General features: G+C 67.2%; 42 protein-coding genes, 2 tRNA genes and 2 pseudogenes. 9 read left to right on the top strand and 37 right to left on the bottom strand.

The annotated features are described in order from the left end of the window. Positions 1-132 (top strand): annotated as a pseudogene (locus KBC94_RS21640) (integrase core domain-containing protein); the annotation flags it as partial. Here the strand turns inward: KBC94_RS21640 and KBC94_RS21635 are convergent. The 6 genes from KBC94_RS21635 to KBC94_RS21610 all read right to left on the bottom strand — a co-directional run bounded on the left by KBC94_RS21635 (position 129) and on the right by KBC94_RS21610 (position 6156). Continuing rightward, complete coding sequence (locus KBC94_RS21635) at positions 129-608, bottom strand: GNAT family N-acetyltransferase (RefSeq protein WP_294374931.1); 480 nt, start codon at positions 606-608, stop codon at positions 129-131. The pseudogene KBC94_RS21640 and the gene KBC94_RS21635 sit on opposite strands and share 4 nt — an antisense overlap. Beyond that, entirely contained in the window at positions 608-1150 is a 543-nt protein-coding gene (locus tag KBC94_RS21630) for an MOSC domain-containing protein (RefSeq protein ID WP_294374928.1), read from the bottom strand. Before KBC94_RS21630 ends, KBC94_RS21635 begins: the two co-directional genes overlap by 1 nt. A 10-nt stretch (positions 1151-1160) precedes the next feature. Further along, a complete protein-coding gene (gene glmM / locus KBC94_RS21625) occupies positions 1161-2495 on the bottom strand; it encodes a phosphoglucosamine mutase (RefSeq protein WP_294374925.1) in 1335 nt (444 codons plus the stop codon). Further along, entirely contained in the window at positions 2492-3412 is a 921-nt protein-coding gene (gene folP / locus KBC94_RS21620) for a dihydropteroate synthase (RefSeq protein ID WP_294374920.1), read from the bottom strand. Before folP ends, glmM begins: the two co-directional genes overlap by 4 nt. Next, positions 3409-5328: an ATP-dependent zinc metalloprotease FtsH gene (gene ftsH / locus KBC94_RS21615; RefSeq protein ID WP_294374917.1), complete on the bottom strand. Its 1920-nt coding sequence runs from the start codon at positions 5326-5328 to the stop codon at positions 3409-3411. The genes folP and ftsH overlap by 4 nt, the downstream gene beginning before the upstream one ends. A gap of 171 nt (positions 5329-5499) precedes the next feature. After that, positions 5500-6156 (bottom strand): RlmE family RNA methyltransferase, encoded by a 657-nt coding sequence (locus tag KBC94_RS21610; RefSeq protein WP_294374915.1) that lies wholly within the window; start codon positions 6154-6156, stop codon positions 5500-5502. A gap of 20 nt (positions 6157-6176) precedes the next feature. On the opposite strand from KBC94_RS21610, the gene KBC94_RS21605 reads away from it, so the two are divergent. Beyond that, positions 6177-6650 (top strand): YhbY family RNA-binding protein, encoded by a 474-nt coding sequence (locus KBC94_RS21605; protein ID WP_294374913.1) that lies wholly within the window; start codon positions 6177-6179, stop codon positions 6648-6650. Positions 6651-6722: 72 nt separating this feature from the next. Next, on the top strand, positions 6723-7445 hold the full coding sequence (locus KBC94_RS21600; protein ID WP_294374965.1) for a glycosyltransferase: 723 nt from the start codon (positions 6723-6725) through the stop codon (positions 7443-7445). A gap of 21 nt (positions 7446-7466) precedes the next feature. Here the strand turns inward: KBC94_RS21600 and KBC94_RS21595 are convergent, their stop codons facing one another. From KBC94_RS21595 to rpsB, 24 genes are all read right to left on the bottom strand, one after another. Beyond that, a complete protein-coding gene (locus KBC94_RS21595; RefSeq protein WP_294374909.1) occupies positions 7467-8354 on the bottom strand; it encodes a Kdo hydroxylase family protein in 888 nt (295 codons plus the stop codon). A gap of 61 nt (positions 8355-8415) precedes the next feature. Beyond that, on the bottom strand, positions 8416-8820 hold the full coding sequence (locus KBC94_RS21590) for a DUF4149 domain-containing protein (RefSeq protein ID WP_294374906.1): 405 nt from the start codon (positions 8818-8820) through the stop codon (positions 8416-8418). A gap of 4 nt (positions 8821-8824) precedes the next feature. Then, complete coding sequence (greA, locus tag KBC94_RS21585; protein ID WP_017757706.1) at positions 8825-9301, bottom strand: transcription elongation factor GreA; 477 nt, start codon at positions 9299-9301, stop codon at positions 8825-8827. Positions 9302-9513: 212 nt separating this feature from the next. After that, positions 9514-10242 (bottom strand): alpha/beta hydrolase, encoded by a 729-nt coding sequence (locus KBC94_RS21580; protein WP_114804094.1) that lies wholly within the window; start codon positions 10240-10242, stop codon positions 9514-9516. A gap of 225 nt (positions 10243-10467) precedes the next feature. Continuing rightward, positions 10468-11430, bottom strand: a complete 963-nt coding sequence (locus KBC94_RS21575) for a helix-turn-helix domain-containing protein (protein WP_294374900.1) — start codon at positions 11428-11430, stop codon at positions 10468-10470. 68 nt (positions 11431-11498) lie between these two features. After that, positions 11499-14726, bottom strand: coding sequence for a carbamoyl-phosphate synthase large subunit (gene carB, locus KBC94_RS21570; protein ID WP_294374897.1), 3228 nt, complete (start codon positions 14724-14726; stop codon positions 11499-11501). Beyond that, the gene (carA, locus tag KBC94_RS21565) at positions 14719-15903 is read right to left on the bottom strand and encodes a glutamine-hydrolyzing carbamoyl-phosphate synthase small subunit (RefSeq protein WP_294374894.1); all 1185 of its coding nucleotides are present in this window, start codon (positions 15901-15903) and stop codon (positions 14719-14721) included. Before carA ends, carB begins: the two co-directional genes overlap by 8 nt. Before the next feature lie 115 nt (positions 15904-16018). Then, entirely contained in the window at positions 16019-17740 is a 1722-nt protein-coding gene (locus KBC94_RS21560; protein WP_294374962.1) for a diguanylate cyclase, read from the bottom strand. A 251-nt stretch (positions 17741-17991) separates the two neighbouring features. Then, positions 17992-18786, bottom strand: coding sequence for an RNA methyltransferase (locus KBC94_RS21555; RefSeq protein WP_294374959.1), 795 nt, complete (start codon positions 18784-18786; stop codon positions 17992-17994). Positions 18787-18827: 41 nt separating this feature from the next. Next, complete coding sequence (gene rnhB, locus KBC94_RS21550; RefSeq protein ID WP_294374892.1) at positions 18828-19529, bottom strand: ribonuclease HII; 702 nt, start codon at positions 19527-19529, stop codon at positions 18828-18830. Next, positions 19501-20655: a lipid-A-disaccharide synthase gene (gene lpxB, locus KBC94_RS21545; RefSeq protein ID WP_294374957.1), complete on the bottom strand. Its 1155-nt coding sequence runs from the start codon at positions 20653-20655 to the stop codon at positions 19501-19503. Before lpxB ends, rnhB begins: the two co-directional genes overlap by 29 nt. Position 20656: 1 nt before the next feature. Next, positions 20657-21445 carry an acyl-ACP--UDP-N-acetylglucosamine O-acyltransferase gene (gene lpxA / locus KBC94_RS21540; RefSeq protein ID WP_294374890.1) on the bottom strand — a complete coding sequence of 263 codons (789 nt, stop codon included), beginning with the start codon at positions 21443-21445 and terminating at the stop codon, positions 20657-20659. Positions 21446-21448: 3 nt separating this feature from the next. Further along, complete coding sequence (gene fabZ / locus KBC94_RS21535; RefSeq protein WP_017761652.1) at positions 21449-21901, bottom strand: 3-hydroxyacyl-ACP dehydratase FabZ; 453 nt, start codon at positions 21899-21901, stop codon at positions 21449-21451. Continuing rightward, entirely contained in the window at positions 21898-22884 is a 987-nt protein-coding gene (lpxD, locus tag KBC94_RS21530) for a UDP-3-O-(3-hydroxymyristoyl)glucosamine N-acyltransferase (protein ID WP_294374887.1), read from the bottom strand. The genes fabZ and lpxD overlap by 4 nt, the downstream gene beginning before the upstream one ends. A 10-nt stretch (positions 22885-22894) precedes the next feature. Beyond that, complete coding sequence (locus KBC94_RS21525; RefSeq protein WP_294374885.1) at positions 22895-23431, bottom strand: OmpH family outer membrane protein; 537 nt, start codon at positions 23429-23431, stop codon at positions 22895-22897. An 8-nt stretch (positions 23432-23439) separates the two neighbouring features. Continuing rightward, positions 23440-25920, bottom strand: coding sequence for an outer membrane protein assembly factor BamA (gene bamA, locus KBC94_RS21520; protein ID WP_294374883.1), 2481 nt, complete (start codon positions 25918-25920; stop codon positions 23440-23442). A gap of 42 nt (positions 25921-25962) precedes the next feature. Further along, a complete protein-coding gene (gene rseP / locus KBC94_RS21515; RefSeq protein ID WP_294374882.1) occupies positions 25963-27339 on the bottom strand; it encodes an RIP metalloprotease RseP in 1377 nt (458 codons plus the stop codon). Positions 27340-27358: 19 nt separating this feature from the next. Further along, on the bottom strand, positions 27359-28537 hold the full coding sequence (gene ispC, locus KBC94_RS21510) for a 1-deoxy-D-xylulose-5-phosphate reductoisomerase (protein WP_294374880.1): 1179 nt from the start codon (positions 28535-28537) through the stop codon (positions 27359-27361). Between the two features lie 19 nt (positions 28538-28556). Next, complete coding sequence (locus KBC94_RS21505) at positions 28557-29405, bottom strand: phosphatidate cytidylyltransferase (RefSeq protein ID WP_294374878.1); 849 nt, start codon at positions 29403-29405, stop codon at positions 28557-28559. 12 nt (positions 29406-29417) lie between these two features. Continuing rightward, on the bottom strand, positions 29418-30158 hold the full coding sequence (gene uppS / locus KBC94_RS21500) for a polyprenyl diphosphate synthase (protein WP_043112674.1): 741 nt from the start codon (positions 30156-30158) through the stop codon (positions 29418-29420). Positions 30159-30228: 70 nt separating this feature from the next. After that, positions 30229-30789, bottom strand: a complete 561-nt coding sequence (gene frr, locus KBC94_RS21495; protein ID WP_294374872.1) for a ribosome recycling factor — start codon at positions 30787-30789, stop codon at positions 30229-30231. A 15-nt stretch (positions 30790-30804) separates the two neighbouring features. Continuing rightward, positions 30805-31527, bottom strand: coding sequence for a UMP kinase (pyrH, locus tag KBC94_RS21490; RefSeq protein ID WP_043112667.1), 723 nt, complete (start codon positions 31525-31527; stop codon positions 30805-30807). Between the two features lie 108 nt (positions 31528-31635). After that, positions 31636-32559: a translation elongation factor Ts gene (tsf, locus tag KBC94_RS21485; protein WP_294374870.1), complete on the bottom strand. Its 924-nt coding sequence runs from the start codon at positions 32557-32559 to the stop codon at positions 31636-31638. 82 nt (positions 32560-32641) lie between these two features. Next, positions 32642-33403, bottom strand: coding sequence for a 30S ribosomal protein S2 (rpsB, locus tag KBC94_RS21480; protein WP_234194139.1), 762 nt, complete (start codon positions 33401-33403; stop codon positions 32642-32644). A gap of 401 nt (positions 33404-33804) precedes the next feature. Here rpsB and KBC94_RS21475 point away from each other — a divergent pair, with 401 nt between their 5' ends. Further along, entirely contained in the window at positions 33805-35061 is a 1257-nt protein-coding gene (locus tag KBC94_RS21475) for a D-amino acid dehydrogenase (RefSeq protein ID WP_294374862.1), read from the top strand. 28 nt (positions 35062-35089) lie between these two features. Next, complete coding sequence (locus KBC94_RS21470) at positions 35090-36559, top strand: NAD(P)H-hydrate dehydratase (protein ID WP_294374859.1); 1470 nt, start codon at positions 35090-35092, stop codon at positions 36557-36559. A gap of 12 nt (positions 36560-36571) precedes the next feature. On the opposite strand, the gene KBC94_RS21465 is transcribed toward KBC94_RS21470, so the two are convergent. Further along, on the bottom strand, positions 36572-37351 hold the full coding sequence (locus KBC94_RS21465; RefSeq protein WP_294374856.1) for an SDR family oxidoreductase: 780 nt from the start codon (positions 37349-37351) through the stop codon (positions 36572-36574). Positions 37352-37440: 89 nt separating this feature from the next. Continuing rightward, positions 37441-39783, bottom strand: a pseudogene (rnr, locus tag KBC94_RS21460) (ribonuclease R); the annotation flags it as partial. 16 nt (positions 39784-39799) lie between these two features. Between rnr and KBC94_RS21455 the strand changes: the two are divergent. Together KBC94_RS21455 and KBC94_RS21450 are read left to right on the top strand one after the other, a co-directional pair. After that, positions 39800-39884, top strand: a tRNA-Leu gene (locus KBC94_RS21455). Positions 39885-40089: 205 nt separating this feature from the next. Further along, positions 40090-40174 (top strand) — tRNA-Leu (locus tag KBC94_RS21450). A 94-nt stretch (positions 40175-40268) separates the two neighbouring features. On the opposite strand, the gene rimO is transcribed toward KBC94_RS21450, so the two are convergent. After that, positions 40269-41657 carry a 30S ribosomal protein S12 methylthiotransferase RimO gene (gene rimO, locus KBC94_RS21445; RefSeq protein ID WP_294374853.1) on the bottom strand — a complete coding sequence of 463 codons (1389 nt, stop codon included), beginning with the start codon at positions 41655-41657 and terminating at the stop codon, positions 40269-40271. 430 nt (positions 41658-42087) lie between these two features. On the opposite strand from rimO, the gene KBC94_RS21440 reads away from it, so the two are divergent. Continuing rightward, the gene (locus tag KBC94_RS21440) at positions 42088-42789 is read left to right on the top strand and encodes an ATP-binding cassette domain-containing protein (RefSeq protein WP_294374851.1); all 702 of its coding nucleotides are present in this window, start codon (positions 42088-42090) and stop codon (positions 42787-42789) included. Then, positions 42714-43103 (top strand): ABC transporter permease, encoded by a 390-nt coding sequence (locus KBC94_RS21435; RefSeq protein ID WP_366934733.1) that lies wholly within the window; start codon positions 42714-42716, stop codon positions 43101-43103. Before KBC94_RS21440 ends, KBC94_RS21435 begins: the two co-directional genes overlap by 76 nt. Positions 43104-43160: 57 nt before the next feature. On the opposite strand, the gene KBC94_RS21430 is transcribed toward KBC94_RS21435, so the two are convergent. From KBC94_RS21430 to KBC94_RS21415, 4 genes are all read right to left on the bottom strand, one after another. Continuing rightward, a complete protein-coding gene (locus tag KBC94_RS21430; protein ID WP_294374846.1) occupies positions 43161-44486 on the bottom strand; it encodes an ATP-binding protein in 1326 nt (441 codons plus the stop codon). Further along, positions 44483-45142 (bottom strand): response regulator, encoded by a 660-nt coding sequence (locus KBC94_RS21425; protein WP_294374843.1) that lies wholly within the window; start codon positions 45140-45142, stop codon positions 44483-44485. Before KBC94_RS21425 ends, KBC94_RS21430 begins: the two co-directional genes overlap by 4 nt. Before the next feature lie 9 nt (positions 45143-45151). Beyond that, positions 45152-45649, bottom strand: coding sequence for a CHRD domain-containing protein (locus tag KBC94_RS21420; protein WP_294374839.1), 498 nt, complete (start codon positions 45647-45649; stop codon positions 45152-45154). Between the two features lie 62 nt (positions 45650-45711). Continuing rightward, on the bottom strand, positions 45712-46836 hold the full coding sequence (locus KBC94_RS21415; protein ID WP_294374836.1) for a patatin-like phospholipase family protein: 1125 nt from the start codon (positions 46834-46836) through the stop codon (positions 45712-45714). Between the last annotated feature and the right edge of the window lie 86 nt (positions 46837-46922).

Here is a 46922-nt window from a genome sequence, read left to right as displayed (position 1 = left end):
AGTGCCGAGCGCACCGCTTGGTTGCCCGCTTTCCTGCGCTACTACAACTGCGAGCGCCCGCACTGCGCTCTGGGGCACAAGCCCCCAGCCTCCCGCCTTTGTGGGAACAACCTATTGCAACTCGACAGCTAGAGCTTCTTCTGAAGGAAGATCGCCTTGCCGTACGCCGGGTCGAGCTCGTAGCCATCGAAACCCGCGCGCCGGTAGGCGTTGAGCGCGGGCGCATTGCCCGAAAGCACTTCCAGCGTCAGCTTGCAGGCGCCGCGCCGGCGGGCCTCTTCCTCCACGGCAGCCAGCATTTGCTGCGCCACGCCCTGCCCGCGCGCATGCGCCAGCACCACCACGTCGTGGACATTCACCAGCGGCCGGCAGGCAAAGGTGGAAAAACCTTCGAAGCAGTTGATGAGCCCGACGGGCTCGTTCTGCGCGTCATAGGCCAGCACGCTGAAGGCCTGCGGGCGGGCTGCAAGGGCGGCCGGCAACTGGCGTTTGGCTTCGGCGTCCAGCGGTTGCCCACCACCGGCCGGATCGCAAGCATAGGCATCGAGCAGCCGCACCAGCGCGTCGGCCTGCTGCGGATCGAGGTAGTCGACGAGGTGGGTGCGCATCAGACAGGTTCCAAGGGACGATAGGGTTGTGCAGGCAGGACGACGGTGATCGCGTCACCGGCGGCCACCGAACCACCCGCGGTCACGATGGCCATCACGCCTGCCTTGCGCACGGTATGGCCCTCGGCATCGCGGTCCAGCACTGCGGCCATCAACCCGGGCTGGAAGCGGTCGATCTGCTTGCATGGATTGCGCAGGCCCGTGAGCATCAGTTCGGCGCTTGCGCCGATCCGCAGCCGCGTGCCGGTCGGCAGGCTCAGAAGGTCCAGGCCACGCGTCGTGATGTTCTCACCCATTTCGCCGGGAAAGACCGGGAAGCCCCTCGGCAGCAACTCGTCGAACAGTTCGGCAGGCAGCAGGTGCACCTGGCGCAAGTTGGGCTGCTGCGGATTGCGGGCCACGCGCGAGCGGTGCTTCACGGTCTTGCCCACATGGGCATCCCCTTCGACCCCCTGCCCTTCGACCAGCACGATGTGGTCCTCCTCGAACTTGGAGAAGCCATGCACGGTGCTGGCGTGGACGGCCGCGACGCGCGCCTGCATGTCCGCCGGCTCAGGCGACGGCGACCGTGGCCGCAATGCGCGAGGCCAGCGCGTGGGCGCGTGCCTCCTCGGACGCTTCCACCATCACCCGCAGCAACGGCTCCGTGCCGCTGGCACGGATCAGCACGCGGCCCTGGTCGCCCAACTCGGTCTCCACGCGGGCGCTTTCCTCGGCCAGGGCTTGATTGGCCTTCCAGTCCTGTCCAGGGGCGAGCCGCACGTTGACCAGACACTGCGGGAAGAGCTGCACCTCGGCCAGCAGCTCGGCCATGCTGCGCCCCCGACGCACGATGGCCTGGAGCACCTGCAGTGCGCTGACCAGGCCATCGCCGGTGGTGTGCCGGTCCAGCGCCAGCAGGTGGCCCGAGCCTTCGCCGCCCAGCAGCCAGCCGCGGCGCTCCAGCTCTTCCAGCACATAGCGGTCACCCACCTTGGCGCGGACGAAGTCGATTCCGGCCTTACGCAAGGCCACCTCCACCGCCTTGTTGGTCATCAGCGTGCCGACCACGCCTTCCACTGGCGTGCCGCGTGCCACGCGGTCCATGGCCATCAGGTACAGCAGCTCGTCGCCGTTGAACAGCCGCCCCGACGCATCGACCATCTGCAGGCGATCGGCGTCGCCGTCGAGCGCGATGCCGTAATCCGCACCCTGCGCCTTGACCTCGGCCACCAAGGCGCCGGGATGGGTGGCACCCACGCCCTTGTTGATGTTGAGTCCGTCGGGCCGCACGCCGATGCTGGCCACATCCGCACCCAACTCGTGGAAGATGTTGGGCGCCACCTGGTAGGCCGCGCCGTGCGCTGCGTCCACCACCAGGCGCATGCCGCGCAGACTGAGGTCGGTCGGGAAGGTGCTCTTGCAGAACTCGATGTAGCGGCCCGCGGCATCGCTCAGCCGGCGCGCCCGGCCCAGCCCGGCGGAGTCGACCCACACGGGCGGCTCGGCCAGCGCAGCCTCAACCTCGGCCTCCCACTCGTCGCTGAGCTTGGTCCCTTGCGCGCTGAAGAACTTGATGCCGTTGTCGGGATAGGCGTTGTGGCTCGCGCTGATCACGACGCCAAGACTGGCTCGCTGGGCACGAGTCAGGTATGCCACGCCCGGCGTCGGCAAGGGCCCCAGCAGCAGCACGTCGACGCCCGCGGAGTTGAAGCCGGACTCCATCGCCGACTCCAGCATGTAGCCAGAGATGCGCGTGTCCTTGCCGATGAGCACGGTGGGCCGCGCCTCCTTGCGCTTGAGCACCCGCCCCACCGCATGCGCGAGGCGCAGCACGAAGTCGGGAGTGATCGGGGCCTGCCCCACGGTGCCACGGATACCGTCCGTGCCGAAATACTGTCTGGTCATGTGTCGGGTTCTTGTTGTTGTGGTCGAGGGGCCGGAGTCTGGGCCCGCATGGCTGACCACACGGCCAACCCCTGCACCGTCTCGCGCACGTCGTGCACACGCAGCACGCGAGCGCCGCGGTCGGCCGCGAGCACGGCAGCCACCACGCTGGGCAGGGCGCGTTGCGACGCCTCCGCCAGGCCGGTGACGGCACCCAGCGCAGATTTTCGCGACCATCCCGCAAGAATCGGGAAACCAAGTTGCGCGAAGGCCTGCTGGCGGGCCAGAAGTGCGAAATTCTGCTCAACGGTCTTGCCGAAGCCCACGCCAGGGTCGATCACGATGCGCTCGGCGGCCACGCCCAAGGCTTGAAGCTGACGCACCTGTTCCGCCAGAAAGTCCATCGACTGAGCCACGGCGTCGCCCTCCATGGGCGCCACCTGCATGGTCTGCGGATCGCGGTGCATGTGCATCAGGCAGACGCCGCAGCGAGGATGGCCCGCCACGACCTCGCGGGCGCCTGGCTGCCGCAGGCTCCAGATGTCGTTGACGATGTCCGCGCCCAGGTCGAGCACGGCCTGCATCACCTGCGGCTTGTAGGTGTCGATGGACAGCGGCACACCCAGCCGGACCGCTTCGCGGATCACCGGCACGACCCGTCGAAGCTCTTCCTCCAGCGGCACGGCGGGACTTCCGGGTCGGGTGGATTCACCACCGATGTCGAGAATGTCGGCCCCTTCGGAAAGGAGTTGTTCGCAGTGCGCCAGCGCAGAAGACACATCGGCATGCGAGCCGCCGTCCGAGAAGGAATCGGGCGTCACGTTGACGATGCCCATCACCAGCGGCCGGGCCAGATCCAGTTGGAACCGGCCAGCCTGCCAACCAAAGAAAACGGGGCCCGAAGGCCCCGTCTGCATGCCGTGCGCGGTCGGCATCATGCTGCGGTGGGCGCCGGGTCGGGCTTGACGGCCGGAGCGCCACCGCTGCCGCCGCCACCGGAGGACGGCGTGCGCGGCGTGAAGTCCTTGGGCGGACGCGGCTCGCGGCCAGCCATGATGTCGTCCAGTTGCTCGGCGTCGATGGTCTCCCATTCGAGCAGGGCCTTGGCCATGGCGTGCATCTTGTCGCTGTTCTCCTCGATCAGACGGCGCGCCAGGGCGTACTGCTCGTCAATGATGCGGCGCACTTCCGAATCCACCTTCTGCATGGTGGCTTCGCTCATGTTGGTGGTCTTGGTCACCGAACGGCCCAGGAACACCTCGCCCTCGTTCTCGGCATAGACCATCGGGCCCAGAGCCTCGCTCATGCCGTACTTCATGACCATGTCGCGGGCCAGATTGGTGGCACGCTCGAAGTCGTTCGAAGCGCCGGTCGTCATCTGGTTCATGAATACCTCTTCAGCGATCCGGCCACCGAACAGCATGCTGATCTGGTTCAGCATGTACTCGCGGTCGTAGCTGTAGCGGTCGTTCTCGGGCAGGCTCATCGTCACGCCGAGCGCACGACCGCGGGGGATGATCGTGACCTTATGGACCGGATCGCACTTGGGCAGCATCTTGCCGATCAACGCATGACCGGACTCGTGATAGGCCGTGTTGCGGCGCTCTTCCTCGGGCATGACCATGCTCTTGCGCTCGGGGCCCATGAAGATCTTGTCCTTGGCCTTCTCGAAGTCCTGCATCTCCACGACGCGGGCGTTGCGGCGGGCCGCCATGAGCGCGGCTTCGTTGCACAGGTTGGCCAGGTCGGCACCGGACATGCCAGGCGTGCCGCGGGCGATGATGCTCGGGTTGACGTCCTGGCCTACCGGGATCTTGCGCATGTGCACGCTCAGGATCTGCTCGCGACCCCGGATGTCCGGCAGCGTCACATAGACCTGGCGGTCGAAGCGGCCGGGGCGAAGCAGCGCAGCGTCCAGGATGTCCGGGCGGTTCGTCGCAGCGACGACGATCACGCCGAGGTTGGTCTCGAAGCCGTCCATCTCGACCAGCATCTGGTTGAGAGTCTGCTCGCGCTCGTCGTTGCCGCCGCCCAGGCCCGCGCCACGCTGGCGGCCGACGGCGTCGATTTCATCGATGAAGATGATGCAGGGCGCGTTCTTCTTGGCGTTCTCGAACATGTCGCGCACACGGGCCGCGCCCACGCCAACGAACATTTCCACGAAGTCCGAGCCCGAGATGCTGAAGAACGGCACCTTGGCTTCGCCGGCGATGGACTTGGCCAGCAGCGTCTTGCCGGTGCCCGGAGGGCCGACCAGCAGAAGGCCTCGGGGAATGCGGCCACCCAGTTTCTGGAACTTCTGCGGGTCCTTCAGGAAGTCGACGACCTCCTTCACCTCTTCCTTGGCCTCGTCGCAGCCCGCAACGTCCGCAAAAGTGACGGTGTTGTTGTTCTCGTCCAGCATGCGCGCCTTGCTCTTGCCGAAGCTGAAGGCGCCGCCCTTGCCGCCGCCCTGCATCTGGCGCATGAAGTACACCCACACGCCGATGAGCAGCAGCATGGGGCCCCAGCTCACCAGCAGCGTCATGAGCAACGAGCCCTCTTCGCGCGGCTTGACGTCGAACTTGACGTTGTGGTCGATGAGATCGCCGACGAGGCCTCGATCCAGCACGGTGGCGTTGGTGCGGATCTTCCGGTCGTCGTTGGTGATGGCGGTGATTTCACCACCGGCCAAGCCTTCGGGGATGACCGCGCTCTTGATCTGATTGTTGCGGACCTGCTCCAGGAACTCGGAGTAGTTCACCGTGCCGGATCCCATGGCGCCCCGGGTGTCAAATTGCTTGAACACCGTAAAAAGCACCATGGCGATGACCAGCCAGACGGCGATCTTGGAAAACCACTGATTGTTGTTCAAACGAAGCTCCAGTCGTAATGCGCGGTGGGACACGCGCCATCGTGAACCCTTGCACGATGCTAATTGACGGTTATTTTAGGCTTTTCAAGCTGCGAAAAAGACCTACACGCCTATGACGCCCATAGGGCCAGCACGGTTACAAAATTCGAATCGCACTGAAGCTGCGGCGCATCAAGACTTCAGTCCGATCCCCACGAGGAAGGTTTCCGACGAGCGGTCCCGCGACGACTTGGGCTTGTGGGGCTTCACCACCTTGAACGTTGCCTTGAACAGGCGCACCAGCGGGTCGTAGGCGGCACCATGAAAAACCTTCGTCACCAGGGCCCCTTCAGGACGCAGGTGATGGAGCGCGAAATCCAAGGCCAGTTCCACCAGGTTCTCGACGCGCGCCGCGTCCGCCGACTCGATGCCGGACAGATTCGGGGCCATGTCCGACACCACCAGATCCACCGGCCGCCCGGCGACGGCAGCCTCCAGCTGCGCCAGCACCTCCGGCTCACGAAAGTCCCCCTGCAGGAAGACGACGCCTTCGATCGGTTCCATCGGCAGGATGTCCAAAGCGATCAGCGTCCCGTCCAGCGCACCTTGCGCCGCGCCCACGGGTGCCATGCGCCGGCGCAGGTACTGGCTCCAGGCACCCGGTGTGGACCCCAGATCCACCACCACCTGCCCCGGCCGCACCAGGCCGAAGGCTTCGTCGATCTCCTTGAGCTTGTAGGCCGCGCGGGCGCGATAACCCTCCTTCGCGGCCAGTTTGACGTAAGGATCGTTGACGTGATCGTTGAGCCAGGCCTTGTTGACCTTCTTGCTCTGGGTGCGGACTTTCATGCGGGCTCGATAATACGGGGATGCCCGCCATTCAACTGACTCCCGCACAGCGCAAGGCGCATCGTGCGGACGCCCACCACCTCGACCCGATCGTCATGATCGGCAGCGACGGGCTCACCGACGCCGTCAAGAAGGAAGCCGACGCGGCCCTCAAGGCACACGGTCTCATCAAGATCCGCGTCTTCTCCGACGACCGCCTCGCCCGTGAAGCCATGCTGGGCGAGCTGGCCGATGCCCTGGACGCCGCGCCCATCCAGCACATCGGCAAGTTGCTCGTGCTTTGGCGTCCCAAGCCGGCCAAGACCCGCGGCGAAGAGGACGAGGACCGCATGCCCGGCCCGCGCGACGTCAAGATCCTCAAGTACAGCAAGCGTGGCGGCCAGCGGCCGGAGGTCAAGATGCTGCGCGTGCTGGGCAACCAGCGCCTCACGCCCGGCGGACTGGTCAAGCGCGCCAAGCCCAAGCAGAAATCCATCAAGAAGCGGCAGGACTGACGCGTGAGCGCGATTTCAGCCGCCAGCGCTGCCGATGGCGCGCCGGCGGAGAGCCAACGGCACATCCTGTGCATGAAGTGGGGCACCAAGTACGGGCCCCACTACGTCAACCGTCTTTATGCAATGGCCCGCCGGCACATGACCGGCGACTTCAGCTTCGTCTGCCTCACGGACGACGACCGGGGCATCCGCCCCGAGGTGCGCTGCCTGCCCATCCCGCAACTGGCAATGGAGCTCAAGCCCGGCCAGCCCGACCGTGCCTGGCGCAAGCTCACCACCTTCGAAGCGGACCTGCACGGCCTGCGCGGCACGGCGCTGTTCGTCGACCTCGACGTGGTGATCGTCGGCGGCCTGGATGCCTTCTTCGAGCAACCCGGTGAATTCCTCATCATCCACGACTACCCGCGCTTCTGGCGATTCGGCGAACGGGTGACGGGCAATTCCTCGGTCTATCGCTTCGAGCTGGGTGCCCATGCGGACGTGCTGGCGTACTTCCGCGCCCACATGGACGAGGTGCCGCGGCAATACCGCAACGAACAGGCCTACCTGTCTGCCTTCATGCATCGCCAGGGCAAGCTGAGCTACTGGCCAGCCGAGTGGTGCCCGAGTTTCAAGTACCACAGCATCCCGCCCTGGCCCACCAACCTTTGGAAGGCGCCCGTGGTGCCGCCCGGTGCCCGCATCGTCATCTTCCATGGGGAATGCAATCCGCCGGACGCGCTCGCTGGCCGACGTAACCGGCGCTTCCGGCATATCGAGCCCGCCGCCTGGGTCGACGAGCACTGGCGCGAATAGCCGCGCCTGCGCGGGTCTCGTTCAGCCCGCCGCGTCTGCGCCCACGAGCGACCGCCCCGTGAGGCGCGTGAGGATGCCCAGCGGGCTCGCCGCATGGTCGTACTCGCCGCCGGCGCGCAGGAACAGGGTCTGCTCCATCATGTACTGGCCCGACATCGCGGCATGCGAAGTCTGGTCCGAAAAGCAGACCCAGGTCGAGCCTGCCGGGAAGTGGACGGTCTGCTGCGGCGAGTTGCGCTGGTAGTCCAGGTCACGCTTCATGCCGTCATGCAACTGGAGCATGAGGTGGTCGTACTCGCTGCGCAGCGACTTGGTCACATGCAGCGCCGCCAGCGCCTTGGCCTGCCAGAGCGCATAGGGCTTGGCGCGCGGCAGGAATGTGCGGGCGACGGTCTCGAACGGCTCGCCCACGCGCCAGACGCGCTCGCCACCCGAGGGATGGATGTTGGTGAACACGCGCAGGATGCGCTCGCCCCGGTTGGGCCGCGAGGGGAAGGCATCCACGTGCAGCCGGCGGTCGTCGGCGCGCCATGACTGCTCGCGGCTCTCCACCTCCGAAGGACGCAGGCTCGTGGGAGCCAGCCGCAACTTGTGCTGGTAGCCAGGCAGCAGCCGCGCGATCAACTCCTGCGACTGGACCCGGAATCGGCCCATCCAGGCGGTGACGGCGGCCTGGACGGCGTCCTCGCCCGCCAAGCCTTTGAGTCGGCCGTCGGCATCGAGGCTGATGTTGCGGGACTTCGGATCGCGCATCTCGGGGCGAAGCAGCGCCTGCTCCTCAGCTTTCAGGCCGAAGCCGAGGTGCGGGAAGTACAGCACCTTGCCGGACTCGAGCGCGGCGGTCCATTCCGGGTTTTCTTGCAACTGCCCCACGGACGAGGCAGTGATCTCGATGATCTGGGAATCCATGGTCATTCTTGATGTTGTTATGACCGGCCATGGTGCCACCAAGTGGCGGGACGCGCCTTCGCTAGGCTCTACGCCACAGGGTTGCACCCGCACACAGCCATTGCGCTGCGTACATGGCCGTTCCCACGCCGTGCCACAGGCGAAGGTTCTCGCGCGCGACGATCCGCGGCGCGACGGCGTACTCCACCAGCAGGGCCAGCAGCAAGCCGCCGAGCATCAGCATCACCACGCCTGGGGGCGTCTCCGGCTCGCCCTCGTCCCGGCGGCCCATCGCCACCAGCATGAGGAGCACGCAGCCCACGGTGATCCAGGTCTGGGCGGAGAACAGCTTGGCCGCGGTCGCCCCGGCGAGCGCGGGCGTGGGCAGGTGCATGAACAGCAGCGGCACAACGACGAAGCCGATTGCCGTGAGACTGCCCCACCAGAGGCCCGCGGCCATCAAGGCCACCCGCGGTTTCCAGGCCATGTGCTCAGGCGTAGCTGACGCCGACGATCTCGTAGCGCTTGACGCCGCCCGGCGCCTGCACCTCGGCCACGTCGCCCTCCTCCTTGCCGATCAGGGCACGGGCGATGGGGCTGGAAATGTTGATCAGACCCTGCTTCAGGTCGGCCTCGTCCTCGCCGACGATCTGGTACTTGACGGTGTCGCCGGTGGACTCTTCCTCGAGCTCGACCGTCGCGCCGAAGACGACCTTGCCACCGCCGTCGATTTCGGAAGGATCGATGACCTGCGCAGCAGACAGCTTGCCTTCGATCTCCTGGATGCGGCCTTCGATGAAGCCCTGGCGATCCTTGGCAGCGTCGTAGTCGGCGTTCTCGCTCAGGTCGCCCTGGGCGCGCGCCTCGGCGATGGCGTTGATCACGGAGGGACGCTCCACCGTCTTCAGGCGATGGAGTTCTTCGCGCAGCTTTTCTGCGCCACGCTTGGTGATGGGAATGGTGGCCATGTCCGTCGTCGTTCTGGTCTGTCAAAGAAGCCCGGGCGGCCCATCCCAAGGAGGGGCTGCCCCACCGATGCGCGACGCGCACAGCGGCATGGGCCGGCGGCAAAAAAGAACGACACCGCCGGGCCGGAGCCGGGCGGTGTCGGTCATTCGATTATGCCGGCTGTTGCGGCCGGGTCAAAACCCGCACGGACGAGGCAGGCGATCCGGTGACATCAGTCGCGGCCCGCCTCCTCGATCTTCGCGGCGAGCAGGGACGGATTGGAAAAGCACAGCTCATGGCTGCCCGCGCACTCCACCAGCCGGAACAGCCCCAGCCGCTCGGACAGACGCGGATGCCACGGCAGGCTGTGCGGCAGCGCGGTGTCCTGCTGGGCATTGAGGTAGCTCTTGCCCACCTCCAGTGCAGCCAGCGGCTGCGGCAGGACGGCCGGTTCGGTGAACGTGCGGTAGGGGTGCGGATTGAGCAGCGCATAGGTGCTGCGCGCCAGAGCCTCGTCAGCGTCGTTGATGAAGGATTCGCGCCAGATCGGAAAAGGCAGCATCACCGCCTGACCATTGGCCGCCGCCACGCCGTCGAAGAGTTCTCGGTAGTGTGGCGGCACCATGTCGTTGAGGCATTGCCCATCCAGCGGCACGAAGGCGTTCCAGTAGACGAGGCGACGGATGCGCCCCGGAAGCCGGTGCGGCATGTGGCTGATGACCATGCCGCCGTAGCTGTGTCCTACGAGCCGGACGTCCTTCAGATCCTGCTGCTCGATGAAGGCCGCCAGGGAGTCGACGGCATCGGCCAGGCCGATGACGGATCGGTCGTCGCCCGGACGATTGCCGGCCAACGTGGGACAGTGGACGACGTGGCCGCGCTCACGAAGGAATTGCGCGGTCGCTTCCATCTCGGCGCCGGTGTGCCAAGCGCCATGCACGAGAACGTAGGTGTCTGCCATGGGGTTGCTCCATTCGATGATCAAGGCAGCCGGCCGCAGGAAAAAAACGGTGGCCGGCGCAGGGCTGACCTTAGAGGGCCGGTGGGGCCCGCGATGGCCTGCAAGAGCCACATGCATGGACGCCCCGTGCCATGACGACCGCTGTGCAGCACGACCGCCGCAACCCGGCTCAGCTGGCGCGACCCGATCCAGCCGCGCGACCGCGCGCGACGAAACGCCCGCAACTCAGCGCCTGCGACGCCAGGCCGCCGGCGTCGCCCCGACACTCCGCTGGAACTCACGCACGAAGTGCGACGCATCGGCGAAGCCGCAGCGCCGGCCGATTTCGCCAATGCCCAGATGGGCAAGCCGGGGCTGCGTCAACAGCGCCTGCGCCCGCTCGATGCGCAGGGACCGGAGCGTGCCCGCGAAGGTGCCGCCCGCCGCGGCAAAGGCGCGATGCAGCGTCCGCAGCGAAACGCCTGCCCCGTGGGCCAGCACCTCGGCCCGCAGGCCCGGCTGGTCGAGTTGCGCGCGCATCAGGGTCAGCAGCCGGCCGTGCAGGCTGACGCAGGCGCCCTCCTCTGCCCGCGGCGGCTCGAAGGCCGCGCCCATCAGTGCGCCCAGGTGCTGCGCGAACATGGGCGCGGGCATGGCGGCCGCGGTGTCCGGATCGCGCGCGAGCTGCACCAGCAGCGCCCCCAGGCTGCGGCCCCAGCCCTGGTCGTGCCATGCCACGCGGGGGCCATGCGCCTCCGGCCCGCTCAACCATTGCGCAACCCAGGCCCGTGGAAGCTGCACCGACACGCAATGCACGCCCTGCGGAAAGTGCAGCTCGTACGGCACCGCGGCATCGACCAGGGCCGCATCGCCAGGACGCAGATGCGCCACCTGGCCACCCTGGCGCACATGCCAGGGCCGGTCGGCCTGACCGATCAGGTAGAAATGGGAACGCCGGCTGCGGGCAATGCCGGCCGGCGTTCTGTAGACATCCTGCGTGGACGCGATGACTTGGTTGACCGAGATTTCCTCGACGTCACGGCTTGCGAGCTGCCCGCCGAAGGCCTCGGCCTCGCGCGAGCTGCAGTCCATCTCGAGGAAGGCCTCGCAGATCGCGCCGACCCAGTAGTCCAGCCGCTCGTTGCATTCGACGGCCTCCGTGCTCCAGAGGCGTCGGTGCTCGGCGATGGCAGGCGGTGCGGGCGGCATGCGCGCACTCTAGCGATCCGCACGTGCCATGCAAGCGGGCGAGCCCCAGGGATCGCTTGCCGCGGCGGTCAGGCGCCGGCCAGCTCCGCGTGCATCTCCTGCACCGAGATCACGCCCAGGTCCTGCAGGTGCTGCATGCCCTCGACAGCCGCTTCGGCGCCGAAGATCGTCGTGATGGTCGTCACACGGGCCAGCAGCGCCGAGGTGCGGATCAGGCGGGAATCGGTGATGGCGTTGCGGCGCTCTTCCACCGTGTTGATGACCAGGGCGATCTCGTTGTTCTTGATCATGTCCACGATGTGCGGACGGCCTTCGGTCACCTTGTTGACCACCGCGCAGTTGAGGCCCGCCGCCTGGATGGCCGCGGCCGTGCCCTTGGTGGCGATCAGCTCGAAGCCCAGCTTGGCCAGGCCGCGGGCGCATTCGACCGCACGGGCCTTGTCGTTGTTCTTCACCGAGATGAAGACCTTGCCCGACTTCGGCAGGATGGTGCCGGCGCCCAGCTGGCTCTTGACGAAGGCCTCGCCGAAGGTCTTGCCCACGCCCATCACCTCGCCGGTGGACTTCATCTCCGGCCCGAGGATCGGATCGACGCCCGGGAACTTGACGAAGGGGAACACCGCTTCCTTGACGCTGAAGTACGGCGGCGTGACTTCCTTGGTGACGCCCTGGCTGGCCAGCGACTGGCCGGCCATGCAGCGCGCCGCCACCTTGGCCAGCTGGATGCCCGTGGCCTTGCTCACATAGGGCACCGTGCGCGAGGCGCGCGGGTTCACTTCCAGCACGTAGATCACGTCCTGGCCATCTTTTTCCTGGATGGCGAACTGCACGTTCATCAGGCCGACCACGTTCAGCGCCTTGGCCATGGCGGCGCTCTGGCGCTTGAGCTCGGCGATGGTCTCGGCCTTGAGGCTGTACGGCGGCAGGGAGCAAGCGGAGTCACCCGAGTGCACGCCGGCCTGCTCGATGTGCTCCATCACGCCGCCGATGAGCGTTGCGCCCTCGGCATCGCGGATGCAGTCCACGTCGCATTCGACGGCGTCGTTCAGGAAGCGGTCCAGCAGCACCGGCGAGTCGTTGCTCACCTTGACGGCCTCGCGCATGTAGCGCTCCAGATCGCGTTGCTCGTGCACGATCTCCATCGCACGGCCGCCGAGCACGTAGCTGGGACGCACGACCAGCGGATAGCCCAGCGACGAGGCCTTTTCCAGCGCCTCGGCCTCGGTACGGGCGGTGGCGTTGGGCGGCTGCTTGAGATTCAGTTCGCGCAGCAGCGCCGAGAAGCGCTCGCGGTCTTCCGCAGCGTCGATCATGTCCGGCGTGGTGCCGATGATCGGCACGCCGTTGGCCTCCAGGTCGAGCGCGAGCTTCAGCGGCGTCTGGCCGCCGTACTGCACGATCACGCCGGTGGGCTTTTCCTTGTCGACGATCTCCAGCACGTCTTCCAGCGTCAGCGGCTCGAAGTACAGGCGGTCGGAGGTGTCGTAGTCGGTCGAGACGGTCTCGGGGTTGCAGTTGACCATGATGGTCTCATACCCGTCCTCGCGCATCGCCAGCGCCGCATGCACGCAGCAGTAGTCGAACTCGATGCCCTGGCCGATGCGGTTGGGACCGCCGCCGAGCACCATGATCTTTTTCTTGTCCGTCGGCTCGGCCTCGCACTCCTCGTCATAAGTCGAGTACATGTAGGCCGTGTCGGTGGCGAACTCGGCCGCGCAGGTGTCCACGCGCTTGTAGACCGGGCGGATGCCCAGGGCGCGGCGCTTGTCGCGGATGGCCTTGTCGGTGGTCTTGAGCTGGCGCGCCAGACGGCGGTCAGAGAAGCCCTTCTGCTTGAGCACGCGCAGCGTGTCGGCGTCGATGTCGTCCAGGCTCTTGGTCTCCAGCTCGAGCTCGATCTTCACGATCTCCTCGATCTGCACCAGGAACCAGCGGTCGATCTTGGTGAGGTCGAACACCTCGTCCACGCTCAGGCCCTGGGCGAAGGCATCGCCCACGTACCAGATGCGCTCGGGGCCGGGCTCGCCCAGTTCCTTCTCGAGCACTTCGCGGTCCTGGGTCTTCTCGTTCATGCCGTCCACGCCCACTTCCAGGCCGCGCAGCGCCTTCTGGAAGGACTCCTGGAAGGTGCGGCCCATGGCCATCACCTCGCCCACGGACTTCATCTGCGTGGTCAGGCGCGAATCGGCCTGCGGGAACTTCTCGAAGGCGAAGCGCGGGATCTTGGTGACCACGTAGTCGATGCTGGGCTCGAAGGAGGCCGGCGTGGCGCCGCCCGTGATCTCGTTGCGCAGTTCATCGAGCGTGTAGCCCACGGCCAGCTTGGCCGCGACCTTGGCGATCGGAAAGCCCGTGGCCTTGGAGGCCAGGGCCGACGAGCGCGACACGCGCGGGTTCATCTCGATGACGATCATCCGGCCGTCCTTCGGATTGACCGAGAACTGCACGTTGGAGCCGCCGGTGTCGACGCCGATCTCGCGCAGCACCGCCAGGCTGGCGTTGCGCATGATCTGGTATTCCTTGTCGGTCAGCGTCTGCGCCGGCGCGACGGTGATGGAGTCGCCGGTGTGCACGCCCATCGGATCCAGGTTCTCGATGGAGCACACGATGATGCAGTTGTCCGCCTTGTCGCGGACCACTTCCATCTCGTACTCCTTCCAGCCGAGCAGCGACTCTTCGATCAACAGCTCGTTGGTGGGCGAGGCTTCCAGGCCGCGCTTGCAGATGGTCTCGAACTCTTCCGGGTTGTAGGCGATGCCGCCGCCGGTGCCGCCCAGTGTGAAGCTGGGCCGGATCACGGTCGGGAACCCGACGCTCTTCTGAACCGCCCAGGCTTCTTCCATGCTGTGGGCGATGCCCGAGCGCGCCGAGCCCAGGCCGATCTTGGTCATCGCGTCCTTGAACTTCAGGCGGTCTTCGGCCTTGTCGATGGCCTCGGGCGTGGCGCCGATCAGCTCGACCTTGTACTTGTCGAGCACGCCGTTGCGCCACAGGTCCAGCGCGCAGTTCAGCGCCGTCTGGCCGCCCATGGTGGGCAGGATCGCGTCGGGGCGCTCCTTGGCGATGATCTTCTCGACCGTGGGCCAGGTGATGGGCTCGATGTACGTGACGTCAGCCGTGGCCGGGTCGGTCATGATCGTCGCGGGGTTGCTGTTGATCAGGATGACCTTGTAGCCCTCCTCGCGCAGCGCCTTGCAGGCCTGTACGCCGGAGTAGTCGAACTCGCAGGCCTGGCCGATGACGATGGGGCCGGCGCCGATGATGAGGATGCTCTTGATGTCTGTGCGCTTAGGCATTCACCGCCTCCGCCTTGTGTTTTTCGATGAGGGCCGTGAAGCGGTCGAAGAGGTAGCCGATGTCGTGCGGGCCGGGCGATGCCTCAGGGTGCCCCTGGAAGCAGAAGGCCGGCTTGTCGGTGCGGGCCAGTCCCTGCAGCGTGTTGTCGAACAGGCTGATGTGCGTCGCACGCAGGTTGGCGGGCAGCGTCTTCTCGTCCACCGCGAAACCGTGGTTCTGGCTGGTGATGGAGACGCGGCCGGAGTCCAGGTCCTTCACCGGATGGTTGCCGCCATGGTGGCCGAACTTCATCTTGAAGGTCTTGGCCCCCGAGGCCAGCGCCATGATCTGGTGGCCCAGGCAGATGCCGAAGGTGGGGATGCCGGTCTCGATCAGCTCGCGCGTCGCCGTGATGGCGTAGTCGCAGGGCTCCGGATCGCCGGGGCCGTTGGCCAGGAAGACGCCATCGGGCTTGAGCTTGAGCACGTCGGCCGCAGGCGTCTGCGCCGGCACCACCGTGATGCGGGCGCCGCGCTGCGCCAGCATGCGCAGGATGTTCTTCTTGACGCCGAAGTCGAAGGCCACGACATGGAAGCGCGGCGTGATCTGCACGCCGTAGCCGGCGCCCAGCTTCCACTCGGTCTGCGTCCACTCGTAGGTCTGGCGGGTGGAGACCACCTTGGCCAGGTCCAGGCCGGCCATCGAAGGCGCCGCCTTGGCGGCGGCGATGGCGGCGTCGATGCGTTCCTGCGTGGGCGTCTCGCCGGCGACCAGGCCGACGATGGTGCCGTTCTGCGCACCGTGGGTGCGCAGGTGGCGGGTCAAGCGGCGGGTGTCGATGCCGGCAATGGCGACGGTGCCGTTGGCGGCGAGGTATTCGCTCAGGCTGCGCGTCTTGCGGAAGTTGGACGCCAGCAGCGGCAGGTCCTTGATGATGAGCCCGGCGGCCTGGATCTTGTCGGCTTCGATGTCTTCCTCGTTGACGCCGTAGTTGCCGATGTGCGGATACGTCAGGGTGACGATCTGCTGGCAGTAACTGGGGTCGGTGAGGATTTCCTGGTAGCCGGTGATGGCGGTGTTGAACACCACCTCGCCGACTGTGGTGCCCGGGGCACCGATCGACTTGCCGAGAAAGACCGTGCCGTCAGCGAGCGCCAGGATGGCGGGCGAAAAAGACCCTTGGAGGGACAAAAGCACTGGGTTCTCCGGATAAGACGGTCGCCCAAGGTTCGTGGCCGCGCTGGCTGCGAACGGTGCTAGGGAATTTTCTGGCGAAGAAAAGAATCGGGCGACGCGGTTTGCGAAAAGCCGCCTATTGTAGCCTCGCCGCCTCACCTTCCAGCCGGCTGGTGTATGCCGAGACATCGAAGTCCGCCATCTCGCAGCGGTTGCGCCCGGCCCGCTTCGCCCGGTAGAGGGCCTGGTCGGCGCGGCGCAGCAGTTCATGGGTGTGCAGCCTCGCGTTCTGGCGCGTGAGCGCCACGCCGAAGCTCGCAGTCACGGCCATGGTGCCGTGGTCCGGAATCGAGAACGGCCGCCCCAGGGCGCTGCGCAGGTGTTCCGCCAACGCCATCGCCTCGGCCGGGCGGGCCACGGCCTGGAACACCACGAACTCCTCGCCCCCGATACGTGCGGTCTGGTCGGGCCGGTGCAGGGTCGACCGCAGCCGGTCCGCCAGTTGTCGCAGCAACTGGTCGCCAACCTCATGCCCATGCTGGTCATTGATCTGCTTGAAGTGGTCGATGTCGAACATGATCAGCGCCAGCATCTGGCCGCCGCTTTCCGCGCTGGCCTGCAGAAGCCGCTGCTCGAAGGTGCGACGGTTGGGCAGGCCGGTCAGATGATCCGTCCCTGCAAGGACATGCAGGCGGGCGATCAGTGCATCGCGCTCCCGCCGCACATGGATCGAGCGCTGAAGCAGTTCCTCCAGGTGGCGCAGAGCAGCAAAGATGGTCCGCAGCTCACGCGCATACCCGCCGCGCCGCTGCGCCGGCGCCAGCGGCGTGAACGTGGTGTCTTCCTGGGTCAGGCCGATCAGCCGGTGCACGGTGTCGAGCAGGGGTGAGAGCAGCCGACGATTGAGCATCACGAGACCCACGGCCAGCAGCATCGTCAGCGACAGCGTGGCGACCACCACGCCCACCAGCACCCACCAGGCGCGATCGTGCAGACCGGAGAGATGGTTCTGCGCCAGCCGGGTCTCCAGGTCCCGCAGCGCCACGATCGGCGCCATGGTGGGGACATAGGCCTCCGCGAACTCGGCAGGCGTCGGACCGCGATGCTGGGCCATGCGCTCGAGCGTCGCGTCGAAATAGGGCATGCCCTGGCCGAAGTAGATGTCGGCCACGCGACCAAAGGCCCGGGCTTCTTCACCCTGGCCCTGCGCGGCAGGTATCGATGCCTGCAGCAGTTCGCTGAGCTGGCGGATCCGTCCCAGCAGCTCGGCGACCCCCTGCCGCTCGGGGACGGACAGCTCGCGCTGGGTGGCCAGGGCCACGGTCAACCGGGAGCCCAGGCGCCCTGCGTTCTCCCTCAGGCGGGCGGCCAGCCGGGCCCGGGTCACCGGGGCGGCAATCTCCGGCGCGAGCCGCTGGAGGTTCTGGCCGAGTTGGTCGATCAGTCGGAACTCGAGATCGACGACGCCGATCATGCGCTCGATGGTCAGGGCCATCTGCCCCGGGTCACGCTGCGCGAGCGTCTGCGTCAGCAAGGCCTGCACCTGCGTGCGGGCCTGCTGCAACTCGCTCTCGATGGCCGCGAATTCGTAGGGGCCCAGCTGGCAGGAACTGCAGGCCGACGCGGCACGTCGGAGGGCTTCGAGGGAAATGTCTGTCTTGCGGCGCGCCGCATCCAGCGTCGGCGCGAACTGGCCGGGGCGTCCGAGGGCTGCATTCATCGGCCCGCGCTCGGCGGACACCTGTTCGACCGCGCTCAGGGCGAGGCGATACACCTGCAGCTGGTCTTCGATCTCGTGCACCGCACGCACGCGCTGGACCGACCAGGTGAACACGAGTGCAGCAAACACCGCCGCCATCAGCAGCACGGCCGCTACCACCGCATTGACCAGTTGATTCAGCACCTGGGGCGCCGCACCGTTGCCACCGTGATGTTGCATGAACGAGCGCAAACACGATCCTGGCTGACGTCCCCGCCAACTCGGTCAATGTTTTTGACACGAAAGTTCACAATTCTGCCCCAACGGGCGCCACTTGCCCAGCAAGTTACGCACAAGTGTGAAAAATCGCACTCCCGGGAGCGCGTTGCACGCCCCAGGCGGTTCCCTCGTCAGGGCTGCGCGGACAGCTTCAAGGCGGCACTGGCATGAAGGCAGACGGCGGCTGCGGCTGCGACGTTGAGCGACTCCTCGCCGCCCGGCTGCGCAATGCGGATGTGCAGATCAGCCCGCGCATCGAGCCCTGCGCCCAACCCCTGCCCTTCGTGCCCCATCATCCAAGCGCAGGGCCAGGGCAACGGGGCCTGGTGCAGCCAGAGTCCTCGATGGGAGCTCGTGGCCAGCAGCGGCAGGCCAAGATCGCCCACGGCCTCGGGCTCCAGGCCTTCAACGAGCCGCAAGGCGAAGTGCGCCCCCATGCCCGCGCGCATCACCTTCGGCGACCATAGCGCCACCGTTCCCTTGAGTGCCAGGATCTGCCCGAACCCAAAGGCAGATGCACTGCGCAGGATGGAGCCGACGTTGCCGGGATCCTGAAGGCGGTCGAGCACGACCGACGCCAGTCCCGCCTGGACGGAATGCTGCTCAGGCAGATCCATCAGGAAGCCGACCGGCGCGGGTGACTCCAGTCCACTGGCCTCCGCCAGCAGCGCGTCCGGCAGCAGGAAGATCTTGGGCGCCGCCTCGGCGAGCTGCTTCGGCGCGTGGGCCCAGAAGGATTCCGCAAAGACCGCAGCCGCCGGCCGAAGGCCCCGATTCAGCGCCGCGCTGCAAAGGTGGTCCCCCTCCAGCCAGAGCCGTCCCAGGCGGCGGTAGACGGCGCCATCGCGGGCCAGGCGACGCAAATCCTTCAGAAGCGGGTTGTCGCGCGAGCTGATGCGCACGGGCTCGGCCGCACGGTGCGCCATGGCCGGCGAGCGGGAACCGTCCGGGCCCGTCGAACCCGCACTCATGGCAGCAGCCGCTCCGGTGACGCGGCCATCTGCACCCGCACTGCGCTCTCCACCTGCACCACCACGGGCGGCACGCCGGCCACCTGCAGCGCCTGCGCTACAGGCGAGAACGAACGCCGGTGATGGACGCAGGCACCGTGCTGGCGCAACGCCGCCAGGTGCTCGGGGGTGCCATAGCCCTTGTGGGCGGCAAAGCCATACTGCGGAAACTCATCGTGCAGCGCCAGGCACAGCCGGTCCCGATGGACCTTGGCGAGGATCGAGGCGGCGGAAATGGCCTTCACCCGTGCGTCGCCCTTGACGATGGCTTCGGCCAGCACATCCAGGGGCGGCAGGCGGTTGCCGTCGACCATCACCTTGGAGGGTCGAAGGCGCAGGCCCTGCACGGCGCGGCGCATGGCCAGCATCGTCGCCTGCAGGATGTTGTGGGTGTCGATCTCTTCCACCGTGGCGGTGGCGATCGAGCAGCACAGTGCCTTGGCCAGGATCTCGTCGTGCAGTTTCTCGCGCCGCAGCGGCGTGAGCACCTTGGAATCGGCCAGGCCCTTGATGGGGTGCAGGTCGTCCAGGATCACCGCCGCCGCCACCACCGGTCCGGCCAGGGGGCCGCGCCCGGCCTCGTCCACGCCGGCCAGCAGGCCCGGGGCATCCCACGCGAGGGGCACCTGTTCAGGCTTGGAGGACTTTCTCGATCGCATCGGCACAGAGTGTGGGGGTGTCACGCAGCAACTCACCATGGAGTTGCGTAAACCGCTGGCGCAGTGCGGCAACGCGTTCCGGCGCGTCAAGCCACGCCAGCGTGGCATCCGCGAGTGCCTGCGGCGTGGCAGCTTCCTGCAGCAATTCCGGCACCACGAAATCGCTGCACAGGATGTTCGGCAGTCCCACCCAGGGCTGCAGCTGCTGCCGGTGCATGAGGTGCCAGGAGACGCGGTTCATGTTGTAGGCGATCACCATGGGCCGCTTTAAGAGCGCCGCCTCCAGCGTGGCCGTACCGCTGGCGATCAGCGTTACGTCGCAGCTGGCCAGCACCTGGTGCGAGCGGCCGTCGACGAGCCTGATCGCACCGGCCATCTCGCTGGCTGCCAGCAAGGTCTCGGCCTCCCCGCGCAGACTGGGGATGATGGGCGCCACGAACTGGAGCTCCGGCCGGCTGCGCCGCATGCGCGCAGCGGCGGCGAAGAAACGTGTCGCCAGATATCGCAGTTCCGAACGCCGGCTGCCGGGCAGGAGGGCGACCACGGGCCGGTCTTCGTCCAGATCCAGGGCGCGGCGGGCCGCACGCTGATCCACCTCCATCGGGATCACATTCGCCAGCGGATGGCCCACGTAGCTGGCCGAGACGCCCTGCTCCGCCAGCAGCGCAGGCTCGAAGGGGAAGATGCACAGCACATGGTCAGCGGCGGCGCGGATCTTCTCGATGCGGTCTGCCCGCCATGCCCAGATGGAGGGGCAGACGAAGTGAACGGTGCGGATGCCGCGCCCGCGCAGGGCGGCCTCGAGATCGAGGTTGAAATCGGGGGCGTCGACACCGATGAACAGCTGTGGCCATTCGCGCAGCAAGCGGGCCCGCAAGTGCCTGCGGATGCCGGCGATCTCGGCATAGTGGCGCAGCACCTCGATGTAGCCGCGCACGGCGAGCTTTTCCTGGGGCCACCAGCTCTGGAATCCGCGGGCAAGCATCTGCGGCCCACCGATGCCCACCAGCGAGGCGTCGGGCCAACGGGGCTTGAGACCGTCGATGAGCAGGCTGGCCAGGAGATCGCCGGACGCCTCGCCCGCGACCATCGCGAACTGGCGCGAAGACACGGAAGTCCCCGCCATGTCAGCGTGCAATGCCGCGCGTGCTGTCCGCGAGAAAGGCGCTCATCAGCTGAACGTCGACTGCCGCATCGGGCATGTCGACGGCGAGTGCGTCGATGGCGGCGCGGGCGTCGTCGAGCGTGCGGCCCTGGCGATACAACAGGCGATGCATCTGCTTGATGGCCGCAAGACGCGCTGCCGAAAAATCCCGGCGCTTCAGGCCCACGATGTTGAAGCCGCGAACGGCCATGGGATTGCCATCGACCAGCATGAAGGGCGGGACGTCCTGGGAAACGGCGGTCGCGAAACCGACCATCGCATGCGCCCCCACCTTCACGAACTGGTGGATGCCCACCAGGCCGCCCACCGTCACCCAGTCGCCCAGTTCCACATGACCTGCCAGGGTGGTGTTGTTGGACAGTGTGGTGTGGTCGCCGACCCGACAGTCGTGCGCGATGTGGCTGTAGGCCATGATCCAGTTGTCGTGGCCCACGCGCGTGATACCACCGGCGCCTGGCACGCCCAGGTTGAAGGTGCAGAACTCCCGGATCGTGTTGCGGTCGCCAATCTCGAGCGCCGTATCCTCGCCGGCGTATTTCTTGTCCTGGGGGATCGCCCCGAGCGACGCGAATTGGAAGATCCGGTTGTCACGTCCGATGGTCGTGCGCCCTTCGATCACACAGTGCGGGCCGACGGAAGTGCCCGCCCCGATGCGGACCTTCGGCCCGATCACGGCGTAAGGGCCGACGTTGACCGACGCATCCAGCTCGGCGCCCGGGTCGACGATGGCGGTCGGATGGATCTGGGGCATGCCTCAGGCCTCGATGCGACGCATGGCACACATCAGCTCGGCCTCGCACGCGAGTTCTTCGCCCACCTTGGCACGGCCCCGGAACTTGGAGATGCCCGCCTTCATGCGGTCGATCTCGACCTCGAGCGTCAGCTGGTCGCCCGGCTCCACCGGACGCTTGAAGCGTGCGCCGTCGATGGCGGCAAAGTAATAGACGGTGTTGTCGTCCGGCACGATGTCCAGCGAGCGGAAGGACAGCAGTGCCGCGGCCTGCGCCATGGCCTCCAGCATCAGCACGCCGGGCATGACCGGGCGATGCGGAAAGTGGCCGTTGAAGAACGGCTCGTTCATCGTCACGTTCTTCAGCGCCGTGATGCGCTTGCCCTTCTCCATGTCCAGCACCCGGTCGACCAGCAGGAAGGGGTAGCGATGGGGCAGGAGCTTGAGGATCTGGTGGATGTCGAGCGTGTTCGTCATGGTGTCAGGCCAGAGGCGGCTTGCTTCTCGAGCGCGCGCAGGCGCTCGCGCAACTGGTGCAGATGACGCAGCGTGGCGGCATTGCGCTCCCAGGCCGCGTTGTCATCGATGGGAAACACACCAGTGTACTGCCCCGGCTTGAGGATCGAACGGGTGACCACGGTGGCGGCGGAGACATGAACGCCATCCGCCAGCTTGAGGTGACCGAGCACCACCGCGCCGCCGCCGATGGTGCACTGCGCGCCGATCTCGGCGCTCCCTGCCACGCCCACGCAACCGGCCATGGCCGTGTTGCGACCGACGCGCACGTTGTGGCCGATCTGGATGAGGTTGTCCAGCTTGACGCCGTCCTCGAGCACCGTGTCCTCCAGCGCGCCCCGGTCGATGCAGGTGTTGGCACCGATCTCCACGTCGTTGCCGATACGTACCGCCCCCAGCTGCTCGATCTTGACCCAGGCACCTTCATGAGGCGCCAGTCCGAAGCCATCGGCGCCGATGACGACCCCAGGGTGGAGCAGGCAGCGATCACCGATGACGCAGTCCTCGCTGACGGTGACGCGCGACTTGAGGACGGTGCCAGCCCCGATGCGGGCACCGCGTTCGACCACGCACAGCGGACCGATGACCGCCGTCGCATCGACATGCGCACCCGCATCGACCACTGCCGAGGGATGGATGCCCGGTGGCTGCGCGGGCGAGTGCCGTGCCTTCCACAGCTGTGTCAGCCGGGCAAAGTAGAGATAGGGATCCGCGACGACCAGGCAGGCTCCGCGCGCCATCGCCTCGTCCCGCATGGACGGGGCCACGATGACGCAGCCCGCCCGGGAGGCCAACAGTTCCTTGCGATAACGAGGGTGGCTCAGGAAGCTGATGGCGGCCGGGCCGGCCGCGCTTAGCGGCTCCAGCCGCTCCACCACCATCGCTGCATCGCCGAGCAACTCGCCGCCGAGCACAGCGACGATCTCGCCCAGAAGCAGGCTCACGGCGCCGGCGTCACTTGCTGCCGCTGCCGTTCGGAGCGGCCGCGGCGTTCAGGGCCTTGATCACCTTGTCGGTGATGTCGTGCTTGGGATTGACGTAGACCGCATCCTGAAGGATCACGTCGTACTTCTCGGCCTCGGCGACCTGCTTGATCGCACGTTGCGCGCTTTCGTACACCTTCTGCAGTTCTTCGCTGCGACGCAGGTTGAGGTCCTCCTGGAACTCACGGCGCTTGCGCTGGAAATCGCGGTCCTGATCGACCAGTTGGCGCTGGCGCTGGGTCCGCTGCGTCTCGGACAAGGTCGGCGCATCGCGCTCCAGCTTGTCCGAAGCCGCCTTGAGTGCCGCTTCCTGGTCCTTGAGATCCTTCTCGCGCTTGAGGAACTCCTGTTCCAGGCGAGTCTGGGCGGCCTTGGCCGCAGGCGCCTCGCGCATCACGCGATCAGGATTGACCACGCCAAAACGGAACGCTTCCTGGGCGTGCGCCACGCCCGTCATCATCAAGCCTGCCAGCAGTGCGGCAGCAGACCACGAGTACATCTTCTTCATTGACTGACTCAGAATGCCGTACCGATCTGGAACTGGACGCGCTGCGTGCGGTCCGCCGGCACCAGCGGCACGAGAGGATTGTTGGGGTCCGGCACTTCCTTCTGTTGCCGGATCGGCACTGCATAGGCGATGCGCAAGGGGCCGAGCGGCGAGATCCAGCTGATCCCCAGGCCGAAGGAGGCACGGATGCGCTGCTGCGCCTTCCACTGCTCATCGGTCTGGCCGTCGCGGCGGTCGGCAAACACGTTACCGGCGTCGAGGAAGGTATAGAGACGCAGCGTGCGGTCATTGCCCGCGCCCGGGAACGGCGTGCTCAGTTCGATGTTGAACACGGCCTTCTTCGTGCCACCCAGTGCCGCGGTCGTGACCGTGTCGCGCGGACCGAGCGAGTTCTGCTCGAAGCCACGGATGGAGCCAAGGCCACCGGCATAGAAGTTCTTGAAGATCGGGAAGTCCTTGCCGCCGAATGCCTTGGCGTATCCCAGTTCGGCGTTGAGGGCCAACGTGTACTGCTTGGACAGCGGGATGTACTGCTGGAACTGGTAACTCGTCTTGCCGTAGCTGAAATCGCCGCCCACGCCGAACTCGAGGTTGGCGCGCTGCACGCGACCCTTGGTCGGAACCAGAGCGCTGTCTCGATCGTCACGGGCCCAGCCGACCGTCAGCGGCACGCCCCAGACCGAGTCGCGGTTGCAGTCCAGCGACGTGGCGTAGCCGCCCGCGCCATACTGGAAGCCGCACTGGAAGTAGTTCAGGTACGCCTGCGGGATCGACTTGCCGTACAGGTCGCGGTAGTAGGTCGCCAGCGCCGGGTTGACGAGCGCGAGCAGCGAATAGTCGGGCACATCGCCCGGCTTGAACTTGTAGCGCTCGATGCCCGCACCGAAGAAGACTGTGTCCACTTCGCTGAACGGCACGCCGAAACGGATCGAGCCGCCCTCAGCCACGAGCGAGTAGTCGCCGTCGGTGCTGTAGTAGGGCCGCGTGGTCTGATGGAAAACGCTGATCGTCCGGGAGATGCCGTCCTGCGTGAAGTACGGGTCCGTGGTGGTCAGCGAGATGGTGCGGTAGTACTTGCTGGTGTTGACGTTCAGACCGAGGTAGTTGCCCGATCCGAAGACGTTCTCCTGCGTGATACCGAAGTTCAGCGAGATCTTGTCCGAACTCGAGAAACCTGCGCCCAGTTGCAGCGAACCCGTCGGCTTCTCGACCACGTTGTAGGTCAGGTCGACCTGGTCTGGCGAACCCGGCACTTCCTGCGTATCGACGTTGACTTCGGTGAAATAGCCCAGACGGTCCACCCGCTCGCGCGACAGCTTGATGCGATCGCCGTCGTACCACGAAGCCTCGAATTGGCGGAACTCGCGGCGGATCACTTCGTCGCGCGTCTTGTTGTTGCCGGACACGTTGATCCGGCGCACATAGACGCGGCGCGACGGATCGGCCTGAAGCACCAGCGCGACGCGGTTGTTCTCGCGGTCGATCTCGGGCTTGGCCTGCACACGGGCGAAGGCATAGCCGAAGCTGGCGAAGTAGTCGTTGAAGGCTTTGGTGGTCTCCGTCACCTGCTCACCGTTGTACGCCTCGCCGGGCTTGATGGTGATCAGCGATTTGAACTCGTCGTCACGCCCGAGGTAGTTGCCATCGAGGCGGACACCCGATACGACGTACTTCGGACCTTCGTGGATGTTGACGGTGATCGACAGATCCTGCCGGTTGGGCGAGATCGCCACCTGCGTGGAGTCGACGCGGAACTCCATGTAGCCACGCGTAATGTAGTACTGCTTGAGCGTCTCGAGGTCGGCGTTGAGCTTGGTGCGCGAGTACTGGTTCGACTTGGTGTACCACGACAACCAGCCGCCGGTGTCCTGGTCGAACAGCCCGAGCAGCGTGGACTCGCTGAAGGCATTGGCACCCACGATCCGGATGTCGCGGATGCGGGCGGGCGCCCCTTCGGTGACCGTGAACGTGAGGTTGACCCGGTTGCGTTCGATCGGCGTCACCGTGGTCACCACCTCGGCGTTGTAGAGGCTGCGGGAGATGTACTGGCGCTTGAGCTCCTGCTCTGCACGATCCGCCAGCGCCTTGTCGAAAGGACGGCCGTCGGTCAGGCCGACCTCGCGCAGCGCCTTCTTCAGCGCTTCCTTGTCGAACTCCTTGGCGCCCACGAAGTCGACATCGGCAATGGTGGGACGTTCCTCGACGATCACCACCACCACATTGCCATTCACGTCGATGCGTACGTCCTTGAACAGGCCCAGGTCGAACAGCGCACGGATGGCCGCGGAGCCGCGATCATCGGTGTAGGTCTCGCCGACGCGCAGGGGAATGGAAGCGAACACCGTGCCGGGCTCGACACGCTGCAGGCCCTCGATGCGGATGTCCCGGACGGTGAACGGCTCAATGGCCCAGGCGGCCGTCGCGGCCAACGCACTGGTGAGCACCGCTGCCACGCTGCGCAGGCGAAAGCGACTGATCTGTTGGTTCATGTGTGAAGAAGAAGGCCGGCGCCGCCAGGGGCCGGCTGAAGGTTAACCAAAGAGACGATTCACGTCGTTGAAGAGTGCAATCGACATCATCACCAGCAGCAGCGCGACACCCCCGCGCTGAAGACGTTCCATCCAGGCGTCGGACACGCCCCTGCCAGTCAGGCCCTCCCAAAGATAATACATCAGGTGCCCCCCATCGAGGACCGGCAGCGGCAGCAGGTTCAGTACGCCCAGACTCACACTAATGAGGGCCAGGAAGACGAGGTATTGGGTCAGCCCCAGGCTGGCGGACTTGCCCGCGTAATCGGCGATGGTGAGGGGCCCGCTGATGTTCTTGATCGACGCTTCCCCGATCACCATCTTGCCCATCATCTTGAGCGTCAGCGTCGACACCTCCCAGGTGCGCTGCACGCCCTTGACGAGGCCATCCAGCGGACCCTGCCGCACCGTCACCATCTCAGGCGCGGCCCCGACATAGGCGCCGATTCGTCCGATGGCGGTGCCCGACTCGTCGCGGACGTCGGGCCGCACCTCCAGCGTCAGCATCCGCCCATCCCGCTCGATATGCCAGGGTTGCGCGCGGCCTTCTCGCCCGTCCACCGAGCGGCGGATGAGTTCGCGCAGGTGCTGGCCGTCGATCACCGTCGTGCTGCCGACCGACAGGACCTGGTCGCCCGCCTTCAGGCCGGACCGGCTCGCAGCCCCGTCGGCCATGACCTCGCCGATGACCGGGCGGGTGAACGGCGCGGCCAGGCCGATCCTGGCGAACATCTGCGGATCGGCATCTCGCGCACCCATGCTGCTCAACGGCAGCACCACCTCGCGCGTTCCTCGGCCTGCGGCGCCTTCGATCTCGAGCCGGAGGTCGCGGCCGTCCAGGGCGGCTCGCGTCGCCTGCCATCGAAGATCCTCGAAAGAGGAGACGGGACTGAGCGAGTCGGCGCCATCATCCCCCACCCCCAACACGCGTTCGCCGCCCTGAAGCCCAGCCTCGGCAGCCAAGGAAGATTCGGCGGGCTTGCCGATCACGGCTGCAGGCTCCTGGACGCCGATCCATCCCACCACCGCGTAGAGAAGAACGGCCAGCAGCAGGTTGGCCACAGGGCCGGCAGCCACGATGGCGGCCCGGGACTTCAAGGGTTGCGTATTGAAAGCGCGATGGCGCTCTTCGGGCGCCACCGGTGCCTCGCGCTCGTCGAGCATGCGCACGTAACCGCCCAGCGGCAACGCGCCCACGACGAACTCCGTGTCCTGGCCGGGACGCTGCCGGCGAGGCTTCCACCGCAACAAGGCGGGACCGAAACCGATGGAGAAACGGATGACCCGCACATTGCAGGCCACGGCCACGCGGTAATGGCCGTATTCATGGACGGCGATCAGCAGCCCCAGCGCGACGACGAAGGCAACGAGGGTGAGCATGGCAGGCAGGGGGTTGCAGTCAGGATGCCATCCGGCCGACGGCAAGCTCGGCGGCACGCCGGGCCTGCGCATCCAGATCCAGCAGATCGGCCAGGGACTGCGCCTTCGAGGGCCGCACACGGTCCAAAGTTTCGACGTTGACGGCGTGGATCCTGTCGAAGCGCAGCCGCCCGTCCAGGAAGGCCGCCACCGCCACCTCGTTCGCCGCGTTGAGCACCGCCGGCGTGCCCGGCGCGGCCTCGAGTACCTGCCAGGCAAGCTTAAGCCCGGGGAAGCGCCGCTCGTCGGCCTCCTCGAAGGTCAGCGAAGCCAGCTGACGGAAGTCGAGCCGCTGCGAACCGCTCTCCACCCGTTCGGGCCAGGCCAGACCGCAGGCGATCGGCACGCGCATGTCGGGCGTCCCCAGTTGCGCGAGCACGGAGCCGTCGATGAACTCCACCATGGAGTGGATGACGCTCTGCGGATGGAGCGTCACCTCGATGCGCGACGGGGGCAGCCCGAACAGATGCCGGGCCTCGATCACCTCCAGCGCCTTGTTCATCATGGTGGCGGAATCCACCGAGATCTTGCGACCCATCACCCAGTTGGGATGCGCGCAGGCCTGGTCCGGCGTCACGTCTGAGAGAGTTGACGGGTCGCGCCCACGGAAGGGGCCGCCCGACGCGGTGAGGATCAGCCGCTCGACCCGCTGAGGCCAACTGGCCGGGTCTTCGGGCAGGCACTGGAAGATGGCCGAATGTTCGCTGTCGATCGGCAGCAGGGTCGCACCACCGCGGCGGACCGTCTCCATGAACAGCGCGCCACCCACCACCAGCGCCTCCTTGTTGGCCAGCAGCAACCGCTTGCCGGCCGCCGCGGCGGCAAGGCACGACGCCAGGCCGGCCGCGCCCACGATGGCTGCCATCACGGCATCGACGTCGGGATGCGCCGCCACCTCGTCCAGCGCCTGCGGGCCGCTCAGGACGCGGGTGGACAACTGGGCGGCCTCCAGGCGCGAGGCCAGATCGCGCGCCGCCAGCTCGTCAGCCATGACGGCGAAGCGGGGCCGGAAGCGCAGGCACTGTGCGGCCAGTTCGTCGACGCGGGTGGCGGCCGTCAGGGCGAAGACCTCGTAACGGTCCGGATGGCGGGCGATCACGTCCAGGGTGCTGGTGCCCACGGAGCCCGTCGCCCCGAGGATGGTCACGCGTTGTCTCACCGGAATCCCTTGAAGAAGATCAGGCCAGTGACGACAGCATCATCGCCAGTGGCAGTGTCGGGAGCAGCGCGTCGATGCGGTCGAGCACGCCACCGTGGCCCGGCAACAGTCCGCTGCTGTCCTTGGCGCCGGCGCTGCGCTTGATGAGCGACTCGACCAGGTCGCCCACCACGCTCATCGCGGCAAGGAACACAACGCCCAACAGCAGCAGCCACCAGCCGCGTGCAGCCAGGTGCGTGTACAGGCTGGGGACCACGGCAGCGGCCACCCGGTCCGCCCAGACCCAGCAAACTGCCAGCACGATCACGCCGACCACGCCGCCCCACACCCCTTCCCAGCTCTTGCCAGGGCTGATGGCTGGCGCCAGCTTGCGATGGGTGAAGCGAAGGCCGAAGGCGCGGCCCGCGAAGTACGCGAACACGTCGGCCACCCAGACCAGCACGAGAATCGACAGCAGGAAATTGATGCCGATGGTGCGCGCCTGCACCGCCGCGAGCCAGGCCGCCCACAGCGCCAGCAGCCCGCCAACGACACGGACGGCCTTTGGAACATGCGGCCAGCCCGGCACCGCCAGCTTCAGCAGTGCGGCGCCACCCAGCACCCACGCTGCACCGGCCACCGTCCACAGCAGAGGCAACGGCTTCGACAGCAGCCCCAGCCACCACGACAACGCGCACAGCAGCACCATCTCGCCACCCAGCAGCAAGGCGATGCCCTGGTGGTAACCGTTGAGACGGCCCCATTCCCAACCTGCTGCGGCCACCAGCACCAACATGACGCAGGCGAAAGGCTCGGGCGATGGGTAGAACAGCGCCGGCAGCAGAACGGCCAGCAGGACGAGGGCGGTGATGATGCGCTGCTTCAGCATGGAGACCGTCGCTCAGGCCACCTGGCTTTGCAGCGGCTGCGGTTGGTGACCCGCCACCAGCTGCTCGGAGGTTTTGCCGAAGCGACGCTCGCGGCCACGGAAGGCCTCGATCGCGAGATCGAGCGCGGCCTCGTCGAACTCCGGCCACAGGCAGTCTGTGAAGTACAGCTCGGAGTAGGCGCTCTGCCAGAGCAGAAAGTTGGAGAAGCGCTGTTCGCCACCGGTGCGGATCACAAGGTCCGGATCAGGGCTGTGCGCCAGCGCCATGGCCCGGCCGAGGCTTTCCTCGGTGATGGGATGACCATGCCGGGCCAACTGGGCCGCCGCCTGGGCGATGTCCCAACGGCCGCCATAGTTGAAGCAGATGTTCAGCACCAGACGCGTGTTCTGCGCAGTGTCCGCCTCGGCCTTGGACAGGCCCGACACGAGCCGGGCCGACAAGGCGGTGCGATCACCCACGAAATGCAGTTGCACCCCGTCCGCCGCCAACCGTGGCACCTCGCGCTGCAACACCAGCAGCAGCAGGTCCATCAGGCCGGAGACTTCGTCCTTGGGCCGGTTCCAGTTCTCCGAAGAGAACGCAAAGACAGTCAGCACCTCGATGCCGCGGTCGGAGCAGGCACGGACGCAGCGACGCAGCGATTCGACGCCTTGACGGTGGCCGGCCACCCGAGGAAGGAACCGGCGCGTCGCCCAGCGGCCGTTGCCGTCCATCACGATGGCGACATGGCGCGGCACACGTTGGGCAGTCATGGACGGGTCGGCTCCTGGCTCCGGCGTTCCGGAAAAGACACGGGGAATGGGCGACGCGACAGGGCGGGCCTCAGACGGCCAGGATGTCGGCTTCCTTGGCCGCCACCAGCTTGTCGATCTCCGCGATGTAGCGGTCGGTCATCTTCTGGATCTCGGCCTCGGCGCGCTTCTGGTCGTCTTCCGACGCCGCCTTGTCCTTGACCAGCTTCTTGACCGACTCATTGGCGTCGCGGCGAAGGTTGCGCGTGGCCACCTTGGCGTTCTCGCCCTCGTGGCGCGCCAACTTGGTCATCTCCTTGCGGCGCTCCTCGCTCATCGGCGGCATCGGCACGCGGATCAGCTCACCCATGCTGGCGGGATTGAGGCCCAGATCGCTTTCGCGGATGGCCTTCTCGATCTTGGCGCCCATGTTCTTTTCCCAGGGCTGGACGCTGATGGTGCGTGCGTCAAGTAGGGCCACATTGGCCACCTGCGACAGCGGCACCTGCGAGCCGTAGTACTCGACATGGATGCTGTCCAGCAAGGCCGGATTGGCGCGGCCCGTGCGGATCTTGGCGAGATGGCCCTGCAGCGCGGTCAGCGTCTGCTTCATCTTGGCTTCGGTCCCGCTGCGGATATCGGCAATGGTCATGATTTGTTCTCGTTGTCAGACATGCACCAAGGTGCCTTCGTCCTCACCCAGCACCACGCGCTTGAGGGCACCGGCCTTGAAGATGGAGAACACCTTGATGGGCAGTTTCTGATCGCGGCACAGCGCGAAGGCGGTCGCGTCCATGATGCCGAGGTTCTGGGAAATGGCCTCGTCGAAGGACAGCGATGAATAGCGCTGGGCCGACGGATCCTTCTTGGGATCGGCGCTGTACACGCCGTCGACCTTGGTGGCCTTGAGCACCAGCTCGGCGCCCACTTCAGCGCCGCGCAATGCAGCGGCGGTGTCCGTGGTGAAGAAGGGGTTGCCGGTGCCGGCGGCGAACACGACCACCTTGCCCTCTTCGAGGTACTGCAGCGCCTTGGGCCGCACGTACGGCTCCACCACCTGGTCGATGGCGATGGCCGACATGACGCGCGCGGTCAGGCCCTGCTTGTTCATGGCGTCGGCCAGGGCCAGCGAGTTCATGACCGTGGCCAGCATGCCCATGTAGTCGGCCGTCGCACGGTCCATGCCCACGGCACCGCCCGCGACGCCGCGGAAGATGTTGCCGCCGCCGATGACCACCGCCACCTCGACGCCCAGACGCACCACTTCAGCCACTTCCTCGACCATGCGCACGATGGTCGCCCGATTGATGCCGAAGGCGTCGTCGCCCATCAGCGCCTCACCCGACAGCTTGAGAAGAATACGCTTATGGGCGGGAGAGGCGTCTTGCATAGGCAATGGGAACAGAATGTTGAAGCGGGAGGGAGTGTACGTGGTGAGGCGCAAGAAAAAAGCGGTGGCACGCCCCGTTACAGGGCCCGCCACCGCTTGCGCGGGCAATCAGGCGCCGGCCTTGGCGGCAGCCACCTGTGCGGCGACTTCGGCCGCAAAGTCGTCGACCTTCTTCTCGATGCCTTCGCCGACGACGTACAGGGTGAAGCCCTTCACGGTCGTGGCCTTCTCCTTGAGCATCTGCTCGACAGTCTGCTTGTCGTTCTTGACGAAGGCCTGGTTGAACAGCGAGACCTCCTTGAGGTACTTCTGCACGCCGCCTTCGATGCGCTTGGCCACGATGTCGTCGGGCTGGGGCTTCTTGCCGGCAGCTTCAGCGGCCTTGCGGTCTTCCTCAGCCTTGCCGGCGGCCACGGCGCGTTCCTTCTCGATCAGCTCGGCGGGCACGTCGTTGGCCGACAGGGCGACCGGCTTCATGGCGGCCACGTGCATGGCCACATCCTTGGCGGCCGTGTCGTCACCTTCGTACTCGACAACCACGCCGATGCGGGTGCCGTGCAGGTAGGAAGCCAGCTTGGCGCCGTTGTCGAAGCGCTTGAAGCGGCGGATCGACATGTTCTCGCCGATCTTGCCGATCAGGCCCTTGCGCACGTCTTCCAGCGTGGGGCCGAAGCCGTCCTGGCTGTATTCCAGGGCGCCCAGGGCGGCCACGTCGGCCGGGTTGTGCTTGGCGACCAGTTGCGCCGCGGCCTGGGCCATGGCGATGAAGCTGTCGTTCTTGCTCACGAAGTCGGTTTCGCTGTTGACTTCGATCAGTGCGCCGACGGTACCTTCGATGCTGACGGCGACCACACCTTCCGCGGTGATGCGGGCGGCGGCCTTGCCGGCCTTGCTGCCCAGCTTGACGCGCAGCAGTTCTTCGGCCTTTTCCATGTTGCCTTCGGCCTCGGTCAGGGCCTTTTTGCACTCCATCATGGGGGCATCGGTCTTGGCGCGCAGCTCGGCGACCATGCTTGCAGTAATTGCTGCCATGTCTTAACTCCGTAGATCGTTTTCAGTAGCCAGAGGAACGAAAAAGGGGCCACGAAGCCCCTTCTCCGGACCGCCTTGGAAATCAGGCCGAGGCGGAAGCGTTGTCTTCGACTTCGACGTATTCGTCGCCTTCGCCTTCGGCGACGGCCTTGACCACGTCATTGACGGCATTGTTGCGGCCTTCGATGACAGCGTCGGCCATGCCACGTGCGTAGAGGGCGACGGCCTTGGAGGAGTCGTCGTTGCCGGGGATCACGTAGTCGATGCCTTCGGGCGAGTGGTTGGAGTCGACCACGCCGATCAGCGGGATGCCCAGCTTGCGGGCTTCGGACACGGCGATCTTGTGGAAGCCCACGTCGATCACGAAGATGGCGTCGGGCAGGGCGTTCATGTCCTGGATGCCGCCGATGTCCTTCTCGAGCTTCTCGATCTCGCGGGTGAAAGTCAGCTGTTCCTTCTTGGACATGCCTTCGAGGCCGGCTTCCTGCTGGGCCTTCATGTCCTTGAGGCGCTTGATGGAGGTCTTGACCGTCTTGAAGTTGGTCAGCATGCCGCCGAGCCAACGCGTCTCGACGAAAGGCATGCCGGCGCGGCGGGCTTCGTCGGAGACGATTTCACGGGCTTGGCGCTTGGTGCCGACAAACAGGATGGTGCCGCGATTGGCAGCCAGCTGCTTGGCGTACTTCTGCGCGTCCTGGAACATCGGCAACGACTTTTCCAGGTTGATGATGTGGATCTTGTTCCGGTGGCCGAAGATGAACGGCGCCATCTTGGGGTTCCAGAAACGGGTCTGGTGGCCGAAGTGGACGCCGGCTTCCAGCATCTCACGCATGGTGGTGGACATTGCAGTTCTCCAAAGGTTGGGTCTTGAATCCAGCCCGCATATCGCATCCGGCAGCAGGGCCGGGTGGCGAACACCTTGAATGGGCTGGTTCGCGGATGAATTCCGCCGGCGGACCAGACAGCCGTACCGCTGCGTTGGGCCCTGCCCGGCATGCAGAAAGACAGCCGGGACCGACGAAACCGTGGGAGTGTATCACGTGCCCTCCCCTCCTCGACGGCAGCGCCCCGCCACGTGGCCGCCCGGCCAGGCCTTGCCGATCGAGGCATGACGGCAGCTGACTCGCTTCTCCGCAGATCCGGTCAGGCCCGCGTCCGCCAACAGCCGGCAACAAACGTTGCCTGAACTATGCTCCGCGCATCGGCTGACCGCGCGCGGCGTGCCCTGCCCTCCTCTGCTCTCCAATGAAAATCGCCATCGTGGGCGCCGGGATCATCGGCGTCACCACTGCCTGGGAACTGGCCTGCGACGGCCACGACGTCGCCGTCTTCGAACGCCGCCAGGCGGCCGCCGAGGAATCGAGCTTCGCCAACGCCGGAGTCGTCGCCCCCGGCTACGTCACACCGTGGGCCGCGCCGGGCATGCGCATGAAGGTGCTGCGCTCGCTGCTGTCGGCCCATGGCGCCATCAAGCTGCGCTGGCCGCTGCACCGCCGCGACCTCGCTTTCATGCGCGCCTGGCAGAAGGCCTGCCGGCTCGAGACCTACCTGGCCAACCGCGGCCGCATGCAGCGCCTGGCCTTCTACAGCCGGCAGCGCCTGCACGGAATCGTGGAAAGCCGCGAGCTGGCCTATGAGCGCAGCGATGGCTACCTCGTCCTGCTGCGCGGCGCGCGCGAACAGAAGCTAATCCAGCCCGGCCTGGACGTCCTGCGCGAAGCCGGCGCCGCCTTCGAAGTGGTCGACGCCGATGCCGCCCGCCGGATCGAGCCCGGCCTGACCGAAGGCACGGCCCTGGCCGGTGCCATCCACCTGCCCCAGGACGAGGTCGGCAACTGCCGGCAGTTCGCGCTGCTACTCAAGCGCGAAGCCGAGGCCCTGGGCGCCGAGTTCCATTTCGGCTGCGACATCGCGCCGCTGTCGGCTGCGCATCCGCGTTCGCTCAGCCTGGCCTCCGGCTCCGAGTCGGTGGCATTCGATGCCATTGTCGTCTGCGCCGGCCTGGGCGCCGCCCCGCTTCTGGCGCCCCTCGGACTGCAGATCCCGCTTGCACCGGTGTACGGGCACTCGATCAGCGCACCGATACGCGAGCCCTTGAATGCACCGCGCAGCGCCGTGATGGACGAGCGCTTCAAGGTGGCCATCTCGCGGCAAGGCCAGCGGGTGCGCGTGGCGGGTGGCGCCGAACTCGGCGGCGAGCCCGGCCGCATCCATCCAGCGGCGCTGCCGACGCTTTTCAAAGTGCTGCAGGACTGGTTTCCGGGGGGCGTCAATCTGAGCGCAGGCATGCAGCAGTGGAAGGGCGCGCGCCCCATGCTGCCCGACGGACCGCCGATCATCGGCCCGAGCGGCGTTCCCGGCGTATGGCTGAACCTGGGCCATGGCTCCAGCGGCTGGGCGCTGTCATGCGGCAGCGCACGCGTGCTGGCCGATCTGGTGGCTCACCGCGAGCCCGAGGTGGACATCGACGGCCTGGGCATGGAGCGCCTGCTGCGGCGCTGACCCGCGCGGGTTCAGGCATGCTCGCGCCATGCACCGCCTGGACCTCACCCTGCCCCATCCGCTGCACGGCGTCGCCGCATCGCGGCACATCGAACGAGCCGCTGCCGCCCACCTTCCTGCGCACACGCTCATGCGGCGTGCCGGCGCGGCGACGGCACGCCTGGCCATGGCCCTGGCCCCGCACGCGCGCTGCATCTGGATCGCCTGCGGCCCCGGCGACAACGGCGGCGACGGCTTCGCGGCGGCGCTCGAACTGGTGCGGCGCGGTCGGCCGGTGACCGTCACCTTCGACGGGGATGCGCAGCGACTGCCCTCCGACGCGCGCGACGCCTTCGACCGTCTGTGCGCGGCCGGCATCCCCCTCGTCCCTGAGGCACCCGTGCACTTCGACCTGGCCATCGACGCGCTGCTCGGCCTCGGCGCCTCGCGAGCGCCGGGCGGCCGAATGCGCGATCACCTTCGCATCATGCAGACCAGCGGCGCGCCTGTGCTGGCGGTCGACCTGCCCAGCGGCCTGGACGCGGACACGGGACGGTCTGCGGCCGATCCGGGCATTGCAGGCCCGGGCCAACGCCACTGCCTGAGTCTGCTCACGCTCAAGCCCGGCCTGTTCACGGCGCAGGGCCGCGATGCGGCGGGCGTGGTGTGGTTCGACGACCTGGGGGCTGACCGAACCAGTGTCCCGCCGGATGCCCGACTGCCTGGGCGCCCGGCACGTGCCTCGCGCCCGCACGACAGCCACAAGGGCAGCTTCGGCGACGTCGCGGTCATCGGTGGCGCCCCGGGCATGACCGGCGCTGCGTGGCTCGCGGCCACCGCTGCGCTGCATGCGGGCGCAGGCCGTGTGTTCGTGGGGCTGCTGGACGACGAAGCGCCCTCGCCCGCGGCCGACGATGCGCTCATGCGCCGCAACCCTCGGTCACTGGCGCTTGACCGGATGACGGTGGTCTGCGGGTGCGGGGGCGGCGTGGCCGCGGACGCGCTCCTGCCCGAGGTGCTCGCCCACGCAAAGTCGCTGGTGCTCGATGCCGATGGCCTCAACGCCCTCGGGCGCCACCCGGATTGGCGCGAACTGCTGCAGAAACGAGCGCAGGCCCATCGGGCCACCGTGCTCACGCCGCATCCGCTCGAAGCCGCAAGGCTGCTGAAGACCGACACCCAGGCCGTGCAGGCGGATCGTCTGACCGCGGCAAGCCAGCTTGCGCACGCCTTGGGCTGCACCGTCGTGCTCAAGGGCTCCGGCTCGGTGATCGCGAGCCCCGATGACTGCCCCCGCATCAACCCCACGGGCAACGCACGGCTGGCCACCGGCGGCACTGGCGACGTGCTGGCGGGCATGGTGGGCGCGGCCCTGGCATCCGGCCTCGATCCGCAAAGCGCCGCGACCCAGGCCGTGTGGTGGCATGGAGCGGCCGCGGACAGCTGGCTCGCCGACCGTCCGTTCAGCGCGTCGCAACTGGCGCGCCATGCCGGCCTCGGACTGGCGCTGCCCGCCTGACGCGCATGCTCGTCAGCCGCGACCGACGAACGGCATCTTGGTGGCCATCACCGTATGGAAGAGCACATTGGCCTCGAGCGGCAGATTGGCCATGTAGAGCACCGACTGGCCCACGACGTTGACGTCCATCGTCGGCTCGATCGCGATCTCTCCATTGGCCTGCGGCACGCCGCGCTGGAACTTGGCAGCCATCTCGGTGAGTGCATTGCCCACATCGACCTGGCCCACCGCGATGTCGTACTTGCGGCCATCCAGCGCAGCTGTCTTGGTCAGGCCGGCCACTGCATGCTTGGTGGCCGTGTAGGCCATGGAGTTGGGCCGCGGCGTGTGGGCCGATATGGACCCGTTGTTGATGATGCGCCCGCCCCGCGGCGACTGGTCGCGCATGGCGCGGAAGGCGCGTTGCAGGCAATAGAACATGCCGTTGAGGTTGATGTCGACGACGCCCTTCCATTGCTCGGGCGTCCAGTCCTCGAAAGGACCGGGCGGGTTGCTCACGCCGGCATTGTTGAAGAGCAGGTCGACCCGGCCGTAACGCTGCAAGGTGGCGGCAAACAGCGCATCCACCGATTCGGGCTGGGTCACATCGGTCGGTACGGCGAAGACGCGCTCGCCCGCGCCAGACTCATCGGCCACGGCCTCCAGCGGCTCGGGACGGCGGCCTGCGAGCACGACGCTCCAGCCGTCGGCCAGCAGGGCCAGGGAGGCGGCGCGACCGATGCCGGAGCCGGCGCCAGTGACGATCGCGATGCGCGGCGCGCGGGCCGCAGGATTGGAACTCTTGTCGGTCATGGAAAGGAACCCGGCCACCGGCCGCATCGCCGGGACGATGCAGGAAGCCGATGGCCTTTCGGGTGGAGTCTCAGGGTGAAGGAAAAAGCTCAGGGACGCGGCGGACGGCGCTTCTTCTTGATCTTGCCAGCCGCCTTCTTGACGGCCGATTTCAGCGCCTGGATTGGCGACGCCGGCAGGTTGCCCTCGTGGCGCGACGAATTGGACGCCGCACGCTGGCGCGACTGCCGCTTTTCCGACGCCTTGACCGGCACGCCCTGCGCTGACACGCCCTTGTCGCGCATGGCGCGGGCCGTCAGGTCCTCGCCCTCGCGCACCAGGCGGAAGTCGATCTTGCGGCCGTCCAGGTCGACGCGGCTCACCTGCACCCGCACGCGGGTGCCGATGGAGTAGCGGATGCCGGTGCGCTCGCCGCGCAGTTCCTGCCGCGCCTCGTCGAACTTGAAGTACTCGCCGCCCAGCTCTGTGATGTGCACCAGGCCTTCGACATACATCGCGTCCAGCGTGACGAAGATGCCGAAGGTCGTGGCCGCGGTGACCACGCCGCCGAACTCCTCGCCCAGGTGCTCGCGCATGTACTTGCACTTGAGCCAGGCTTCGACGTCGCGGCTCGCCTCGTCGGCACGGCGCTCGTTGGCGCTGCAGTGCAGGCCGGCGGCCTGCCAGGCCTGCGTTTCCTTCGTCTGCGCCGCCGGCAGCTTGGCCGGCGCCTGCGTCGGCGCCTTCACGCGCGAGGCGAGCCGTTTGGCCAGCTTGGCATGGGCCTCGCCCGGCGTGGGCAGCACCGGCAACTGGTAGCGCGCGCCATCGAGGATCGCCTTGATCACGCGGTGCACCAGGAGGTCCGGATAGCGCCGGATCGGGCTGGTGAAGTGAGTGTAGGCGCCGTAGGCCAGACCGAAGTGGCCGCTGTTGATCGGCGTGTAGATCGCCTGCTGCATCGAGCGCAGCAGCATGGTGTGGATCTGCTGCGAATCCGGCCGCCCCTTGGTCGCCTCGGCGATGGCCTGGAACTCGGAGGGATGCGGCTCGTCGGTGATCGACATGCCCACGCCCATGGCCCGCAGGTAGTTGCGCAGGATCTCCTTCTTCTCGGGTGTCGGGCCTTCGTGCACACGGAACAGGCCGGGGTGCTTGCTCTGTGCGATGAAGTCGGCACTGCAGACGTTGGCGGCCAGCATGGCCTCTTCGATCAGCCGGTGGGCCTCGTTGCGCGTGCGCGGCACGATCTTCTCGATGCGTCCCGATTCGTCGCAGACGATCTGCGTCTCGGTGGTCTCGAAGTCCACGGCGCCGCGCTTGCTGCGCTGCGCCAGCAGGGCGCGGTACACGTCCGCCAGGTTCAGCAGGTCCTGCACGCGCTCCTTGCGGCGCGCCGCTTCGGGGCCGCGCGTATTGGCCAGGATCGCCGCCACCTCGGTGTAGGTGAATCGGGCGTGGCTGTGCATCACGGCCGGGTAGAACTGGTAGGCCTCGATCTCGCCTTCGGCCGTGATCACCATGTCGCACACCATGCACAGGCGGTCGACGTCCGGGTTGAGCGAGCACAGGCCGTTCGACAGCTTCTCCGGCAGCATCGGGATCACCCGCCGCGGGAAGTACACGCTGGTGGCGCGGTCGTAGGCGTCGATGTCGATGGGGGAGCCGGTCTTCACATAGGCGCTGACATCGGCAATGGCGACCAGCAGGCGCCAGCCGGTCTTCGCGGTCTTGCCACGGCCCATCTTCATGGGCTCGCAGTACACCGCGTCGTCGAAGTCGCGCGCGTCCTCGCCGTCGATGGTGCACAGGGGAATATCACGCAGGTCGATACGGTGGCGCCGGTCGGTGGGCCGCACCTTGTCGGGCAGCGCCTTGGCCTCGGCCAGGCACGCCTCGGAGAACACATGGGGCACGCCATACTTGCGCACCGCGATCTCGATCTCCATGCCGGGGTCGTCGATCTCGCCCAGCACCTCGGCCACGCGACCCACAGGCTGACCGAACAGGGCAGGCGGCTCGGTGAGCTGCACCACGACCACCTGGCCCGTCTTGGCGGTGCCGGTGGCGCCCTTGGGGATCAGCACATCCTGGCCGTAGCGCTTGTCCTCAGGCGCTACCAGCCAGACGCCTCCTTCGTTCAGCAGCCGCCCGATGATCGGCTGCGCAGGGCGTTCCACGATCTCGACCACCCGCCCTTCCGGGCGGCCCCGCCGGTCGGTGCGCACGATGCGCGCCTTGACCCGGTCCTTGTGGAGCACCGCCCGCATCTCGTTCGGTGGCAGATACACATCGGCTTCCCCGTCGTCGCGCTGAACGAAACCATGGCCATCACGGTGACCTTGCACCGTTCCTTCGAACTCTTCCAACAAGGGGTTGGCAACTGCGGGATTTTTGATATGATCTCCTTCTTTCCTGAAACGCACACAAATTTTTGACGTTAACCCCTCTAGGGTACGACAGAAATTGGCCCAGGTGGCGGAATTGGTAGACGCACTAGTTTCAGGTACTAGCGAGTAACATCGTGGAGGTTCGAGTCCTCTCCTGGGCACCAACACAAAGCCGCCGGCAACCCCGGCGGCTTTCTTATTTATGAGAGCCATTGCTGCTCCGCAGACGTCCAGCCTCCCCGCGCGACACCAGTCGGAATGGATCAGCAAAGATTTTTTGGCAGTCAGTTGCACAACACATCTGATCGCTGATATGATCACAGGCTTTCCTGAAACGGATATGTTCTTCGCGAAAGCGATGAATATTGAGCCCAGGTGGCGGAATTGGTAGACGCACTAGTTTCAGGTACTAGCGAGTAACATCGTGGAGGTTCGAGTCCTCTCCTGGGCACCAAGACACAGCAAAAAGGCCACCTCCGGGTGGCCTTTTTGTTTTGGCGCGCCGGGTAGAGGACAAGGAGGCTGCGCCTCCCGGTCCTGCTGCGGCCTCAGATGGGAAGCGCCACCAGGTCGTGCCCTTCGGCCGCCACGATGCGCGCCTTGGTGAACTCGCCCACCTTCATCGTCTTGCTGATCTTCTCCGGCGGCAGCAGCCGCACCACGCCGTCGATCTCGGGCGCATCGGCATAGCTGCGGCCTACCCCGCCCTTGCGGCCCAGGCCGGGCGCCGAGTCGACCAGCACTTGCATGGTGGCGCCGACGCGGCGCTGCAGGCGTTGGGCCGACACGGCCTCGGCCACTTCCATGAAGCGCGCGCGGCGCGCCTCGCGCTCGGCTTCGGGCAGCATGCCGGGCAGCTCATTGGCCGTGGCGCCTTCCACGGGGCTGTAGGCGAAGCAGCCAGCACGGTCGATGCCCGCGGCGCGCACGAAGTCCAGCAGGTGCTCGAACTCCTCTTCCGTCTCGCCAGGAAAGCCGGCGATGAAGGTGCTGCGGATGACTAACTCCGGGCACATCTCGCGCCAGCGCGCAATGCGCTCCAGGTTTTTCTCGCCGCTGGCCGGACGCTTCATGCGCCGTAGCACGTCGGGATGGCTGTGCTGCAGCGGCACATCCAGGTAAGGCAGCACACGGCCTTGGGCCATCAGCGGCACGACCTCGTCGACGCTCGGATAGGGGTACACGTAGTGCAGCCGCACCCAGGCGCCGTACGGCTCGGCGATGTCACCCAGCGCAGCGACCAGGTCGAGCATGCGCGTGCGCACCGGCTTGCCATCCCAGAAACCAGTGCGGTACTTGATGTCCACGCCGTACGCCGAAGTGTCCTGGCTGATCACCAGCAGTTCCTTCACGCCGCCCTCGAACAGGGCCTTGGCTTCCTTCAACACGTCGCCGATGGGCCTTGAGACGAGGTCGCCGCGCATCGAGGGGATGATGCAGAAGGTGCAACGGTGGTTGCAGCCCTCGCTGATCTTCAGGTAAGCGTAGTGGCGCGGCGTGAGCTTGATGCCCGCCGGCGGCACCAGATCGATGAATGGATCGTGCGGCTTGGGCAGGTTGGCGTGGACGGCGTCCATCACCTCCTGCGTGGCATGCGGGCCCGTGACGGCCAGCACCGAGGGATGCAGTTCGCGCACCATGTTGCCGCCGCTGCCGCCCGTCTTGGCGCCCAGGCACCCGGTGACGATCACGCGGCCGTTCTCAGCCAGCGCCTCGCCGATGGTGTCCAGGCTTTCCTTGACCGCGTCGTCAATGAAGCCGCAGGTATTGACGATCACCAGGTCAGCGCCCTGGAAGGTCTTGGAGGTCTGGTAGCCCTCGGCGCTGAGCTGGGTGAGGATCAGCTCGGAATCGGTCAGGGCCTTCGGGCAACCGAGGGAGACCATACCGATACTGGGTGCGCGCTTCGGCTCGTCGGTGATCGTTGGGGTGTTCATTGGCAGGACTGATATGTAGCTACGCGCGTGTTGTCGGACCCGCGCCCAACCAGAGGAATGGGCACGCAGCGGCATGCGGCCTACGCGACCCGCTGGGCCGCGGAGCACGGGCTGCGGCGAACGAATCGCTGACGTTGCAGGATGAAGGGCTGTTGGCCTGCCACCACTGGCACGTCAGGCCGGGCACGCAGGGGTGTTGCGGGGCCACCGTCGAGTCTGGGAGGTGCAGGCTGCGTCCCTGGCTTTGGCCGAAGGCCACACCGACTCTTGCGGATCGAGCCCTTCCAGGCCACGGCCCATAGGGCCCGAATTGTAGATGCCGGAACCACTTGGCACCGCCTTGGCAAGGAGCCCCACCCGCAGCACCCCGCCCCTCCACAGCCTGGCACCGACGCCTTGGGGGTCTTGGCCCGCGCCGCCCTACCATGTCATGCATATTGAAGCGAGCGCGCAGCGAATGCAGCCAATCCCACCCCGGCTAGTGGTCCGACATCTTCAATCGCCCCGCTCCGGCCCGCACGCGCTCCAGCTCGACCGCGGCGAATGTGTCGCGATAAGAGGGCGCTCCGGCTCCGGCAAATCAGTCCTGCTGCGTCTGATCGCCGACCTCGATCCCCCCAGCGGAGGCACGGTCGAGCTGGACGGCCAGCCGCGCGAGCAGTTCAGCGGCCCGCAGTGGCGCCGTCGGGTCATCTACCAGTCGGCGGAGCCTGCCTGGTGGGCGCCCACGGTGGGTGACCATTTCGACGCTGCTCAGCGCTTGCGCATTGTGCAGATGGTTGAGGCACTGGGTCTGCCGCAGACGTCGCTCGACGCCGAGGTTCTCCGCTTGTCCACCGGCGAAAGGCAGCGATTGGCTCTCCTGCGATCACTGGCCCGTGAACCTGCCGTGCTGCTGCTGGACGAGCCCACGGCCGCACTGGACGCCGAGTCGACACAGGCCTATGAGGACCTGCTGCGCCGGCAATGCGGGCAGGGGCTGGCGATCCTCTGGGTGACACACTCGGACGAACAGGCACGCCGGGTGGCAGCGCGCTCGCTTGTGGTCGATGGCGACTGGACACCTTCTTCGACGGCATTGCCCTGCACCGGCCGGGCGTCGAGGCCCAGCTGGCGCTCGGCCTGCCCATGAAGACGGCACTGCAAGCGTTGGTCCGCACGTCCATCCGACGCGGGATCATTCCGATCATCAACCAGATGTCTGCCGCCGGCATCATCACCCTGCCTGGCATCATGACCGGGCAGCTGCTTGCTGGGATGGATCCCATCGACGCGGCGAAGTACCAGATCGTTCTTCTGCTGCTGCTCACGGGAGCGGGTGGACTGGCCTGCGTGGGCGCTGTCCTCATGGCAGCCCGAATGATCTCGGACGACCGGCAACGGCTGCGCATCGACCGACTCAGTCCAGCCAAGCCCACACGATCAGTGCCGGCCGGAAAAGGCTGAGTTCTCCGTGTCGGCCGGTCCGCCTTGCCAGGCGCGCCTGCGCCGTGGCGCTCCTGATCAGCCGCGAAAGCGCACCCGCACCCGCAGCCCACCCAGCGCGGCCGAGCGGTCCAGCGCCAGTTCCGCGCCATGCAGCTGCGCCACCGAGCGCACGATGGCCAGGCCGAGGCCGCTGCCTGAAGCGCCCGCGTCAGGCGCCCGGTAGAAGCGGTCCCACACCCGCTCGCGGTCCGACTCGGCCAGGCCGGGCCCCGAGTCCTCGACCACCAGCACCACGCCGCCGCCCTCTTGCTGCACCGTCAGATCGACGCGCCCGCCTTCAGGCGTGTACTTGACGGCGTTGTCCACCAGGTTGCGCAGCAGGATGCGCAGCGCATCCACATGGCCTGCCACGCTGACGGCGTCGGCGCGCGCCAACCCAAGGTCGATGCGTCGGGATTCGGCGCCGGGCACGGCATCCGCAATGGCCTCGCGGGCCAGTGCCGCCAGGTCTACCGGCACGGTCTCGCCGCCCGCCGCGGCGTGCGCCTCGTTGCGCGCCAGGGTCAGCAACTGCTCGACCAGCCGCGTCGCCCGGTCGATGCCGGCGGCCAGGCGCTGCACGGCCTGCTCATGCGCCGCCGGATCGCTGGCGCGGCGCAGCAGCTGCACCTGCAGCTTGAGGGCCGCGAGTGGCGAGCGCAGCTCGTGCGCCGCATCGGCCACGAAATGCTTCTGCGCGTCGAAGGCCCGGCGCACCCGCTCGAAGAGCAGATTGAGTTCGGCCACCAGCGGCCGCACTTCCTCGGGCAGACCTTCCTCGCCCACGGGCGAGAGATCGTCGGGCTGCCGCGAGGCCACCTGGCTGCGTACCCGCGAGACCGGCGCCAGCGAGCCACTCACCACCCACCACACGACCAGCATCAGCAGCGGCGCCATCAGCGCCACGGGGGCGACGGTGCGCAGCGCCAGGCTGCCGGCCATCTGCCGCCGCGCCGCCATGTCCTGCGCCACCTGGATGACCAGGCCGCGCGTCTGCATCGACAGCACGCGGTAGGTGGTGCCCCGCGCATTCACCTCGGCGAAGCCCAGCACAGCCAGCTGCGGCAGCAGCGCCTCGTCGGCGGATTCGAAGATGCGCTGGCCGTCCTGCGTCCACACCTGCACGACGAAGTCGAAGTTCTGCTCCGAGGGACCGAGACCACTCACGGCCGCGCTGGGTGGCAGGCCGGAGCGCAGCGACAGCGCCATCTGCTGCATGTGGTAGTCGAAGATGGCATCGGCCTCGCGCAGCACGGTGCGATAGGTCACGGCGGCCTGGATGCCACCGGCCAGCACGATGGCCGCCAGCAGGAAGGCCAGCAACCGGGCCCGCAGCGAGCGCATCAGCCGCGGGCGATTCATTCCTTCGGGACCATGTAGCCCACGCCCCGCACGTTGCGGATCAGGTCCGCGCCCAGCTTCTTGCGCAGGCCATGGATGTAGACCTCGACCGCATTGCTGCTGATCTCGTCCTTCCAGCTATAGAGCTTTTCCTCCAGTTGAGGGCGCGAAAGGATCAGCCCTGGCCGGGCGATCAGCGCCTCCAGCACCGCCCATTCGCGGGCCGACAGCACCATCGGCTTGCCGTCGACCATCGCCTCGTGCGTGGCAGGGTTCAGGCTCACGCCCTTGTGCTCGTACACCGGCTCGGCCCGACCCGCGGCGCGGCGCAGCAACGCACGGATGCGTGCCAGCAGCTCGTCCAGGTCGTAGGGCTTGAGCACGTAGTCGTCGGCGCCGGCGTCCAGGCCCTCGACGCGCTGCTGCACGGCGTCGCGCGCGGTGGTGATGAGCACCGGCATGCGCTGCTTGCGGGCCCGCAGGCCGCGCAGCACCTCCAGCCCGTCACGGCGCGGCACGCCCAGGTCCAGCAGCACCAGGTCGTAGTCCTGCGTGCGCAGGGCCGACTCGGCGGCCTCGCCGTCCTTGACCCAGTCGACGGCGTAATGCTCGGCGCGCAGCAGGTCGAGCACGGCCTCGCCGATCATGAGGTCGTCCTCCAGCAGGAGCAGTCGCATGGCGCAGGCTCAGCGGCGCTCGATGAGCTGGCCGCGCAGCTCGCCGTCGGGATAGCGGGCCGTGTGCAGGTTCACGTACCAGCGGCCGGCCAGCAGCTCGGCCTGCTGCGAGGGCGTGAGGTTGGCCCGGCCCTCGGGGGCGCGGTTGGGCGACGCGTCGATGGTGATGACCGGCGGCGCATTCATGCCGATCAGCGCCGGCCCGTGGAAATGTGCGGCAGTGACCGGGCCGCTGAGGTTGCTGTAGGCCAGACGCCAGCGCAGCAGTCCGGTGCTCTTGTCGAGCACGGCATCGAGCGTACCGGTGCCCATGCTGGCCACGGGCGGCACCTGGTTGCGGCCGTCCATGCGCGTGCTGAAGGCGGCCAGTTGCGGTTCGCGCGGCGGCTGGGGCCGGGGCGCCGGTGTCGGCACGTCCAGCGGCACAGAGGTACAGCCGGCCAGCACGGCGGCCATCAGGCCCAGGCCCAGGAGTCGACGGGAAAGGGGATGCGAGGTAACAGGCATGCGCGCGACCTTATCACTGCGATGCGGCGGGGCCAACGGGGGACGGCGGCATGTCGGCGGCCTCAGGCGGAAGGCGCCGTGTCCACCCCGGTGCCGGGCCGGCGAACACGCGCATGGTCGGGCCTGGCCAGGTCGTAGGTGGTGACGCCGCCGCCCTGCACCTGCCGCTGCAGCCATTCCGGATGCGCGAGCGAGTGGCGCATGTCGCGAAGGCCATCGGCCCAGTGCGCATCTATCGCCAGGCGGGAGAACTCGTAGTCCTTGGCGTCCTGCTCCCATTCGGCGGGCCGATGGATGAGGTGGACGATGTCGATGGGCGCGCTGCGCAGGTGCTGGCACAACGCGCGCAGTCCCGGCTCTTCCAGCATCTGGGGCGGCAGGCGCTCCAGCAGTCCGGCCAGCGCCTGCTGCAGGTTGACGTTGGCACCCAGCACATCGGTGTTGAGCCGGGTGCGGCTGGAGTACTGGATGTCCTTCTGCCGGGCTGTCACCTCGGCCAGCGTGGTGGGCATCGGGCCGACGGCGCTGAACAGATCCACCTGCAGCACGAGCAGGCGGCGGTTGCGCTCGTGCTCGTCCAGCACGTACTGCAGCGGCGTGTTGGAGACGATGCCGCCGTCCCAGTAGTCCTCGCCGTCGATGTGCACCGGCGGAAAGCCCGGCGGCAACGCGCCGCTGGCCATGATGTGTTCCGGCCCGATGCGCACGCGGTGGTTGTCGAAGTACACCGAGTTGCCGTTGCGCACGTTGACGGCACCGACCGACACGCGGATGCCGTCGTCGTTGAGGCGGTCGAAGTCCACCAGCCGCTCCAGCGTGGACTTGAGCGCGGACGTGTCGTAGTAGCTCAGCACGGGTGCCGCGCCGCCCAGCAGCAGCGTCGGATCGACGCGCGGCGAGAAGAAGCCCAGGATGCCCATCGCCACGGCCGCATTGGCGCTGAACTGGGCGAGCAGCCGACGTTCGCCCGCCCAGATGGGCAGTTGCTGGCCCGGCGCCGACGAGACCAGCTGCCAGAACTCGCGCAGCCGCTCGACACGCCGCTCGGGCGGGTTGCCCGCGATCAGCGCCGCATTGATGGCGCCGATGGAGACGCCCGCCACCCAGTCGAGTGCGTGGTGCTCGCTGGACAGGCCTTCATACACGCCGGCCTGGTAGGCGCCGAGTGCGCCGCCGCCCTGAAGCACCAGAGCGCGGACCGTCCGGCCGTCACTGGCCGCCTCGGCTGGCGTGCTGGCCGATGGCTCGGCCGATGTGGATGGAACGGAAGACG

It is taken from the genome of Pseudacidovorax sp. (genome assembly GCF_017991995.1).
Taxonomy (GTDB): domain Bacteria; phylum Pseudomonadota; class Gammaproteobacteria; order Burkholderiales; family Burkholderiaceae_C; genus Xenophilus.
The sequence above is the reverse complement of the archived record's forward strand: the minus strand, read 5'-3'. Positions and strand labels throughout refer to the sequence as shown.

What these genes read in the sequence shown, in the direction of transcription:
- KBC94_RS21425 (WP_294374843.1), bottom strand. Translation starts at nt 45,142, where the DNA reads ATGCGACTGCTCCTGCTGGAGGACGACCTCATGATCGGCGAGGCCGTG.
- greA (WP_017757706.1), bottom strand. Translation starts at nt 9,301, where the DNA reads ATGGCCACCATTCCCATCACCAAGCGTGGCGCAGAAAAGCTGCGCGAA.
- KBC94_RS21590 (WP_294374906.1), bottom strand. Translation starts at nt 8,820, where the DNA reads ATGGCCTGGAAACCGCGGGTGGCCTTGATGGCCGCGGGCCTCTGGTGG.
- KBC94_RS21420 (WP_294374839.1), bottom strand. Translation starts at nt 45,649, where the DNA reads ATGCCTGTTACCTCGCATCCCCTTTCCCGTCGACTCCTGGGCCTGGGC.
- folP (WP_294374920.1), bottom strand. Translation starts at nt 3,412, where the DNA reads ATGATGCCGACCGCGCACGGCATGCAGACGGGGCCTTCGGGCCCCGTT.
- frr (WP_294374872.1), bottom strand. Translation starts at nt 30,789, where the DNA reads ATGACCATTGCCGATATCCGCAGCGGGACCGAAGCCAAGATGAAGCAG.
- rimO (WP_294374853.1), bottom strand. Translation starts at nt 41,657, where the DNA reads ATGAACACCCCAACGATCACCGACGAGCCGAAGCGCGCACCCAGTATC.
- fabZ (WP_017761652.1), bottom strand. Translation starts at nt 21,901, where the DNA reads ATGACGAACACGCTCGACATCCACCAGATCCTCAAGCTCCTGCCCCAT.
- lpxA (WP_294374890.1), bottom strand. Translation starts at nt 21,445, where the DNA reads ATGCCCCAGATCCATCCGACCGCCATCGTCGACCCGGGCGCCGAGCTG.
- tsf (WP_294374870.1), bottom strand. Translation starts at nt 32,559, where the DNA reads ATGGCAGCAATTACTGCAAGCATGGTCGCCGAGCTGCGCGCCAAGACC.
- KBC94_RS21610 (WP_294374915.1), bottom strand. Translation starts at nt 6,156, where the DNA reads ATGAAAGTCCGCACCCAGAGCAAGAAGGTCAACAAGGCCTGGCTCAAC.
- uppS (WP_043112674.1), bottom strand. Translation starts at nt 30,158, where the DNA reads ATGACTGCCCAACGTGTGCCGCGCCATGTCGCCATCGTGATGGACGGC.
- KBC94_RS21525 (WP_294374885.1), bottom strand. Translation starts at nt 23,431, where the DNA reads ATGAAGAAGATGTACTCGTGGTCTGCTGCCGCACTGCTGGCAGGCTTG.
- KBC94_RS21600 (WP_294374965.1), top strand. Translation starts at nt 6,723, where the DNA reads ATGAAGTGGGGCACCAAGTACGGGCCCCACTACGTCAACCGTCTTTAT.
- KBC94_RS21635 (WP_294374931.1), bottom strand. Translation starts at nt 608, where the DNA reads ATGCGCACCCACCTCGTCGACTACCTCGATCCGCAGCAGGCCGACGCG.
- KBC94_RS21630 (WP_294374928.1), bottom strand. Translation starts at nt 1,150, where the DNA reads ATGCAGGCGCGCGTCGCGGCCGTCCACGCCAGCACCGTGCATGGCTTC.
- KBC94_RS21555 (WP_294374959.1), bottom strand. Translation starts at nt 18,786, where the DNA reads ATGGCGCACCGTGCGGCCGAGCCCGTGCGCATCAGCTCGCGCGACAAC.
- pyrH (WP_043112667.1), bottom strand. Translation starts at nt 31,527, where the DNA reads ATGCAAGACGCCTCTCCCGCCCATAAGCGTATTCTTCTCAAGCTGTCG.
- KBC94_RS21475 (WP_294374862.1), top strand. Translation starts at nt 33,805, where the DNA reads ATGAAAATCGCCATCGTGGGCGCCGGGATCATCGGCGTCACCACTGCC.
- KBC94_RS21440 (WP_294374851.1), top strand. Translation starts at nt 42,088, where the DNA reads ATGCATATTGAAGCGAGCGCGCAGCGAATGCAGCCAATCCCACCCCGG.
- KBC94_RS21430 (WP_294374846.1), bottom strand. Translation starts at nt 44,486, where the DNA reads ATGAATCGCCCGCGGCTGATGCGCTCGCTGCGGGCCCGGTTGCTGGCC.
- KBC94_RS21505 (WP_294374878.1), bottom strand. Translation starts at nt 29,405, where the DNA reads ATGCTGAAGCAGCGCATCATCACCGCCCTCGTCCTGCTGGCCGTTCTG.
- KBC94_RS21575 (WP_294374900.1), bottom strand. Translation starts at nt 11,430, where the DNA reads ATGCCGCCCGCACCGCCTGCCATCGCCGAGCACCGACGCCTCTGGAGC.
- KBC94_RS21465 (WP_294374856.1), bottom strand. Translation starts at nt 37,351, where the DNA reads ATGACCGACAAGAGTTCCAATCCTGCGGCCCGCGCGCCGCGCATCGCG.
- glmM (WP_294374925.1), bottom strand. Translation starts at nt 2,495, where the DNA reads ATGACCAGACAGTATTTCGGCACGGACGGTATCCGTGGCACCGTGGGG.
- carB (WP_294374897.1), bottom strand. Translation starts at nt 14,726, where the DNA reads ATGCCTAAGCGCACAGACATCAAGAGCATCCTCATCATCGGCGCCGGC.
- lpxB (WP_294374957.1), bottom strand. Translation starts at nt 20,655, where the DNA reads ATGGCGGGGACTTCCGTGTCTTCGCGCCAGTTCGCGATGGTCGCGGGC.
- KBC94_RS21470 (WP_294374859.1), top strand. Translation starts at nt 35,090, where the DNA reads ATGCACCGCCTGGACCTCACCCTGCCCCATCCGCTGCACGGCGTCGCC.
- KBC94_RS21595 (WP_294374909.1), bottom strand. Translation starts at nt 8,354, where the DNA reads ATGGATTCCCAGATCATCGAGATCACTGCCTCGTCCGTGGGGCAGTTG.
- rseP (WP_294374882.1), bottom strand. Translation starts at nt 27,339, where the DNA reads ATGCTCACCCTCGTTGCCTTCGTCGTCGCGCTGGGGCTGCTGATCGCC.
- bamA (WP_294374883.1), bottom strand. Translation starts at nt 25,920, where the DNA reads ATGAACCAACAGATCAGTCGCTTTCGCCTGCGCAGCGTGGCAGCGGTG.
- KBC94_RS21560 (WP_294374962.1), bottom strand. Translation starts at nt 17,740, where the DNA reads ATGGCGGCGGTGTTTGCTGCACTCGTGTTCACCTGGTCGGTCCAGCGC.
- KBC94_RS21580 (WP_114804094.1), bottom strand. Translation starts at nt 10,242, where the DNA reads ATGGCAGACACCTACGTTCTCGTGCATGGCGCTTGGCACACCGGCGCC.
- KBC94_RS21605 (WP_294374913.1), top strand. Translation starts at nt 6,177, where the DNA reads ATGCCCGCCATTCAACTGACTCCCGCACAGCGCAAGGCGCATCGTGCG.
- rpsB (WP_234194139.1), bottom strand. Translation starts at nt 33,403, where the DNA reads ATGTCCACCACCATGCGTGAGATGCTGGAAGCCGGCGTCCACTTCGGC.
- rnhB (WP_294374892.1), bottom strand. Translation starts at nt 19,529, where the DNA reads ATGCGATCGAGAAAGTCCTCCAAGCCTGAACAGGTGCCCCTCGCGTGG.